The sequence below is a fragment of the Acinetobacter sp. V104_13 genome, assembly GCF_031798995.1.
Taxonomy (GTDB): domain Bacteria; phylum Pseudomonadota; class Gammaproteobacteria; order Pseudomonadales; family Moraxellaceae; genus Acinetobacter; species Acinetobacter pittii.
This window is the reverse complement of the sequence record NZ_JAVQNP010000025.1, coordinates 288358-345836: the sequence shown is the minus strand read 5'-3', so window position 1 is coordinate 345836 and position 57479 is coordinate 288358. Positions and strand designations below refer to the sequence as shown.

Sequence of the window (57479 nt, the reverse complement as noted above, 5' to 3'; positions counted from 1 at the left end):
CAAGCAAGTGGTGGTTCTGCTGCGAATACTACTGTAGCCTTTAGTGCATTAGGTGGAACTGCTTTTTATGGTTGCCGCGTTGGTAACGATGATTTGGGTTCAATTTATCTGCAAGGTTTAAATGAAGCTGGCATCCAAACCACTCCAAAATCAATCAGTGAAGGCGTGACAGGTACCTGCATGGTACTCATTAGTCCTGACTCTGAACGTACAATGCATACCTATTTGGGCATCACTGCTGAACTTTCTCAAGATCAAATCGACTTTGAACCGTTAAAAACAGCAAAATGGCTTTATATTGAAGGTTACCTTTCTACAAGTGAAACAGCGCGCAAAGCTGTAAAACAAGCCAGAGAAATTGCAAAAGCAAATGGCGTTAAGATTGCTTTATCTCTTTCAGATCCTGCCATGGTGCAATACGCTCGCGAAGGCTTAGAAGAGCTCATGGATGATGGCGTAGATTTACTATTTTGTAATGAACAAGAAGCCTTAATGTATACAAATACAACAACTGTTGAAGATGCTCTTGCTCAATTACGTTTTAAAAATCATACAGTAGTCATTACACAAAGTGCTAAAGGTGCTTTAGTTTCTAACTCTACTCAACATTTCCATGTGGCAGGCCGTCATGTAGAAGCCGTTGATACCAATGGTGCTGGCGATGCATTTGCAGGTGCATTCCTATATGCCCTAAATCATCATCAAGATTTGAATGCTGCTGCACAGTTAGCTGTCTTAATTTCTAGTGAAGTTGTTTCTCAATTTGGCCCACGTTTAGCGATTAATGATTATGCTAAACTTCTTGAAAATTTTCAGAAGGAATGTGCTTGAAATGGAAAGGATCTGTATGACGGAAGAAGTTCCTGAGCGTGAAGCTAGAGCTTTTGACACTTTACAAGGAACTACTATTTTCATTACGCAACGTGATGGCGCATTCTATGCTTATCAAAACTTATGCCCTCACTTGCAAACAGAGCTTGAATATTTAGAAAATCAATTTCTTGATCAAGACCAAGAATATATTCAATGTTCTACCCATGGTGCTTTATTTACTGTGGAAACAGGCGAATGTATCTCAGGACCATGTTTAGGTGATTTTTTAAATAAAGTTGAGATTAAAGTACATTCAGATGGCGGTATCTATATCGTAGACTGAAGCGATAAACATTAGAGTTTCTGCCATGGCTGATTTCTTTTTCAATTATTATCTTATGCCATTTCACTTAAGTGTAGTGGCTTTGATATTACTCAGCGTGGTAGAAACCATTGGTATGTATATTGGACTTCGTCCAAGTCAATTACTCAAAAAAATTGCGCCTGTTTGGCTTTCTAACTCGCCACTACTTAACGTTAAATTTTCTAAAGCTTTAATTTTCGTTTTTTTACTTATCAATTTTAGTTTTGCAGGCTATTTTTTACAGCTCTCTTTCTTTGCAATCCAGCATTATTTTATTTCACCATTTTATTTAATCGTCCCAGCCCTTGTCATCGCAATCTTTTTTACTGTATTCATGATTCACTGCCTTGACCAAGTAATTAAACCAAAGCTTACTCATACAAACTATAATCTTTTAGGACGTTTAGCGACAGTTTCCAGTGGTAATGCTAGACCTGGGTTTTCTGCCCAAGCGCGTGTGCGTGATGAATTCGGCCAGCTACATTACGTTCAAGTCGAACCAGAATACGGCGAACTCGAATTATACTCTCAAGTTATCCTTGTGAGAGTGCATAAAAGCCATTATGTAGCCAAGAAAATTTCTATATCAAACGATCTTTTCGCCCCCGATTAAACTCTTACTACTATTCTATTTACTTACTGCTTTTAGCAGGCTTTATTACGCCTATATTTTATTATTTTCTTTTTAATTAATTATTTATTATTCCAACCATTTTAGTTTGAAATATAACTTATAAATATAATATACAACTATTTTAGTCGGTATTAAATTAAAACAAACTATTTTAATCAACTTAATATTTTTATTTACAACTGTTTTAGTAGGATTTAATAATCAATTCAGACTATTTTAGTATAGTATTTATTTTAAAATATTAAGTAATTGTTTTATATAAATTAATTATTTAAATATTCATTTAAAATATATTTAATGTTTATTTTTATTATATTTTGATTAATAATAAAATTAATATCAAATGAGGTTTAATTTATGAGCCTTAATTTTAAAAATCTTAATGGTCGTTTAGTTAAAGAAATCACTATTATTCTAATAATAAAAATAGTGCTTCTCTTAACGATCAAACATATTTGGTTTGATGCTCCCACCATCCCCAAAAATTTTGACAATCAGGTCGCCGAGCATATTGCTGGCGATAACATTTCCCACATTAAGGAGACACGTTGATGATTTCTGAAAGCGTGGTTGATCTTTCGCGGTTTCAATTTGCGATGACCGCAATGTATCACTTTCTTTTCGTCCCTTTAACTCTAGGTTTGGCATTTATCCTTGCCATCATGGAAACCACTTATGTCATTTCTGGTAAAGAAATTTACAAAGATATGACTAAATTTTGGGGAAAATTATTTGGTATTAACTTTGCTTTAGGGGTAACAACTGGCTTAACAATGGAGTTCCAATTTGGAACAAACTGGGCTTATTACTCACACTATGTAGGTGATATTTTTGGTGCTCCATTAGCAATTGAAGGCCTTATGGCATTCTTTCTTGAGTCTACATTTATTGGTTTATTCTTCTTCGGATGGGACCGTTTAAGTAAGGTTCAGCATCTAGGCGTAACGTGGTTAGTCGCTCTAGGTTCTAACATGTCAGCACTCTGGATTTTAGTGGCGAATGGTTGGATGCAAAACCCAGTAGGTGCTGCATTTAACTTTGAAACCATGCGTATGGAATTAGTTGATTTCGGCGCACTTATCTTTAACCCTGTAGCTCAGGTGAAATTCGTACATACCGTTTCTGCGGGCTATGTAACTGGTGCAATTTTTGTACTTGCCATCTCAAGCTATTACTTACTTAAAAAACGTGATCTTCCTTTCGCACGTCGCTCATTTGCAATTGCTGCCATTTTCGGTCTTGCATCTACACTTTCAGTGATTCTGTTAGGTGATGAATCTGGCTATGAGCTCGGTGATGTTCAAAAAACTAAACTCGCAGCGATCGAAGCCGAATGGGATACTCACCCTGCTCCTGCTCCGTTTACTTTGTTTGGCGTACCAAATCATGAAGAAATGCGGACAGATTATGCAGTTAAAATTCCCTATGCATTAGGTTTAATTGCAACTCGCTCAACAACCAAAGAAGTTACTGGTCTTAAAGACCTCATGCAGCAGCATGAAGTTCGTATTCGCAACGGTATGCTTGCCTATGCTGAACTTGAAAAATTACGTGCAGGTGATCGTTCACCAGAGTTATTAGCCTCTTTTGAAAAAAATCAAAAAGATTTAGGTTATGGCCTACTTCTTAAGAAATATGCACCCAATGTAGTTGATGCAAGCGAGCAAAATATTAAAGCTGCTGTAAAAGATACTGTTCCAAATGTTACAGCGCTATTTTTCTCTTTCCGCGCAATGGTTGCCTCTGGTTTCTTAATGCTATTACTCTTCGTTTTAGCGACTTGGGCTGTAGCAAAAAGAAATGCTGAAAATAAACCTTGGCTACTGAAATATGCATTGTTGGCTCTACCGCTTCCTTGGATTGCTGCACAAACTGGCTGGTATGTAGCTGAAGGTGGTCGTCAACCATGGTCTATTGGTGAAATTCTACCAACCCACCTCTCTACTTCTAGTTTAAGTACTGGTGACGTATGGGGTTCGATTATTGCGCTAGCAGCGTTCTACACGGCTCTTTTGATTATTGAAATGTATTTAATGATCAAATTTGCTCGCTTAGGACCAAGCTCTCTACACACTGGCAAATATCATTTTGAAAAGCAAGAACCGAAAGCAGCGGTTAATGGGGAGGCCTTATCATGATTGAATATGAATTATTGAAAATCATTTGGTGGGTGTTAGTTGGCGTACTTCTGATCGGCTTTGCTCTTACCGATGGCTTTGATATGGGGTCTATGGCTCTCATGCCTTTCGTTGGAAAAACCGATAGCGAACGCCGTGCTGCAATCAATACAATTGCCCCACACTGGGATGGTAATCAGGTCTGGTTTATTACGGCAGGTGGGGCACTATTTGCTGCATGGCCAATGGTTTACTCAGTCGCTTTCTCAGGCATGTACTGGGCACTGTTGTTGGTTCTATTTGCACTTTTCCTAAGACCAGTAGGTTTCGATTATCGCTCTAAACTTGAAAATACCAAATGGCGTAACTCTTGGGACTGGGGTCTGTGCATCGGTGGTACTGTTCCAGCGCTTGTGTTTGGTGTGGCCTTCGGTAATTTGTTTTTAGGTATTCCTTTTAGTTTAGATAGCACATTACGCTCTGAATATACAGGCAGCTTTTTTGCCCTTCTTAACCCCTTTGCTCTAGTTTGCGGTGTGGTAAGTCTGTCTATGCTTTGTGCACATGGCGGTGCATGGCTCATGCTACGTACTGATGAAGCTTTAAAACAGCGCTCTGCCAAAGCCACTCAAATTATGACAATTATCTTTTTAATTTGTTTCCTTGTAATTGGAGCATGGCTGTATTTCGGGCAAGTTCCAGGTTATAGCTATGCTGTTGCTATAGACCCAAATACTGCGCTTAACCCTTTAGCTAAAGAAGTGATTACCAATAGCAATCCAGGTTGGATGAACAATTACAGCACCTATCCAGTGACTAAAATTGCCCCTGTTCTTGCCATCTTAGGCGCAATCATTGCAATTTTTGCATCTTCAAAAGCAAAAGCAGGCTTAAGTTTTACTGGTACAAGTTTAATGATTGTAGGAGCAATTTTAACTGCTGGTTTTGCCCTATTCCCATTCCTACTTCCATCTAGTATCAATCCTAACTCTAGCTTGACGATGTGGGATGCTGTATCAAGTCACCTTACTTTAGGCGTTATGACAGTTGCTGCTTGCATTTTTGTTCCTCTTATTTTGATCTATACCAGTTGGTCTTATTACAAAATGTGGGGAGTCATCACTAACAAACATATCGAGTCAAACTCGCATAGCTTGTATTAAGGAGAAAACTATGTGGTATTTCGCATGGATCCTAGGTATTTTGATGGCATGTTTTGCGGGTGTACTCAGCGCGCTTTATATCGAACATCATCAAGATTTAGATGAGGAATAAATGATGGCAAAAGCAATGACAGCATCAAATCATCGAAAAGCTCAAGCATTTGCAATGGCCCTTTCTTTTCTGTTGGCATTGCCTCTTGCTGCAATTTTGTTGGTTTATCCTTCACTCATGCTAGATGCTAACGGGCACTACAATCATAGCCAGCTTATGCTGGTGATGATTGGTATTTCTGGTGGCTTTATTTACGGAGTGGGTTTCGTACCTAACTTCTGGTTATGGAAATGGCTATTTAGCCCGTGGGTGGCTTGGCCTCTCATGCTTTTAGGTTATTACATCTGGTTTCTAACCTAAATTAAAAAGACCTCATCTGAGGTCTTTTTTTATTTCCACCAACTTAATAGATACTTTTGGCACCCCTACATTTGCTTCAACCGGATATGGCTGTTCATTACCCGTTTTCACATATCCACGTCTTTCATAATAAGCGATCAATTCAGAACGGACATCTAGCACATACATTACGGCGCTGGTCAAATGGGGATCTTCTTTCAATGCATATTGCTCTGCATATTCTAAAACAGATCGACCCACTCTCATATTTTGAACTTGAGGATCAGTACAAAATGTTCCAATCTCAACCTGATTATTTTCAAATGTAAGCCCAATACAAGCAATAAGCTTGGAAGCAGAAGTTTCCGCTATCAATAATGTTGAATTCCTAAGTTGTAGTTGTGCTTCTAATTGAAACTCTGTAATACGCTGTCCTTCTACCCAATCAAGTTCTGTTGTCCAACTTCTATCTTGTTGTTCTCGATAGGACTTATTAATTAAAACTACGAGTTGTGGAATATCAGGAAATTGAGCTGAACGGAAATTTAAATTATTCATAAAATATACTTAGGCTATTTATAAAAATTCTAAAAATAAAGCCGATATTAAATCGGCTTTATTTTAAATAGCAATAAATTAATTTGATTGTTCAGCTAACCACGCCATAAATTTTTGACGCTCAGCTTTAGAAGCTTTTTGCCAAGTTTCTACTAAACGTTGATCATTCGTTTGGGCTACGCCTGTTACAGGCATAGATGTTGGAGCTGGTACAGCCACCTGAACAGAAGTAGGTTTAGCAGAGGCATAAACTGCCTCAGGCTGCGATTTAGATGATTTAGTCGTAAAGTCAGTGACTTTTCCTAATAAGCCCGTTGCAAACCATGGTTTTGCCTCATTGTTTGCACCAGTTTGTTGTACGATTAATTCATTATTTGCGCTATACAAAGCCACAGTTGGTTGCTCAGCATATTTCTTTGCTTGTTCAAATTGCTTTGGTGCATCTACCATTCTGAGCTTATAAGTTTGCCCATCTTTGAGAGCCGGAGTTTGAATTGTGACTACTCCAGATTTAACAATGTCATGCTCCCCGCTTAAATGTTCAAAGTATTCTTGATAGCGCACACTTAAGCTTGTTTCACCAGCATCGACTTTATAATTATTTTTAGATGAACGAAATAACCCAGAGTTGACTTCCTGACCATTCACCGCAAGGATTACAATTTCCTCTGGTGCTGTAATTGTAACTGCTGAAAATACCGAACCGCTGAGTAATAAACCAATTGCAGCAACACCTAATCTTAAAGTCATCTGTCTCTTTCTCTGTGTTTGATAAGCTATTAAATCATGAGCAATATGCAATATGATTGTGACTATTTTATGACAAAGCATTTATCGACTAATTTCTTGATTTATTTTTTTGAAATATGCATTTGAATTTCATAAATTTTCGTTTTATATATTCTTCCTATTCATTCTAAAAATATATAAAAAGCACCTAAAATAGGTGCTCTTTTTTAACTTCAATTAAATTAATTGAAAGTTTTGAAACGATCAGCATCATTAATAAATGCTTTTTCACCTGCTGGTGCCTCAACCGAACCAAATACTAATTGAGCACGTAATTTCCAAGTTGCAGGAACATCAAATGCTTCAGCTGCGTCTGCATCGACAATTGGGTTATAGTGCTGTAAAGAAGCACCTAAACCAAGCTCTGAAAGCGCAGTCCAAGTTGCAAATTGAGCAATTGCACTTGAGTGTTCAGACCATACTGGGAAGTTATCCGCATATAGTTCGAATTGCTCTTGTAAGCTTTTAACAACAGCTTGGTCTTCATAAAATAAAACCGTGCCAACACCCGCTACAAAGCTATCAATTTTTGCATTTGTACCAGCAAAAGCTTCTGCAGGAACAATTTTGCGCAATGCTTCACGAACTAAATTCCAGAATTTAGCATGAGATTCACCGTATAGTGTCACTACACGTGAAGATTGTGAGTTAAAAGCTGAAGGACTATGTTTAACTGCTTCACGGATAGTTTCTTCAATTTTAGTGCGATCTAATGCAACGTTTTTACCAATTGCATAAATTGTACGACGGTTTTTAATTTTATCTAAGAAAGTAGACATTTTGTTATTTCCTACCTATTGATTTGACCAAGGGTCGTTGTTTGGGAATGAGTACAGTGTATTAAAGTCATTTTTCATAATCAGCATTAAAAATATGACAGTTCGTTTTATTTTCGCAACAATAATAAAAGATATACATATAAAAAAAGCTTCACGATTTAGTGAAGCTTTTTAGGGTTACCAATCAATTTACTTATCAGTTTCAAACAGCGCAGCAACAAAAGATTTAGCCGAGAATGGTCTTAAATCATCAATTTTTTCACCTACACCAATAAAACGAATTGGCACATGGGTACGGCTTGCAATATTAAAGAGTACACCACCTTTAGCTGTTCCATCCAACTTGGTAATGGTAATACCCGTTAAACCTACAGCTTGATCAAACTCTTGTACTTGGTTAATCGCGTTTTGACCTGTTCCTGCATCTACCACCAACATAATTTCATGAGGTGCAGTTGCATCAATTTTCTGCATAACACGTTTAACTTTTTTGAGTTCTTCCATCAAGTTACTCTTATTATGTAAACGACCTGCCGTATCCGCAATTAATACGTCAATTCCTTTAGCACGAGCACTTTCAAAGGCATCAAAAATAACAGAAGCACTATCAGCTCCATGACCTTGCGCTACTACAGAGATATCATTACGTTCACCCCAGATCTGTAATTGCTCAGTTGCTGCGGCGCGGAATGTATCACCAGCAGCCAACATCACTTTTTTACCTTCACCTTGTAAACGTTTCGCCAACTTACCAATTGTTGTAGTTTTACCCACTCCATTTACCCCAACCATCAAAATCACATACGGTGATTTATTAGGGTCAATATGCAATGGCTTAACACGTGGAGCCAACAAAGCAACCAACTCTTCTTGTAACGCTTTATATAAAGAGTGGGAATAGATCAAATCACCACGAGCTGTACGTTCTGTTAAATTGGTAATGATGGTTTTAGTTGCTTCAACGCCAATATCTGCAACCAATAATTGCTCTTCGACTTCTTCAAGTAACTCATCGTCAATTTCCTTTCCACCAATCAAGATATTGACCATACCATCAGCGAAATTACGACGAGTTTTAGTTAAGCCTTCTTTCATCCGGCCAAAAAAACCAGTTTTTGGTTGTTCAGCCGCTGTTTCTGTAGAAGCTACTTCTTCTTTGGCTACTTCAATATTTTCTTGTGATTTAGCAGGAGATTCAACGATGGGAACATCGATAGCAGGTAAATTAGGTAATGTGACATCGTCATCACCGATCTCAGCATCTATCAAGAATTTATTTTGCATATTCGATTGTTGCTCCATGCGGATTCCTTGAAAAGCAGCGCGTTTAAAAAGATAAAGTTTAGCATAAATTCAAAATTTTGCCTGCCACAATAGTGCTCAAAAAGCTTTGGAAACCAAGAATTAGCCTGATTAACCTATTTACTGAGTATCTTCCTGAGCAAGTGCTGGATATTGTCTTATATGAGCACCTTCAAATTGATATGCATGCATTAACTTTAAATACTCTGCTCTATGAATTTCTGATTGAGCTATTAGCAGCTCAGCCATATCCTGAGTTTTAGGATAAGTAGCCTGATGAGAGAGTTGTATAATTCGTTGATATTGTTCCGGACTAATAGGCCGAAGTAATGCTAAATATGACAGCACAAAAATACAGCCAATGACAATAACCACAAATAGGTTAAAACATTGATCAACTTTTAACTCAGACTTTAATTTAAGAAAATTTTGTTTGAATATGAGCATGACCTACCTCGAATTAGTGTAGTGTAGGGTTCAATACTCATAAGCACAAGATCAAACATCCAGTAAGGCCAAGAATCGTACCTTACTGGATAATAATACTTAGCTTATTAGTGAACGAATGACGGAAAAGTATAAAATTGCTGCAATAATTACCAAGACTAAAAACATCGCAAAAATACTTAAACCTTCTTCAGCATCGGCTGGATGCAGTTCGTCTTCGTCAGCAATTTTTCTCAGTTCACCATCATAAACTTGATAAAACCAGTTTTTTTGTGCAGGTTCCAAATGCCGTGCAAAGTCAAATACCCTTTTGCGCTGAGCAAGACAATAATCCCCTAAATGGATCTCTTGATGAAAGATCGCTTCATCTAATAGTTTACGATGATAATGGGCTAGTTCTATGATTTGTTCCTCTCTAGGTGGAGTATCAAAAACAAAGCCATCGATAGTATTTGTCATATTTTATTCTCCTTGTCTTTTATTCTCATATTGATTTTACTCAAAATTATTTGTGAATAATGTTTAATCATGTATCCTAATAGTGAATTAACTGGTATGCACCAATAGTTGACAAATCCATTAATTTGTAATATTAGTTTAATAATTCTAAGTTAAATTAATTTAAAGGCAGTGGCCTTTAGAAAAAGTAATCATAATTACAATAAGGAGTTTTCTATGATTCAACGTATCTCTCATCATGATTTAGAACATGTGTACGCAACTGCAGTAAACACAATTCACTCTCAAATGAATTTTCAGGATGCAGTTGCACAGTTAGAAGAAGTTGCTCGCGCTGGGCACGGTAAAGCTGCTCTGTTTTTAGCAGAATTGTATTATCAAGGTTTCCGTGTTGAACGTGACTCACTTAAAGCACAATATTGGCAAAAGTTAGCCACAATGCAAGCATAAAGAAACGTCACCTAGGTGGCGTTTTTTTACGTCTGTAAATAAGTAAAACTAGCAATTTATCTAAAACTTTAGCCACTTTAAGTAAAGGATATGAATTTCACAGCTGGAATATTTGTTTACGATTTGATACCTGTTTAAACTGAAATGTCATCTGATTTTTTTATAATAAGCAAGACAAGTTAGAACCTTTAAATTCAAAATGAAAAGTTTAAGTAATCTACAACCGGTTTCAAGAGACTTGATGATTAAGATTTATATTTTAAGAACCATGATGTATTGCGGGGTTCTTTGGGGATTATTTCATCAAGGATGGGCAATTAAATCAGATCAGGAAGACTTTATTTTTCCTTTTTGGCTTAATGGCTTACAGGCACATCGCTACGCAAAAGAGCATTGGCCACATTACAAACCAAGAAGAATTACACCTAAAGATTTCCATGAGTCTTTACTACCAACATTAACTCGACTCAACGTTACTCCTGCTCTTTTTAATTCATCTCATAGAAAATTAAAGTTATCTACACAGCAAATGCAGCATTTCTTTTTCAAACATCCGAATTGGCAAGGAGCGTAAACTTTTCTTTAGGTTCTTAATCTCTATTAGAATGCTTTTTGAACGCTTGAGTGTAAAACTTGTATTTAATGACTATCCAGTCTTTGCATTTTTATAAAATCAAGCTAATTTAAAACAAAATGATAAAACACAGGACAGAAGAAATGACAATCGTTGCACAAGTAATCAAGAACAAAGCAGAGCAAGATATTTTTACAATTTCTCCAGAAGCCACTGTCCTTGAAGCAATTAAGATTATGGCGGATAAAGGAATTGGTGCGCTCGTCGTAGCTGAGGGTGAAAAAGTTGTCGGAATTTTGTCTGAACGTGACTACACACGAAAAGTAACGCTTATGGAACGTTCATCATATAGCACTACGGTTGCTGAAATTATGACATCTAAAGTGCTTACAGTAAGCCTAAACAATACAGTTGAAGAGTGCTTACAGCTTATGACAGATCGTCACTTACGCCACTTACCTGTATTAGACAATGAAAAACTAGTTGGATTTATTTCTATTGGCGACTTAGTAAAAGCTGCGATGGAAGATCAAAAAAACCTCATTGAACAATTAAAACAGTACATCTCTGGTTAATTATTTCATATAAAAAATGGGCATTTATATGCCCATTTTTTATTGATGTAAAAACTTAAAGATAGTTATTAATTAAAGCAACTAAACGCTCTAGCAAGTCATCAGCCTGTGTTTGAGTCATGTTAATTGGTGGCAATAAACGCACTACTGAACCAGCTGTAACATTAATAATAAGTTTATGTTGATCTCGAGCTATTGCAACGAGCTCAGCGCAGTCTCTAGGCAATTGAATACCAATCATCATACCAAAGCCACGTACTTGCACATCTTTATGTGCCAATTGCGCACGTAATTGATCAACAATATAACCACCAACAACTGCCGCGTTTTCTACAGCATTCTCTTTTTGGATTGTATCAATTACTGTATAAACCACACGAGAACCTAGCACTGTGCCACCATAAGTAGACCCATGGCTACCAGGTCCTAATAAGCCAACAGCTTTACCTTGTGTCATTACAGCACCTACTGGAAAGCCATTTCCAAGGCCTTTCGCAGTGGTAAGAACATCCGGCACAATGTTTGTATGCTGATAAGCAAAATACTTACCGGTACGGCCGTTACCTGTTTGGATTTCATCTAACATCATTAGCCAGTTATGTTGATTACATATGGTGCGGACTTCTTCAAGATAGCTAAAGCCTTGAGGTGCTGTATTAATACCACCCTCACCTTGAATAGGTTCAATCAAAATCGCAACAATATCTGGGTGCTGCAAAGCAGCTTCTTGAATTGCTTCTATATCACCAAATGGCACACGAATAAAATCATTGGTTAAAGGAGCAAAACCATCTTGTACTTTCTTATTACCAGTAGCTGAAAGTGTTGCTAAAGTACGACCATGAAATGATTGCTCTGCCACAATTATCTTTGGTGAGCTTACACCTTGTTGAGTACCAAATTTACGAGCAATTTTAATGGCGCCTTCATTTGACTCTGCACCACTGTTTGAAAAGAAGATCTCTTCCATCCCTGAAACTTCAGCAAGCTTCTGAGCAGCTGCCGTTTGCCAAGGAATCTCAAATAAGTTACTCGTATGCACAAGTGTTGCAGCTTGTTCAGCAATTGCTTCTGCAATGACTGGATGCGCATGACCTAAACCACATACAGCAATACCGGTTAAAGCATCTAAATACTCTGTGCCATCTTCGGTATATAGATATGCCCCTCGGCCTCGTACAAAACTGATCGCTTGGCGACCATAAGTAGCCATTAAATGTGATGGTTGATCAGGTTGTATTGGAGCTAGGGTAATATCATTCATAACGAACTCTGTCTGTATGAGGTTTTAAGAAGGGTTTATATAAGCAAAAACTGGCTCTGATGAAAAGTCTCATCACTCATTTATCTAAAATTTCGTCCGCTTTTTACTATCGCTTCGGTTTATACAATAAAATATTGAATATTCAATGCAACTTTAAGTAATCAGGTGGTTTGCAAAGCAATGTAAACACCCCCTATAATGCTGCTAGATTAGTTGAGGATCTCTTTATGACTGAACAAGCACGTGATACTGAAGCGTTAATCCGCGATCAAATTGCGAAGCATCCCGTTTTACTTTACATGAAAGGCACTCCACAGTTTCCACAATGTGGTTTCTCTGCACGTGCTGTAGAGGCGCTCAGTCAAATTGGTCGTCCATTTGCATATGTAAATATTTTGGAAAACCCTGATATTCGTGCAACCTTACCAAAAATTGCGAACTGGCCAACATTCCCGCAACTTTGGGTAAATGGCGAACTTATTGGCGGTAGCGATATCATGCTCGAAATGTTCCAAAATGGCGAATTAAAACCATTAGTTGAACAATATAGCGCAGCGCCAGAAGCGTAAATAATAAAAAAGCCAATCAATAGATTGGCTTTTTTATACTCTCAATTTTAACGATCACTTACCCCAACATAGCGAAATAAATTTTCCACACCTAAATCAGATTTTAAAATAATTAGATTTTCATAAGTTGTTGTCGTGAGAGCTTCAAAAATATTCATATTCGGATCTTCGTGCAACTCATCCACATTTTGATCCATACACTCTTCAAATCGATCAGCAATAAATTCAAACCCCAAATCCATAGCAATAAATAAGGTATGTTCACATGGCTGAATATATTGTTCTTGCGCCCAGTCAATTATTGCTTGTTTGCAAAATGGACATTCAATATTCGCAGAAGCATCGTTAAGTTCAATTAATTGATAGTGCATTAGATTTGAAAAGAATAGAAAATTGTAGTGTAAAAGAAATTAATTGAAAGTTCTAGAAAAGACTAGAACCACTCATCAAAAAACACACAATAAAATTACATTGTAATGACAAAATAATTTCAAATTCTCAGTTAAAGGAAATATCTTAGTATATGTTTTAATTACAAAAAATTTAGTTTAAGAATTATCGTTGCAAAAATAATAATGTAAAATCATGGTTGTTGCAGAAATAGGATATTTTAATGCTCACTGATCTTGATGATTTTTATTGTTTTGCTCTCGTCGTTGAGCATGGTGGTTTTAGTGCTGCTGAGCGTGTAACGGATATACCAAAATCAAAACTAAGTCGTCGCGTATATAGCCTAGAAGAAAACTTAGGCGTTCGCCTGATTCAACGCAGCTCTCGTCATTTTGCTGTTACAGATATTGGGATGGATATTTATAGACATGCTCAAGTCATGATGAATGCTGCACAAGCTGCTCATGATTTGGTTGATCATCTAAGCATTCAACCTAGAGGTGTTGTAAAGGTTAGTGTTCCTGTTGATATTGCTCAAAATCAACTGCCTAAAATTTTGCCTGCTTTCTTAAAAAAATATCCAGAAATTCGTTTGCAACTTATGGTCAGCAATCGTCGAGTAGATGTCATTAATGAAGGAATTGATATTGCTTTACGTGTTCGCTCAAAACTAGATGATGATCCAAGTTTAGTTCTTAGACAGTTTGCACTTATTGAACAGAGTCTATTTGCAAGTCAAGCATATCTAAATGAATTTGGAGATATAAAAAATCCAGAACAACTTAGTGAGCATCGCATTTTAAGTTTGTCAGAAGAGCATCTTGATCAACAATTCCTTTTGCATGGTCCAGACAATCAGCAAAAGAAAATCAAAGTCAGCCCTATCGTAATGGGTACAAATATCCATATGTTGGCGCAATTAGCGAGTCAAAACTGTGGTATCGCTTTGCTTCCAGAGAGTGCAGCAGAAGATTTTCTAAAATCTGGACAACTTGTGCAAATATTACCAGAATGGAAAGCTCCTCACGGTATATTACATGCCGTATATCCATCACGCCGAGGGTTACTACCTGCTGTACGAGTATTTATCGATTATTTGGTAGAACATCTTTCTGAGCATTAAAATGAATTAAAATAAAAAAGTTCGATAATTATCGAACTTTTTTTATTTTTAAATTACAGGATAGTTTCCTACACCTTCAGGCCAAGGTGTTAAGAGTTCAAAGCCAGTGTCCGTTACAGCAACCATATGTTCCCATTGCGCAGATAACGAAAGATCTTGAGTAATAACTGTCCATCCGTCATTTAATTCTTTAACCTGTGGTCTACCCGCATTAATCATCGGTTCAATCGTAAAGACCATACCTTTTTTTAATACTAAGCCTTGGCCGCGCTGTCCATAATGTAAAACATTAGGTTGTTCATGATAAACCTTACCAATCCCATGACCACAATATTCTCGAACAATGCTATACCCTTCTCGATGAGCAACTGACTGAATAGCATAACCAATATCGCCTAGTGTAGCTCCTGGCTTAACAGCATGAATCCCAGCAACCATCGCTTCATAAGTTGTATCAACCAGTTTTTTTGCTTGCGGGTTTACATCACCCACAAAATACATGCGGCTCGTATCACCAAAATAGCCATCTTTAATAATTGCGACATCAATATTAATAATATCGCCATCTTTTAAAATCTTATTCGGTGACGGAATTCCATGGCAAACTACTTCATTTACTGATGTACATATTGTTTTAGTAAAACCATGATATCCCACATTCGCAGGAATAACTTTTAAAGTATTTACAATATAGTCATTACACAGGTTATCTAAATATTCCGTAGATACACCCGGTTTAATATATGCCCCTATCATTTCTAAAACTTGTGCAGCCAAGCGTCCAGAAATTCTTAACTTTTCCAGATCTTGTTCAGTTTTTATTGTAACAGTAGAAGCTCTCATTCAGTTTTATCCTCGTAGACACTGCTTTTTACCACGCCTACAAAAATGTAAGTTAATTTAGAATATTCTAGAACGGATATAGGATAGGCTGGAAGCATTAAATGCCCAAATATTCAACATTCATAATAGAAATTCATACTTTTATTTTTGCATAGTTTCTTTAAAAAGTCAGAGACAAAAAATGATTTCCTAATTTCTTTCAATGGTTTTTCAAACACATACCTTAACCAATTGATATTTTTAATATCTACTAAAGGTTTTTATGCTCTGAAAAAAATCTTTTTCACATAAAATACCGCTTGATCATGCTCTCGTTTGCTCTAAAATTCCTTTTTTTTTATTAATTTTAATTTATGCAACATCTTCGTACTGGAGATATTATTGCCCTAGGTTTTATGACCTTTGCTCTTTTTATTGGAGCTGGCAATATTATCTTTCCTCCCATTGTCGCTCAACAAGCCGGTGATCATGTATGGCTAGCCGCTATAGGCTTTTTGATTACTGCAGTTGGTCTACCTGTAATTACCATCATGGCACTCTCTCGTATGCAGGGTTCCATTGAAATTATTAGCTCTCCTCTCGGGCGAGTAGCAAGTCTGATTTTAACTGTTGTTTGTTATTTATCAGTAGGCCCTTTATTTGCTACCCCACGTACAGCTACTGTTTCTTATGAAATTGGTTTTTCATCTTATTTTGGAACATCAAGTAGTAGCCTTTTAATTTACAGCGCAATTTATTTTTCATTTGTAACTGTAGTTTCACTTTATCCAAACAAGTTATTGGATACTGTTGGTCATGTGCTTGCTCCGCTAAAAATTATTGCTTTAGCAATTTTAGGTATTGCAGCAGTTATGATCCCAGCGGGTTACGTCCCTGCTCCAATCAACCATTACGTTGAATCTCCAGTTTCGGAAGGTTTCGTAAATGGTTATCTCACTATGGATACTTTAGGCGCACTAGTATTCGGTATCGTAATTATTCAAGCGATTTATTCGCGTGGTGTTACTGATAAAAAATTAGTCACTAAGTATGCGATTATTGCCAGTCTTATTTCTGGTGCAGGTCTTACTTTAGTCTATTTAAGCTTATTCAAATTAGGTGTAGGTAGTCATGAAGTAGCACCAAATGCAGCAAATGGTGCAGTAATTTTACATGCGTATGTTCAACATGCTTTTGGCAATATGGGTTCATTATTCTTAACTGGACTAATTTTTCTAGCATGTATGGTGACAGCGATTGGCTTAACTTGTGCTTGCGGTGAGTATTTTGCTCAGTTAACTAAATTGCCTTACAAACTTTTAGTATTCATTTTAGTTGGTTTCTCTTTCATTATTTCTAATCTTGGATTAACCAAACTTATTGCTGTATCAGTACCTGTTTTAAGTGCAATTTATCCACCAGCCATTGTTGTAATTATGCTGAGCTTCTTTTGGAAATTTTGGCACAAACCCTCTTTTATTGTCGGTTCAGTAACAAGTATTGCTTTAATTTTCGGTATTATTGACGGTATTAAAGTTGCTGGTTTTGGTGATTATTTACCTGCATTTCTTCAACATTTACCTTTAAATGAACAAAATTTAGCTTGGTTGATCCCATCTTTAGTTGTTCTAGCAATTACCGTAATTATCGACAAAGTTAAATTTAAAAACATTTAATCTAGTGTCTTTTTTGAAATCGAGTTTTACCCAAACATGATTTTATATATTGAATAAAATGCTGAGTTTACCCAACCGGCATTTTATTTCCACACTACTTTCAATGACAAATCAACTATAGATATAATCAGTTTTTACTGTAAAATTACACTAAAATAATTTTTAGCTTACTAGGAAAGAAGAGCAACAATGAAAAGTAAATATTACCTAACACAAGCAGACGCAGAGTTTTTAATGGAAGAAGCTCAAAAATATGCAATTGAACACAACTTTAAAGTCAGTATCGCTATTGTTGATGAAACAAGTTCTCTACTGTTGATGAAACGTTTAGATGGTGCTTCACCTTTATCCTCACATTTATGCTTAGAAAAAGCAAAATGCTCTTCAATATCAGGTAGACCTTCAAAATTTTATGAAGAACTTCTACAAAGTGGACGCTTAGGTTTTTTAAGTATGCCTAGTGCTCAAGGAATGTTAGAAGGTGGAAAACCGATTATTTATGACGGGCAAATTTTAGGGGCGATTGGCGTTTCTGGTGTTCAATCTTTTGAAGATGCAGAAATTGCTCAACATGCGATTGATACATTTTTAAAAAAACAAAACAGCTAACCTGAAATGATAGAAAAGAGAAATTATTACACTTTTCATTAAAATATTTTCTCTTTTCTAAAACCTTAAGTATTTTATACAAAAATATTTAATATTTACTTTTTTAATACCTTAACCTTTTATAAACATAGAGTTTTTTATAAAACTGTTCAAAAAATTTTCTATTCACTATTGAATTGAATTAAAAATAGAAGTACAACATTAAACTTATTCTTGACTAAAACATTCGGTTTTAGCGCAACCACAAGGAGGGATGGAGATGTTATCATTACATTTCAACAAACAAGTCTTCATTAACACTCTGAACAGCAAAGATTCAGTTGTTTATGGAGTAACACCGCTTGCTCTTATGCTGACTTTACTGTTTCAAGGTATGATTAAAGGAAATCTGAAACCCGAATACTTTATGTATGCGATGGTTGTTTCTTTCATATTTTGTGTGTGGGCCTTTGTCGACCATAAGATGCGAAAACTAGCTAAAAGACGTCTTAGTCAACAAAACTCGAATACTTAAAAAATGGATGAGCAATCATCCATTTTTATACATCCAAAAATAAAAAAATTGTTCCGATAACTAAAATAGCTGTAGCTACTAATTCAGTCAAAATTAATCCCACCATCATTAAAGTCATCATCCATGAAGGTAAGCTAAAACGACCTAGCTTGTGAGGACGTTTGAATTGATTTGTTGTGTCCTGTAAATAGCCATGTATGATATAAACCAGAATTGAAAAACTAAAAAATAGAATATTTGCGAACACACACCATAAAGTAATATTTTCATTTAAAACAGTAAAATAACTTAATACAGCTAGAATTAAGCTAGCAGCTGCATATAACAAACTACTTCGATGCGCGATATCCACATAATAATGAGCACGACTTAATTCTGAATGGCGTATTTGCCAATATTTCCATACCCCAGTTAACATTCCTATCCATAAAAATATGCCACTAAACACAATTGCGAGCTGTACAGCTTTTGGTAAATCCATCTTTTTTCCAATTATTTGTTTTATTCAAATTTAATGAGCTATATAACATAAATATTGACTTTATAGTCACATTTTAACCAAGTTTCATTTCGGAACTCGTGTAAATTAAAGATATCAATAAACCAATCACTACGAAATATTATGGATAACACTTTTGAATCATTTTGGATGACCTGTAAAGATGGTTATCAACTTGCTGCACATTTTTATCCAGCTCAATCCCCAAAATCAGCAAATCCCGTATTGATCTGTCCAGCAACAGGTATTACTAAAAACTTCTATCATTCTTTTGCTACATGGTTAAGCGAACAAGGATATGACGTATTAAGCTTTGATTTCCGTGGAATTGGAGGCTCTTTACACGGGTCTTTGAAGCAAAGTACAGCAAGTATTAATGATTGGGGAGTTCTCGATATTCCTTGTGCAATTGATACGTTATTAGAAAAAACTAAAGCAGAACAAGTTACCCTTCTTGGCCATAGTGCTGGTGGGCAGCTATTAGGAATTGTTCCTAATTTTCATAAAGTAGCAAAAGTTATCGCGGTCGCAGGTTCCACTGGCCATGTAAAAGGTCTTAAAGGTAAAACCAAGTTTTTAGCACCGGTAATGTTCAATGTCATCTTTCCAATTTCTAGTGCTTTTAAAGGTTATGGTGCTACTCAATTTATTGGAATGGGAGAAAACTTACCTAAAAAAGTCGCCCAACAGTGGCGAGAATTTTGCAGCCATCCTGGCTATGTGAAAAATGCTATAGGTAAAACAGTCCATCATGATTTTCATAGTGAAATTATCTGCCCTATTACTTCAATTTGGGCAAGTGACGATGAAATTGCAACCGAGCGTAACGTTGAAGATTTATTAAAACTTTATCCTAATGCGCCCACAAAAATGCTAGAGCTAAATCCCATGAAACTTGGGCATAAATCAATTGGGCACATGCTAATGTTTAAAAAATCACATCAAAACTTATGGTCACTTTTAGAACAGGAAATCCAACACTAATCTATTGATCTTTTACTTTTGCCTCTATACCCGTAATCCGGTATAGAGGTTTTTTTTAATATTAATACCCACTTCTTTTATAAAGTTAGTTTATTAACCTAATAATTATCATAAGAAAACAAAATATATTAATCACCTATTCCTTTGTATTAAAAACAAGCATTATTTACGTAAATACGTCGATATAGCTTTAAAGTTCTGCTATCGTTATTTATACGAAGCTGTTGTTTAAAAACGGTTAAACTAACCTTTTTTTAATATTAACAGCTTCTTTTTTTCTGTTTAGCTAAACCAAAGAAATTGTTCAAGGATAAGTATGCTAGCACTAGAGCCTCGACATATTCATATGAATCAACATGCTGTTGATAAAAAGCATGCATTACAGTGTCTAGTAGATATATTGGTAAAAGATGGGTTAGTTACACCTGACTACATTACAGGACTCATTAATCGCGAACAACAAAGTGCCACCTATTTAGGTCAAGGCATTGCTATTCCCCACGGTACAGCCCAATCTCGCGAATTTATTCTAGAAACAGGTATCCGTTTAGCTCACTTTCCAGAAGGAATTATATGGGATGGTGAAAACAGAATTTATTTAGCTGTTGTTATTGCAGCAAAATCTGATGAACATTTACAAGTTCTACAAATATTAACTCGAGCTTTAATGCATGATGTAAGTGAACAGGTAAAAAATGCTAAACAACCTGAACAAATTATTGAAATCTTACAAGCTCAACCATTATCTTTAACTTTGCATGAGAATTTAATTCAAACTGAAATTGAATCTCAAGATATTGAAGATTTATTTTGGTCAGCATCTCAGATTCTAAAAAAGCACAATTTCGTAAAGTGCGGCTTTCTAAGTTCACTTGACCCTGATCAAGTTATTCAACTACAAGATCAAATCTGGTCTATTTCAAGTAGTAAGTTTGTTCAACAACCAGCAATCAGTATCGTAAAGCCTCGCCATGCTTTAGAGCTAGGTGAAAAAAAGTTAAATACGCTAGTTTGTATAGCTGCCAATGAACAATTAGATAGCCAGAGATTTAATCGACTGATTGATATTCTGTTTAATCCAGAGCAAGTTGCACAATTAGACCAAACACAAGCACCAAATGAAATTGCTAAAATCATTGGTGCAGATGTTATTCCCGATTGGCCCCACCGTTCTGTTGTACTCGCTAATGCACATGGATTACATGCTCGACCAGCAACTCATTTAGTAAACCTAACAAAAAGTTTTCAAGGTGATATCCAAGTCGCAGTAGATGAAGGCAATTTTGTTTCAGCTAAAAGTTTGACACGTCTCTTAGCTTTAGGTTGTAAACGCGGCCAAACTTTACGTTTCATTGCTGAACCAGAAACGGATGCAGTTGAAGCTTTAGATAAAGTTATTCTGGCAGTACAACAAGGCTTAGGTGAAGAAGTTGAACCTATAAAATCTTCAGACATCAAAGTAGAGCAATCTAGTGAAATCCCAAGCCATTCAAAACCACTTAGCACAAATACAGGAATTGCTGCTTCAAGCGGTTTAGCTTTTGGCCCTGTACATGTAATTAAACCTAAGGTTTACCAATATGAACGCATGGGCTTAAGTGTCAAAGCAGAAAAAGAAAAACTTGATATTGCACTTCACGCAGTTAAAAACAATATTCACCAAGTTATTGCAAAATCTGAAGTGGCTGAAATTAAGCAAATCTTCCAAGCACATTTGGAAATGCTTGATGACCCAGATCTTATTAATGGTGTTTATCAAAAGATTAACCTAAATCTTTCTGCTCCTGCTGCCTGGCATGAGCATATTGAAGCAGCAGCCAAAGAGCAAGCAGCTTTACCAGATCGATTATTAGCTGAGCGTGCTACAGACTTACGTGATATTGGTGATCGCGTTTTGGCTCAACTCTGCGGTGAGGTCATCATCGAAGAACCTAAAGAACCTTATATATTGATCATGTATGACGTGGGACCAAGTGATGTAGCCCGCCTTAATAAAGATCGTGTAGCAGGTATTTTGACCGCCGTAGGTGGTGCAAGCGCTCATAGTGCTATTGTTGCTCGTGCTCTAGGTATCCCTGCAATTGTTGGCGCTGGTGATCAAGTACTAGATATTGAGCAAAAAAGTTCTCTTTTAATTAATGGAGACACCGGAGCTTTTATCTTAAATCCTAATGCTCAACAAATCGAACAAGCAAAACAAGAACGAGACCTTCAGAAAAAAATTCGTGAAGAAGCTGAACGTCACAGCCAAGAACCTGCGATTACTCTAGATCAACATCAAATCGAAATTGCTGCCAATTTAGGAAAAGTTCAAGCAACAGCCCATGCGGTTGAATATGGCGCTGAAGCAATTGGCCTACTCAGGACTGAGCTTGTTTTTATGGCGCATAGTAGCGCTCCGAGTGAAGCTACCCAAGAAGCAGATTATCGTATTGTTTTAGATGCTCTAGCGGGCCGCCCTCTCGTAGTACGTACGCTAGATGTAGGTGGTGACAAACCGCTTCCTTACCTTCCAATTGCTGAAGAAGAAAATCCATTTTTAGGTCTAAGAGGTATCCGTTTAACGCTAAGACAGCCTGAATTGTTGCGTCAACAACTTATTGCTTTGCTTAAAGCTGCAGATGACCGCCCTCTAAGAATCATGTTTCCAATGATTGGCCGTGTGGAAGAATGGCGTGCTGCAAAAACTATTCTTGATGAAGTTAAAGCTGTACATCCATGCACCAACTTACAAGTTGGTATCATGATTGAAGTTCCTTCTGCTGCTTTACTTGCACCTATTCTCGCGAAAGAAGTGGACTTTTTCAGTATCGGAACAAATGACTTAACTCAATATACTTTAGCTATTGACCGTGGTCACCCTATCCTCTCGGCTGAAGCAGATGGCCTCCACCCAAGTATTTTGCAATTGATTGATCAAACTGTAAAAGCTGCACATAAATATGGAAAATGGGTTGGTGTATGTGGTGAACTCGCAGCCGATCCAAAAGCTGTACCTATTCTGATGGGCTTAGGAGTGGATGAGCTTAGTATGTCACCGAATAGTATTCCTTTGGTTAAAGCCCAAATTCGTACACTTAACTACAGTCAAGCTCAAGTGCTTGCAAAGCGTGCACTTGAATGTGATAGCGCTACTGCTGTACGTCAGTTATCCGAACAAGAAATGTAAAGATTAGGAATGGTAATGGCTAAAGTTTTAACAATTACTTTAAATCCTGCAATTGATGTGACTATACAACTCAAAGAGTTACAGATAGGTCAAGTAAACCGCCAAGAATCTGTAGAAATACATGCGGCAGGCAAAGGTTTAAATATTGCACAAGTTTTAAAAGATTTGGGGCATGAGGTTGTTGTTTCTGGTTTTCTAGGAGCAACAAACAGACAGATTTTCGATGACCATTTTAAAGAAGCTCAATTTCAACCTGAATTTATTTATATTGAAGGTGAAACTCGCCAAAATATAAAAATTGCTGAACATTCGGGACGTATGACTGATTTGAATGGAAAAGGTTTTTTCATATCTGAACTAGATAAGAAAAACCTCTTTCAAAAAATCGAGATGATTTTGCCTCAGGTAGATGTGGTTGCTATTGCTGGAAGCCTACCACAAGGTTTTAGTGCTGATGAGTTACAACAACTTATTAAACTTATTCAAGAGCAAGGTAAAAATGTTGCACTTGATACAAGTGGTAAAGCGTTGGTTGCTGCAATTGAATGTCAACCTTGGATGATTAAACCAAATACAGATGAGTTAGTAGAAAGTTATCAGCTTCCTGCTACAACCTATGCTGAACAAAAAAAACTTTTTGCAAACTTAGCTAAAATTGAACATGTGGTTATTTCGATGGGTGAAGACGGTGTAAACTGGTTAAATGACACTCACCCACTTCATGCCACAGCACCTAAAGTGATAGTTAAAAGTACAGTTGGTGCGGGTGACTCTCTTTTAGCAGGGATGATTCATGGCTTATTGGGTGGCTTCTCTGCCGAAGAAACATTAAAAACTGCTACCGCAATTGCAAGCCACGCTGTAACACAAATAGGCTTTCGTATTCCTAATACTGAAAAGCTAAACCAATTAAAAGCCCAAACTATAATCAATTCATTGAGTGAATCTGATGCCAACTACTAAACGTTTATTATTTGTTATTAATAGTCCGCAACAGCAAGTCAATGCTTTGATTTTAGCTCGTAAACTTGCACAAGTCGCGTCTCAACAGGGTTATCAAAACAGCATTATTTCGCTTGATGAATTCGAGGTGAATGAAAGCTTTGACCAAGTTATCGTTGTTGGACAACGCCCGAAAAATCTTAATATTTTTGGTACACACCCTTTATCTTTCATTAACATTGAAGAGATCAAAAGTGATACTGATTCAGCTCTTCAAACTGCTTTAGATCATTTTAAATCTGCTCAAGACTGGCAAAATGATAATAGCTTATCAGCAACTACAGCTAAAAAATTTGTTGCGATCACTGCGTGTCCTACGGGTGTCGCGCATACTTTTATGGCAGCCGAAGCTTTACAGCAAGGCGCAGAAAAGCTCGGTTATGAGATTGAAGTAGAAACTCAAGGTTCCGTTGGCGCAAAAAATATCTTATCACCTCAAGCTATTGCTGATGCGGACATCGTCATTCTTGCGACTGACATTGAAGTTAATACAGACCGTTTTGTAGGTAAACGTGTTTATAGATGTAGTACAGGTTTTGCTCTAAAGCAAACAGATAAAGCTTTTGCTGAGGCAATCAGCAATGCGCAAGTTTTAGAACAAGGTAAGCAACAAACTTCTGCAGAAAACAAAGATAAAACCGAAAAAGTTGGCGTATATAAACATCTCTTAACGGGTGTCTCTTATATGTTACCTATGGTGGTGGCGGGAGGTCTTTTAATTGCTCTGTCTTTATGCTTTGGCCTTAATGCAGCTGAACAAGCAGGCAGCTTACCGGCTATATTAAAACAAATTGGTGCCGCTGCATTTATGCTTATGGTTCCAATGTTATCTGGTTATATCGCCTACTCGATTGCTGATCGCCCTGGCCTCGCACCTGGTTTAATTGGCGGCTTACTTGCTTCTCAGTTACAAGCAGGTTTTTTAGGAGGTATTGTCTCAGGTTTTCTTGCAGGCTATATCGCACTATTTATCGCTAAAAAACTTAAACTTCCAACTAGTTTAGAAGCACTTAAACCCATTCTAATTATTCCGTTATTAGGCACATTATTTGTTGGTCTAATTATGTTTTATGTGGTTGGACAGCCAGTAGCACATATTTTTGAGCTAATGAAAGATTTCTTAAATAACATGGGTACAACAAATGCCGTGTTAATGGGAATTATATTAGCAAGCATGATGTGTATTGATTTAGGTGGACCAATCAATAAAGCAGCCTACGCTTTTACTGTTGGACTGCTGACAACAAACACGTATATGCCTATGGCAGCTACAATGGCTGGCGGCATGGTTCCTGCTATTGGTATGGCTATTGCGACTTTCATTGCTAAAAATAAATTTAGTACAGGAGAGAAAGATGCTGGAAAAGCAGCTTTCGTATTAGGTTTATGTTTTATTTCTGAAGGTGCTATTCCTTTTGCAGCTAAAGACCCAATGCGTGTTATTCCAACCTGCATTTTAGGTGGAGCTGTGACTGGAGCACTCGTTGCCTTATTCCATTGTGAGTTGGTTACTCCTCACGGCGGTGTATTTGTTCTTTTAATTCCCAATGCGATTAATCATGCTTGGTTATATCTTGGTGCAATTGCTGCTGGTAGTATTGTTACAGGGATAAGCTATGCGATTGTTAAGAAAAAAATAGAAGAAAAAGCTGTGACTGTTTCATAATTAAAAAGGGAGAATATAAATTCTCCCTTTTTTTATAAATTATATGTGCCTGATCTCATAAAAATTTAAACTGAAAACTATTTAATATTTAATTTTCTTTCTCTGAGACTTAAATCATTTAATCTGAATAGCTCTTGCCATAATCTGTGTTGGCACTTCTTCTGCGAGCATTACGGTTAGAGTTGGCTCTTTTGAGATTTAATGGATAAAATTTATTGAAATTATAATTTATAGACAAAAATACCTCTATTTCAAAAGCTTAGTATTTAAAATAATGTTTGAAATTTATTAATAAAAATCAGTTATTTAATATAGAAATCTAATTTTATTTTACTAAATAATAGATGTTTCATGTTAAATGTATGGTAAATTTCGGCAACACCAAAACAATACAATGTCATGATATATATAAATATTTTTTATTTAAATATCTTAATTTTTCATAGTTATGACTTTAGAGACAAAAACTTTCTCGTTCAATGCCACGTTCAAATCATAATTTTTTTTCTACGATGCCCTTGCAAGCAATATCGTTCAATTAACGATCAAGCAAGCTTAGATGCAATCTTACATATCCACTCAAAGAGTTTTAGGTACAGCCCTGTTAAGCAGTTTTTACCTTTAATAATCTTTGATTATAGCTGAAGAGTATTTAAAGTTCGCAAAGTTATAGGAATGCTTTATAAAGGTAAGGACAATTAAACCATGTCATTGTTAAATGAAGCTATATAACTTTTGCTCATCAAGTAAAGTCCTGCTATAACTTGCTTGATGAAACTATATTTTTCAACTATTAAAGATAGTTCACCAGGAATGCGATCCACCAAGGTATGGGGAAAAGTCAATGACAAAGAAGTATGCGCGTTTTTTACCTACAACAGAATCTTTTACTCTTGAAGATTTTCCATATTATTGGATTACTCAGGTACATGCTCAATATGTACAAAACATTGATAATGCTTTAAAAAAATATGGTTTAGATAACTCACGTCGACGCATCATGTTGGCTTTAAGCAGCAAGCCCCATGCGAGTGTTTCTGAACTTTCAGATATGATTATTTCAAAAATGTCGACTACCACAAAAATTGTTTATCGTTTGAAAGATGAAGGTTTGGTTGAAACTTACTCTTGCCAAACTGATGGTCGTATCACTCGTGTAGTACTTACAGAAAAAGGGACCGAGATGATCAACAAGATCAATGATCTAACAAGTGTAGTACTTGAGCAGTCTTTTGAAGGTATTACTCCCTTACAGCTAGAAAAAATGATGGAAAGTTTAAAATTACTTTTAAAGAACCTTTCTCGCTAAGATGAAATAAGAATCTATTTATACCCAATAGTTAAAGCTCTCATTACGAGAGCTTAACTATTTTAATGTCTCTACTTTGATATTAAGAGAAATAGCATCCCACATAAAATAATCAATTAACCTTCCATCTGTTGACTTGAGCTCTTAACTCCAGTAGAAATTCTCTTTCAATAATTGAATAGCAAATTTCGGAAAATGGCTAAAAGAAAATACAAAAGTGACAAATTTCAGGTACGTCGTATTAACCGTAGCTGGTGGGTACTTGAAAAAGACCTTGAATCAAACTGCTATTTAAAACATGAGCAAGTGGCAACAAAAACCTTAGCAAACAACTATGCTGATGATTATATAGAACAGTACTATATGAATCTGTACATACAACAACAGTTGAAAAAACCAGAAACTGTATAAAAAGCCATTTTGGCTTTTTTTATTTTTATAATTAAAATTTATAAAAATTATGCATAAAAAAAACCTACATCTTGGGGAAAATGTAGGCTATAAAATGCACAAAAAGGAAATATATATCCTTTTTGATAAAGAGAATTTTACGATAATACAAGCTATTATTTTATATTACTTTTGTAAACTTAATAGCGATTATTGTATTTAATTAACCTCTTTTGAGAGCTTCTTTGTTTATATTATGAATAAAATTTGATTTATCAAATTCTTTATTTTTTTATCTTTACTCCTTCTACTTTCTTAGTTTTATTTTTAATATGACAAATATATATGCATAATTATAAGCTGCTGTTTTAATAAGTTTTTTACAAAAATAAGCATAAATATTTTTTTAAAGAAAGATAAATAAAAATTAATAAATAACAAAAACATAAATTAAATATTTAGTATATATTAGTTTTAATAACTCAATTTTAGTTCAAAAAAAATACACATAAAATTTATTATTTGCTGTTTTGCTTACTACAGAAAGATTACAATAATGGCTAATAAATAGATTAATCAACACAATCTTTCTAGGCATGTTATGACTTCAATGTCGAACAACACCCAAAAGCATTTTATTGTTGAGCAAATTCCACTCCCAACTTGGGTAAGTGATGAAAATGGCTTGATATTATATTGCAATATAGAGTGTACAGAATATTGGTTGGATACTTTTTCTCCATTGCCAGAGCAGTGGCTAGATTTTATTTATCCTGCCGATTTAGATGAAGTCAAAAACAGATGGCTCGAAGCAATTCGCCTACAAAAAAGAATCGAATTAAAATGTCGACTTTTACGAGCTGGAAATCAATATAGATGGTGCAAACTATCGATTCAAGCATCTAAGTATCGCAGCTCCTCACAAACTAGCGAATGGTATGTTAGCTTTTTAGATATAGATCACGATATTCAAGAACAACAAAACTTGCAAAAGAACATTGAAATACAAAATCAGATGTTAGATATCAGTGTAGATTGCATTAAAGTTCTGAATGTAGACGGCACACTTTCTCACATGAACAAATCAGGGTGCCTCGCTTTAGGTGTACCTGTTGATGAAACAGAATTTGGAATGAAATGGCTCGAACTATTACCACCACACATTCGTAAACGCGGTCGAGTCGCTTTGAAAAAAGCTCTTCAAGGTAAAGTTGCTAGATTTGCAGGAATGAGCTGTTTACCAGATCAGGATCCTGAGTATTGGGATAATATGCTTACCCCAATTCATCGGGAAAATGGTGAAATTGGACAAATCCTTTGTGTCTCACGTAATGTTACTCAACAACATTTGGCAGAAAACCAGCTTAGGAATATGAGTGAGAGAGATGAACTGACCGGATTATATAATCGGCGTTCATTTAAATTTCAACTTAAGCGTACTCTCTCATATTCAAAAGATACTCAAACAAGTGTAGGGTTACTTTTAATTGACCTCGACCACTTTAAACATATTAATGATACTTTAGGGCATAGCGCAGGCGATCATCTATTAAAAGTTCTCTCTAAACGCTTTACTCATTGTGTAGATGATGAAAAGTGCTTTGTCGCGCGGTTAGGCGGAGACGAATTTGCGGTTATTATTAATAATCTCAATTCTGAAAATGATGTCCGAGAGTTAGCAGCCATTTTACTTCAACAGTTAAATCAGCCGATTACCTATTTAGGTAATGTCTTAAATGGTGGGATGAGCATTGGCTGCGCAATTTACCCGCAAGATGCCGTAGACCAGTCAGGTTTGCTCAGTTGTGCCGATATGGCATTGCATGATCTAAAAGCGCGTGGTCGTGGTGGTATTCGCATGTATGATCCATGCATGATGCAAATGACCGAAACAGTCGCTTCTCAGCTTAATTTAGCTCGTCAGCTGATTCGCCATCATACCATCCAACCCTATTATCAACCTAAAGTAGACCTAAATACCCATCGTGTAGTGGGATTTGAAGCTTTATTAAGATGGCATACAACCTCAGCTCAAAGAGGCTACCCAGCACAAATTGCGGAAGCTTTTAAAGATTATAATTTAGCGAGTAAGATCGGTGAAACGATGCAACATCAAGTTTTACGTGATATCGCTAAATGGATAACTCTTGGTATTACCCCTCTCCCTGTTTCACTAAATGCTGCACCAGTTGAGTTCTTAAGAGATAATTATGCTGAGAGACTTTTGAAAAAGATTAATCAATTTCAAATTCCGATGCATTATATTGAAGTGGAAGTCACCGAACACATGCTAGGTGACCGAGGTTCGGAATATGTGATCCGCGCACTTAATAAATTAAAACAGCATGGGGTACGTATTGCACTTGACGACTTTGGTACTGGTTTTTCCTCGCTAACCCATATTCGCGATTACCCGATTGATAGTTTAAAAGTAGATTGTAGCTTTATCCAAAAGATGCAACATGACCCATCAATTTATGCGATTGTCCAAGCAATTGGTTTACTCGCTCCAAATTTATCACTTGGGCTTATCGCTGAAGGAATTGAAACTCCGGAACAAGAAGAACTGCTTCGACAATTTGGTTATAGCATAGGCCAAGGGTTCTTATTTGAATCTGCTATAGATGCTACTCAGGTTATTTCCATACTTAAACAAAATCAGCCTTACTTAGAAAGTCATTACAATCTTTGAAAATAAGAGGTTTAATGAACCTTTTAGTTTTTATTCATACTAAAAATAAACAATAATTTTTTAAAAACTGGTCATAATATAAGCATAAAGATAATAATTTCGGTGTTTCCGCACCATACATTGTCACAAGACAATAAGGAGCAATATATGAGTTATCACCATATCTTGGTTCCAGTCGATGGTTCTCCTACTTCACTTATTGCCGTTAATCATGCAACAGCAATTGCTAAGGCCTTTGGCAGTAAAGTGACTCTAGTATATGCACTTACCATAGATCCTTTCATTTCTGTAGAGTTCATCGATAGTACAGAATTAGCACAGGATTATTTTAATAAAGCTAGAGCATCGATTCAGAGCATTTTAGACCAAGCTAAAGAACAATTTAACCAACATGGAATTTCTGTTGAAACAAAAATTGTTGAGGGTCAAACAATCCACACAGAAATTATTAAAGCAGCTAATGAGCTAAAAGCAGATTTATTAGTGATTGGTTCGCATGGGCGAAAAGGGTTTAAAAAGTTCTTCTTAGGAAGCGTGACTCAAGCCCTTTTAGGAGAAATTCATTTACCGGTATTAGTCGTAACTGAATAGTTTTCTAAAGCTAAAAAACCGATCTTTAATAGATCGGTTTTTTTATGGCCTGTATTACTTAGCCTTATAGGTGAACTTAATGAGAGATCCTGGGTTTTCTAATGTATTTGTTACTGAGCCATCATCTTTTTGGACATTTCCGGCAGTATCAGTTAATACATATAAGACGTTCCCATCTGGACTTGCAATCACATCACGATAACGGTTGTTGCTCTTAAACATCGGTACAGCGTCATCATAAGTAGTGCTATAAGTTGGATCTAACTTAATACGGAAAATAACACCACGTTTTAAAGATGGAACCAATAATGTATTTTCCCAACCAGTAATTGCTTTTTTACCGCCCTTATAGACATAGGCAGATGACGGCGCAACGGTTGGCCAACAAATATAGGTCATCTCTCCACAAGTTGGATCGTTATAGTTGTAGGTATCTTGAACGGTATATAAAGTTTTTAATGGTGGGACAAAGTTTTTACCAGTCCATTCAGATTCTTTCGTTACAGGTACACCTGCGGCTACTTTTACTCCATTTTGAGCTAAATCCTTAATTGACTTATTGGCTGCTGCTGAATAGTTTGCATAAGCATAGCCACTATCATCTTTATAACCTGCTACATTCGGCCAACCATAGTTTCCGCCTTTGACAATGAGGTTAATTTCATCGTCAGAGTTTGGGCCTTGTTCAGACTGCAACAATTTACCATTTGGAGTGAATGCTAAGCCCTGCGGATTACGATGTCCAAGTGTATAAATATGGCTAACCACCCCGTTAAAACTTGGATTATCCTTTGGAATACTTCCATCAAGATTTAAGCGTAGTACTTTACCCATATAGGTATGATAGTCTTTGCCATTCAGTTCTTGTTGAGTTGGCGTATGTTGTGCTTGATTTGGCAAGAACAAATAAGCAAGCTGGTTACGCCCTTGGTCACCAATCGTATAATAAATCTTTTGATCTGGACCAATGACAAGACGACCAGACTGATGGTCTTTCGATGATGGTAATCCCGCCAATAAATCTACTGGCTTCTCGAGCGTATCTGTTGATTTATTATAGGTATAACGACGAATAATAGTTTGATTAGGCAATTCTTTATCTGTAGATTTCGAATTTTTAAATGTACCTGAAATGTAGATATAAGGATTATTTTTAAAATCAGGATGGAAAGCAAAGCCTAACAAACCATTTTGTCCATCAGCATCATTTACAATCTCAGGCACCTGAAAAACTGTTTTTACACTACCCGACTCTGGATTCACTCTTAAAATCTTACCTGTTGCGCGCTCTGTTAACCAAATTTGATTATCAGGTCCCCACAACAAAGCATGTGGCTTATTTAAATTAGATAGAATAACTTTCTTGTCAAAGTTCTCTGATTTCGCTTTAGCAAATTGAGATGGAATTAGAGGAACATCAGCAAATGCTGAGAGTGTAACTAGCTGAGCAGCGCCTAATAAAGCAATTTTAGCCAATAAATGTTTATTCATGTGTCCACCTTATAAATTGTCAAAATTTTCCGAGAATTTTTAAACCTTTACTCACTGGTTTGTACGAGTTCTCTATATGATTTGTATTATGATGAATAACGAATCTATTAAAATCTAAATTTCTGAAAGGCTCTGTTGCATAAAAGTAGCTATTAAAACTGAATAAACTCTCTTTAAGATGAGCAACTTAACTATACGATTTATCTTTTCTATTAATTTTATATCTGAAACTTTTTTGAAATGGCCATGAGTTAAATAAATATTTATTAACGAAGTAATTGATAGTTAAAAATTAATACTCAAAGAGACAATTCTAATTATAAAAATATACATCACTAAAGACTAAAAGTTAGAAGCTGTAATTGAGAGCTATTTTTACAACGAAGGTGTCTTATGTGTGCAAACTTTAAACCTATTAAGAAAATACATGCCAATCAATTAGAGTTATTTGAACCCACTTTTGAATATAAGATGGATATTTTCCCAAGTGATGATTGCCCACTCATTTTATCGAATGAAAATGAGCTTGAGTGGAGAAAAGCTAAATTTGGAATGCTTCCCCCTTATGCCAAAGAAATTGCATTAAAATATGCAACATATAATGCCAGAACAGAAACAGTACAACAAAAGCGCTCTTTTAAACATGCTTGGTTAAATGATCAATTTGCGCTTATTCCTGTTGAAGCCATTTATGAACCTAAATATGTCAATGGGAAAGCACATTGGTATGGTATTTTCCGGCAAGATGGGCAACCTTTTACACTGGCTGCGATCTTTGAGGAAACACTTATTGATGGACAGAAAATTAGGTCAATGTCGCTATTAACAATCAATGCTGATCATCACCCTTTTATGAAACAATTTCATAAACCGGATGATGAAAAACGCTCAGTTATTGTAATACCAGACGATCTTAGAAATGATTGGCTCAACTGCACTCATTCTGAAGCCAAAGATTTTTTCTTAGATATGCCTGCGAATGAATTTGCCTCAATGCCAAAAGCTGAAATGAAAAATTATGATTAAATCGGTTTAGTCGACTTAGGTTAGTCAGCCTTAAAAACTTATGCTATTCTTCGGGCACTTTTAAATGCCTCAAACTCTCTATACCTATGACACTTACGCCACCTTAAGTTTATTTACCCTTATCTATTGTAAATAACTCATCACTGTTTAGTGATGTGGTGTAGTCGCTTGTGTTGGTATATCACATCACTAGCCTTTCAAAATTTAGAACTTAGGCTATTTCTCATGTTATCGAATGTCCGAGAACAATGGTTCTCTAATGTCCGCGCAGATATTCTTTCCGGTCTTGTTGTGGGTCTTGCTTTAATTCCAGAAGCAATTGCATTTTCAATTATTGCGGGTGTAGACCCCAAAGTCGGTTTATATGCATCCTTTTGTATTGCCGTTATTATTTCTTTCGTAGGCGGTCGTCCCGCTATGATTTCGGCGGCTACAGGCGCAATGGCTTTGGTTATGACAACGCTTGTAAAGGATCATGGTCTTCAATACTTATTTGCAGCAACAGTATTAACTGGCGTTATACAGATTTTGGCAGGATATTTCAAACTCGCTAAACTCATGCGTTTTGTTTCTAAATCGGTGGTTATTGGATTCGTTAATGCCCTCGCCATACTCATCTTTATGGCTCAATTACCAGAATTGGTAAATGTGACATGGCATGTCTACTTACTAGTAGCAATTGGTTTAGGAATTATTTACCTTTTCCCCTATATTCCAAAAATTGGAAAGTTCTTTCCCTCACCTCTGATTTGTATTGTAGTGGTCACATTACTCGCTATTTTTTTAGGGTTTGATGTTCGCACGGTTGGTGATATGGGTTCATTACCAGACACTTTGCCGATATTTCTAATTCCGAATATTCCTTTAAATTTAGAAACCCTCCTTATTATTCTTCCATATTCTTTAGCCCTTGCCCCTGTTGGCTTACTTGAATCAATGATGACTGCAACAATCGTTGATGAAATGACAGATACATCTAGTGATAAATTTCAAGAATGTAAAGGTCAAGGCATTGCAAATATCGCTTCAGGTTTTATGGGAGGTATGGCGGGTTGTGCCATGATTGGTCAATCAATGATTAATGTAAAATCGGGTGGTCGCACACGCTTATCCACTTTTTGCGCAGGTATATTCTTACTTATTCTCGTTGTATTTTTAAGTGACTGGTTAAAGGTTATTCCCATGGCCGCTCTGGTTGCCGTCATGATTATGGTATCAATTAGTACTTTTGAGTGGAGTTCACTGACTCAATTTAAAAATAATCCTAAAAGTAGTAATGTCGTTATGATCGCAACCGTTATTGTAGTAGTTGCTACCCATAACTTAGCGTTAGGTGTATTAACTGGAGTATTACTTTCAGCACTTTTCTTAGCAAATAAACTTGAAAATGATATTCGTATTGAAACTTCATTCGAGGGTCAAGCTCGTCTATATGAATTAAGAGGTCAAATATTTTTCAGTTCATCTGAAAAATTTATGCAACGTTTTAACTTTAAAGAAGAAATTAAAGAAGTCATTATTGATCTTACCCACTCTCATATTTGGGATGTGACTTCAGTTGCCATGCTAGATTCAGTAGTAAATAAATTTCAAAAGAACGGTATTCAGGTAGCGGTTCGCGGTTTAAATGAAGCCAGTTCAATTATGATTGATAAATATGGTACTCATGCAAAAATCTAAAAAAGGTCCTTCGGGACCTTTTCCAATTTAAATAACTGCTTTTATTGAGGAGATTTATATAGCAATCGATTTGGGCTACCTGAAGGATTTTTTACTACATTATTACTTGCTTGGTTTAAAAGATTGTTCGAGATTGTCTGAGGTGTTGCAGTAGGCGTACTTTGCAACATTTCAGCCACCACACCAGCCACATGTGGAGTAGCCATTGAAGTTCCATTTAAAACTTTAGTTGCTGTATTGCTCCCAATCCATGAAGAATTGATCTGGTTTCCTGGCGCAAAAATATCAACGCAGCTTCCATAATTAGAATAACTCGCTCGTGTATCAGTATTATCTGTAGCAGCAACAGTAATTGCCTTACTTACTCTGGCAGGAGAAGAACTACATGCATCTGTATTCGAGTTTCCTGCAGCCACAACCATTACATAACCATTATTAAATAAGTTTTCTACTGCACTATCTAAAGATGCGTTTGCTTCACCACCTAAAGACATATTCACTACAGCTGGCTTTTTACCATTTTTTAATATCCAATCTAGCCCCGCAATCACATTACTCGAAGCACCAGAACCATCACATCCTAAAATCCGAATGGGTACTAAGCTTACATTCTTGGCAACCCCATAGGTACTACCACCAACTGTTCCTGCCACATGTGTACCATGACCATGACAGTCACTTGTTCCATTACCATCAGATATCGCGGTATAGCCACTTAATACCCGTCCAGAGAACTGTTGATGTGTAGACAATATTCCTGTATCAACAATATAAGCGGTTGTACCTGAACCTGTTTGTAAGTACGAATAGGCTGAATCTAGAGGTAAGTTTTTTTGGTCAATACGATCTAGTCCCCAATCTGGGTTGCTTTGGGTAGTGGCATCAACTTTCATGATTGTGTCATTTTCTACTGAAACGACTTTCGGATTTTTTTTCATGGCTTCAACAAAAGCAGTACCGGCAACATCGGGTAAATAAATTGCAAATCCCTTAACTACAGCATCATAGGTCTGTAATACCTTCCCACCATGTTGTTTAGCAATACCTTGTGCAAACTCGTTAGAAGAACCCACATCCTTATTAAGAATAACAATATATTGATTTTTAATAATTCCTTTTGCTTCAGATGAGCCTAATACAGAATTTGTTGTAGCAGGTGCAGCATAGGTTAAATGGCTCAGCGCTATTGTTAAAAGAAAAGTCGAAACTTGACAAAACTTCATAGAAAATCTCCATATTTTTTACTTTAGACATCATTGTTATGATCAGTACAGTCTTTATATTTAGGGATTAACATCTTTTGAAAGGAATTTTTATTATATTCTCCATATATTATAACCACGTCATGTTTTCATAAAACTTGGACCTATACAATGCTATTATCTTTTTTCATTTAAAATTGAGAACCAATTCAAATAAACCAATACATCAAACATTTTAGAATAAATAATTATCTTACTTTATTTATAATTTAGTTTAGGTAGGATGTATAATGTAAAAATATATAATCATTAAAAACAATATAAATGTAGAAATAATGAGATATGTTCCAGTTGTATTAAAGCTTTTTAAAAATTTCCAGATATCCATAAATAAAAATATAAAACAGTAAGTTATGAAAATTCTTGCAAATTATAATATAGCCTTCAACTAAAAGAGATTTACAATTTTTTAAACTATATGTGTTCAGTATCAAATATGTAAAGATATATTGCAAAAATATGTGATAATTAAGGAAATGTGCAGTCCTTTAAATGGTCATAATTAATAAATACCAAAATCAATTATATTCTATAGTTTTTTAATTTTAGTTCTGGCAGCTCAACCTTACAACCAGCTAAATGATGCCTACAATTAACGCTATATTCGATAAAGCCATCTTTAATAAAGTAATTACAATATTCATTTATACTTATGATGGGATCAAATGTCGGTTTTTCCAAGTTACCATTAAAAAACCATTGGTTGCCGTTAGAGAAAGGATAATGTACAGGAATATAATGAAGATATCCGCAAGCAGGACACATATGTTTATACATGCCTCCTTCAAAATACTGTACTTTCATTAACACTCCTTTAAAAATAAAAAAGCCAACTCATAAGAGCCGACTAAACCATTTATTTACAGATGCAATATATTATTAAATTATGTGCTATAGCCTTCTCTCTTTTATTTTTCTGTTTTTAATTTATCTAACCTATATGACAAACTCATGAAGTTCCGAGTGTAATCTCACACTTTGTTAGTTTGGTAAAATATATTTTATATAATCTATTAATTAAATGATAATTCCAGTTAAATAATGAAAAGCAAATACTAGTTTGTTTCTTATTTGGCAGAGGGCTATGTGATTAACTTATATTAATCATTAAATAGATATTACTGCCATATTCAAGAACAAAATTCGATTTATCTTATTGTTTTTAAAAATCAAATAAAAAAGTCCGCATCTTGGGAAGCTACGGACTTGAAACTCAACTAAACAACAGCTAAACATTTTGCCGCTTAGTGAGAAAGCACTATCTTTTTAATCTAATTAAGTTCTATAGTCAGGTCAATAAGGATACTTAATTTTTATAAAAATTAGGTTGAGTTGTGATTTATCTCACATTTTATCTTCTAATAAGTTTTAATCTGTTTTTCTTTACTCAATTACATTCTATTTCAAACACTTAAATTAAAATATTATTAAAGTAATGATTTAAAATAGAATAATGGTTAATTTTAGGAATAAGCTTGAAAGTAACAAAATGCTGATCTTGCCTTTTCTTCATTTCAAAATAATTTTGGCTTTGCCATTTCAACTCATCAAGTTCGAGTTCACCACAGAAAATTGAACATGGAGTAGTAATTCGTTTTGACTGATGAACAGGGCTGTATTTTAAGATATCTTCGCTTGAAAGATTGAGAGCATGATTTAAATGTGTACTTTGTATAGGCTCAAGATCATAAATTCCACTTAACAAAACCATCTCAGATATGAGAGGATGGCCTAATGACAAAGCAGCCAGATGCGCCCCTGCCGAATGCCCAACCAAAACTACCTCATTAGTTTTCCAGTCTTGCTCTCGAATAAAATCGAGAGCTTGATTAACTTGAGAAGCAATATCTGAAATTTTGCTTTGTGGGGCCAGATCATATTCTAAAAGAATACACTGTGCACCCTTGGCTAGAACATACGGTACGATGAATGCAAAATCTGATTTATCACACCATTGCCAATATCCACCATGAATAAAAATAACAGTCTTTTTGGCTTGTTCTAATGGGAAAAAATCTAAAGTTGACCGTGAGTGCGTACCATATTGGATATCTGCAATATGGGTAAATTTTTGATAGCTCAACAAGCTTGTTCTTTTAAATTCTGCCAATATTTCATGTTCATTCGCTACGGTTCTAGAATTATCATATGGTCGCATAGGTCTCTCACTTCAACGATTCTTCATGAGCATTTAAAGCAAGCTTGGCTGATGAACGTTTTAAATAATAGAAAAATGTAAGAACAACAACTAATGGGACTCCAAACTGTAAAGTTGACTTGAATTCATTGGTAAACCACGTTGTGATCGTAATACTTAAAATTGCGATTAATCCTAAAAGGGAGATTAACTGACTCGCTGGAACCTTAAATTTTAACTGTTCTCCTTTTCGTGCCATATTCCTTCTAAAAAACATATGGGTAACAAAAATACTGCCCCAAGTGAACAACGCACCAAACATAGATAAAGCAATCATGATCGGGAAAGCCGAAGCTGGGTTAATCGTATAAACAATACTCGCAATACCAATACCAACAGCTGACAATAACAACGCATTAATTGGTACACCATTATGACTAATACGGCCAAATAGTTTTGGCGCATCTCCTGCTCGTGACAAGCTAAATAGCATACGTGTTGAGATATACAACATACTATTCATGGCTGATAAGGCCGCGACAATTACAATAAAATTTAAAATACTGTCTGCATATGGAATCCCTACAATTTTCATCACCATCACAAAAGGGCTGGTTGCGTCAGCTCCAATTAAGGTTGTCCAAGGAACAAGGGCCACAATGAGAAATAAAGACAGCAAATAAAATAGGATTAAGCGAATTGCCGTACTTTTAAAAGCTTTCTTAACAGCTCTTTCTGGATCTTTAGCCTCACCTGCTGCAACAGCGATCATTTCAATACTTAAATAACTAAATATTGAAATGATTACTCCAATCCAGACTCCACTAAAACCATGAGGAAAAAAGCCACCATGTTCGGTTAAATTAGAGAGAACCTGTTCTGTTCCTCCATGACTTTGAGTCAAAATACCAATTGCTAAAAGAATAAATACAATAATTGCAAAGACTTTTATTGTCGAAAACCAATATTCAACCAACCCAAATGCTTTAACACTATATGCATTAACCACAAGTAACGTCAGCGAAAAAAACGCAATCCAGACCCAAGAACCTACATGAGGAAACCATAATTTCATATAGTCAGCAACTGCTGTAATTTCTGTACCGACCGCTAATACAATACATGCCCAATAACAATAACGGACTAAAAACCCAGCAAGCGGACTTACATAATGCTCAGCATATGCCCCAAATGAGCCTGACGTAGGGTGCTGGACTGTCATCTCAGCCAAACAAGCCATAATAGCAAATGCGATTAAGCCTCCTATGGCATAACTCACAATGACGGCTGGGCCAGCAAAGCTAATTGCGAACTTGCTTCCCATGAACAGTCCTGTACCAATCGCTCCACCAATTGCAATCATTCCCATCTGTTTTGCGGATAATTTTTTATGTAAACCCGCTTCTCGATTTTGTATTTCATCAAAACTGCTCATAGGCCCTCCTAGCCATTTTTCTAATGTTGATTTCTAACGATCAGGTCACTTCACTGCGCACCAGATAACGTTCATTTTTCCATTCACTATTCAGCATAATTTGCTTAAGTTGTTGTACGGCATTCCAAATATCTTCAAATCCTAGATATAAAGGTGTAATTCCAAAACGTAATACTTCCGGCTCTCGATAATCCCCAATTACCCCACGAGCAATGAGAGCTTGAATAATTTCATAACCGAACTCATGCCTATAACTGACATGACTGCCACGATATTTATGATTTAAAGGTGTAATCAGCTCAAAACCAAACTGGGCACACTCTTGTTGAACAAGTTGAATAAACAAATCAGTTAATTTGAGTGATTTCACGCGTATTTGTTGCATATCAGCTTGTAAGAAAATATCGATACCACATTCAATTAGACTCATAGAAATGATGGGTTGAGTTCCGCACAAGTAACGGCGAATACTGTTAGCTGGTTCATAGTGCTGAGCCATATCAAAAGGTTTCTTGTGGCTCCACCAGCCTGAGAGAGGTTGCCAAAATTGATCACGATGCTTTCGATTTACCCATAACAACGCTGGAGAACCTGGGCCACCATTTAAATATTTATAAGTACAACCAATCGCAAAATCACTATTGCTCTGATTAAGATCCATAGGCACCGCACCAACCGAGTGACATAAATCCCAAATAATCAAAGCATCTTTAGCGTGAATTTGTTGATTAATAGATTCCATATCATAGAAATATCCAGTCCGATAATTCACATGAGAAAGAACAACTACCGCCACATCTTTTGCTAGAACACGAGATAAATCATCGGTGCCATCAATCAATTCAACTTGATAACCCTGATGAATCAAATCGATAAAGCCTTCAATAATATAAATATCGGTTGGAAAGGCATCTTTTTCTGCAACAATAATTTTACGTTCCGGAAATTTTTCAGCTTGAATTTTTACCGCTGCTGATAGAACTTTGAATAAATTTAGGGTCGTTGAGTCTGAAATAACTACTTCACCTTGTTCAGCACCGATAAGCTGCGCGACTTTATCTCCGAGTCTAGTCGGTAAACCCCACCAATCTGCTTTATTCCAACTATTAATAAGGTCCTCGCCCCACTCTTTGGCAATAATATGCTGAGCAACCTCTAATGATTTTTTTGGTCTTGCACCCAAAGAATTACCATCTAAATAAATGACATTTTCTGGTAGTGCAAATTCGTCTTTAAACTTTTTGAGTTCATCTTCCTGATCCCAATAGAGGCATTGTTCGTGAGTAATCATTTGTTATTTCACCTATTTTCAACATTTCCTTTGTATTTGAATTTTATCACGCTAATTCTTTCGATTTATTCGATAATATTTGATTAAAATTTACTATTTTCGTATAAAATTCGAATTAAAATTAAAAACATGGATGAAATTCGAAAATGAATGTAGATGCAATTGATCTTAAAATTTTAAAATATTTACAAGATAATGCTCGGTTAAGTAACCAAGAACTGGCCGATCTCGTTAACCTTTCGGCTTCAGCTTGTCATCGGCGAGTTAAAATTTTAGAAAGCAATGGTGTAATTGAAAAATATCAAGCGAAAGTTAATTATGAAAAACTAGGTATAAAAATTGAGGCAATTGTCGAAATAAAGCTTGCCCAACTCACAGAAAATGATCACAACTTCTTTTTAAGTCAGATCAAAAATTTTGATGAAGTCATTAATGCATATATTATTACTGGCGAATCTAATTATGTTTTACACGTTGCGACCAAAGATTTGAGTTCTTTTTCTCATTTCGTCATTAATACCTTAAATAAAATAAAAGGTGTAGTGAGCATCAATTCCAAGATCATTTTACAAAAGATTGTGCAAAAACCACTTTAATCCCTTATTTTTATTAAAGAGACATCTCATGATCGAAACAAAACGTTTAATTTTAAGACAATGGAAAGAAAGTGATGTTGAGCCTTTCATAACAATGGGCTTGGATCAAGATGTTATGCAATTTTTCCCAACTCTATTAACACCCCAAGAAAGCCTTAATTTAATCCAAAAAATTTCATCTCTCATTAATGAAAATGGTTGGGGCTTCTGGGCAGTAGAGTTAAAAGAAACCCATCAATTTATCGGGTTTATTGGTTTACATAGCCAACCTGAACAATTTGACTTTTCTCCTTGTGTGGAAATCGGGTGGCGACTTGCAAAAGAATTCTGGAAACAAGGTTATGCAACTGAAGGAGCAAAAGCGGCTTTAGACTATGGTTTTAATGTACTGAATTTAGATAAGATCGTTTCATTTACCGCTAACATAAATACACCCTCTCAAGCCGTCATGGAAAGACTTGGAATGCACAAAGTTAAAAACTTTGATCATCCCAAGGTTCCTCTCCATCACCAACTAAAAGCACATGTGTTATATGAAATTACAAGCTCTTCATTTATTTTTTGATTAAAGTCAAAATTTTAAATTATTAATAAAAATTTTCTTAATCATCGAAATCATAGCCAACAGATGTAGAGCACTCCCAATACTCATGGATTTTACTTGCGATATCATCTTTTCCCATGGTAGTGAGTACATAAAAGAGTTTAGCCTCTTTATTTTTTCTTAGTATTAAGAGGTTGTAGTAATCATACTCAGGCCCATTAAGACCTAATGTTGGCTGTGATTCACAGTGCTTTTCTGCTTTGTAATGCCATTCAAGCTTATAAGTATCAAGGCCATCAGCAGCATTGATTACAATACCGTCATTGGCTCCGCCAATAAATCCAATTTTCATTGCTTTCTCTAAATTCTTATTAGGGTTAATTTTAAATATAACTTTAAACAAGTATCCTTCAATTTATAAAATGTATGTCAATACGTATCCTATGTAAGCAAAATTAACCATAAATATAGATGGCTTTTAAGATTTCTTAATTGCAAAACTTTGACTCCGTATTTTTACTTTAAATACAGGGAAAAGTTTTCTATTAAAAAGCATTTATTATTGTTTTTTGTTTTTCAAAATTACACGCTATAATTTTCAAATCATTTATCCTCCCTACCCATCACATTAATCAAAACACCTTTTGAAAGAATTAATGGGTGGAGTTTTAAATTAATTTTATATCTCGAAGTTTCTTTAATTAATGATTTTAAAAAGGATATATGGTAGATGTGTCTTAAAAATTTTGCTTTAAATGATTTTGGAGATATTTAGATATGTCTAAAATCGTAATGTTTGACATGGATGGTACACTATTAGATCTCGCTTTTGATGATTTCATCTGGAATGAATGTCTTCCTAAGCGACATGCAGAGATACATCAACTTCCACTTGCCCAGAGCCAAAAAACACTATATCAGTTTTATCAATCACATAGACATACGCTTGTTTGGTATTCATCAGCTTATTGGACCAAAACTGTAGGCGTTGATGTACTCAAATTACAGCAAGAATTTCAGACAAAAATTCAAGCTCGGTCTGGTTGTATTGAGCTTCTGCAGGAACTGAAAAAGCAAGGATATAGTTGTTGGTTAGTTACAAATGCCGATCGTACAAGCTTACGGTTAAAGCTCGATAATGTTGCAATTGAACACTTCTTTGACGTAATCGTATCGAGTGAACAAATTGGTTATGCAAAAGAAGATATTCATTTTTGGCAAGAGCTCCAAAAATTACACCCTTTTGCCCCAGAAGCAACCATTTTTATTGATGATACAGCTCCTGTACTCAAAACAGCTGAAAAATTTGGTATCAAACACTTGTTTACTATCTTGCAGCCCTCAAGTCTAAAGGATGTAAGAAAGCATGAAGATTTAGAATATAAAGCACTAGATCGACTTACAGAATTGCTGTCTATATTGAATCAAATTGATAGAAAGGATAATGATGTCAAAATCGCTTGAAAACGATGCTGTAGAGACCATGCGTATCGACAAATGGCTATGGGCTGCTCGTTTTTTTAAAACTCGTTCAATTGCTAAAGCAGCAATCGAAGGAGGTAAAGTACATCACAATAATGAGCGTGTAAAAGTTTCCAAAGAAATTCGTGTTGGAATGGAACTAATTATTCAACAAGGTTTTGATAAAAAAACCGTTGTCGTAAAAGCGCTTTCGAACACACGTGGTCCAGCACCAGTTGCCCAGCAACTTTATGAAGAAACAGAAGTAAGTATTGCTAGACGGGAGTTGATTGCATCCCAACGAAAATTGCATAATCTTGCTCGACCTGATCATAGACCGAGTAAAAAGGATCGTAGACAGATTAATCGGTTTAAACAGGACAATGATCAACACTGGTCGTATGGTGATGAATAAAAACGTCGAGTTGTGTCGCACACACACAGACAACACATAGAAGCTATAGAAAAAATCTGTCACTATTAGCCCTGTGAAACAAGTTGAGATTCAATGCATCCACTTGGGTTAAATGTGATGAACTTAGAGTATTGAGGTTTTTGAGATGGATGAGAATAAAAGCAAAGCATTACAAGCCGCGCTAAGTCAAATTGAGAAACAATTTGGCAAAAATACGGTGATGCGTCTCGGTGATAACACTGTTCAAGCAGTTGAAGCTGTATCTACAGGTTCTTTGACTTTAGATATTGCATTGGGGATTGGCGGTTTACCGAAAGGTCGTATCGTTGAGATTTATGGTCCAGAATCTTCTGGTAAAACCACAATGACTCTCCAAGCGATTGCACAATGTCAAAAAGCTGGTGGTACTTGTGCATTTATCGATGCAGAACACGCATTAGATCCACAATATGCACGTAAGCTGGGCGTGGACATTGATAATCTACTTGTATCGCAACCTGATAACGGTGAACAAGCACTTGAGATTGCAGACATGCTAGTTCGTTCTGGTGCAATTGATTTAATCGTTGTCGACTCAGTTGCTGCTCTTACTCCTAAAGCAGAAATTGAAGGCGAAATGGGTGACTCTCACATGGGCTTACAAGCTCGCTTAATGAGTCAGGCATTACGTAAAATTACGGGTAACGCTAAACGCTCGAACTGTATGGTTATTTTCATTAACCAGATCCGTATGAAAATTGGTGTAATGTTTGGTAGCCCTGAGACTACGACTGGTGGTAACGCATTGAAGTTCTATGCTTCTGTACGTTTAGATATCCGCCGTATTGGTCAGGTCAAAGAAGGTGATGAAATCATCGGCTCTGAAACTCGAGTTAAAGTTGTTAAAAACAAAATGGCTCCTCCTTTTAAAGAAGCTATTTTCCAAATCCTATACGGTAAAGGTACAAACCAGCTTGGCGAACTTGTAGATTTAGCTGTACAACAAGATATCGTGCAAAAAGCAGGCGCTTGGTATTCATATCAAGGCAATAAAATTGGCCAAGGTAAAAACAATGTTATCCGCCACTTTGAAGAAAATCCTCAAATGGCTGGAGAAATTGAAAAGATTATCCGTGAACAACTGCTAACTACGGGTACTAATGGTGCTGTACAAGTGGAAGATGAAGAAGAAGATCTTCTATTAGAGTCTTAATTACCGCTTATAAGTCTTAAAACGCCCTTCGGGGCGTTTTTTACAAGGAAATATTAAATATGTTCAAAAGAACAGAAGAACAGCCCCAACAACGCGCTTTGCTAACAGGTCAACGTTTGCGCTCATATGCTTTTGCGTTATTGACTCGTCGAGATTATTCGAAAGCAGAACTTATCGAGAAATTGAATCGTTATGCACAAAACCCTGAAGAGGTTAAGCAACTTGTTGAAGAGTTATCTGAGCAAAATTATCAAAGTGACCAACGCGTTGCAGAACTAACATTGGCTAGCCAAATTCGTAAAGGCAAAGGGCCAAAACGCATCAAACAAGCTTTAAAAACTAAACAAATCGAAAATGATTTAATTGCAGATGAAATTCATAACATTGATTGGGTGGAACAGGCTTATCAACTTAAAGTGAAAAAGTTTGGTGAAGAAGTAGAAAAAGATCCTAAACTTAAAGCAAAACAGATGAGGTTTTTACAGTATAGAGGATTTGATTTAGATGTAATTATGAAGGCAATCCAACGGAGATCGGATTAGAAGATGGTGGCAACCCCACTAGCAAAACTTCGGCACATCATAGATCTGCTACCGTTGCTACCTTCCGGTCCTGGCGGGGTTCACAGAGTACAATTGCGAAGCCACCAGCGGGGCTACCATTGCAAAACAGAGTATAGAGATTTTTAAAAGAGTTGCAAGCCTTCTTCTCAATTTTAAGCAAGTTTATGTTTCAATTGATTAATTCATCGTCAAAAAAATATAAATTCCTAGAATCTCTTATCTTATATTCTTTCTTGATACTTATTTTGAATAAAATATGCTTGAAGATTGTAAACTATTCTTGCATTTATATTGTTAGCTGTTTTAATTGCAATGATCAATTAAAACCTTAGATAGCTAATGTGAATAGTTTACATATTCCCTTCTCAAGTTAGCTTTTACATAAAATTATGGACCTATACTCATGCGATTGATGAAGCATTCTTTATTATTTATTGCCTTAATGAGCACTACTTCTCTCTATGCCAATATTCCAATTGAATCGCGCGGTTTAAGTCAAAGTGGTGGTAGTTCAACTAACACTTCATCGAATAACGCTTCAGTCCCTAGTAATTTAAATTGGGAATTGATGCAAAAAAACCAACAATTAGAAAATGATATACGCACCTTACGCGGACAGTTAGAAGAACAATCGAATGATATTGAACAATTGAAAAAAGATTTATCTAATCGCTATACTGATTTAGACCAGCGTTTGGAATTACTGAATCAAAAAGTAGATCCAGAAAGTGCAACACCAGACAATACAGCAAATAGTGATGCTACAGCTACTGGAAGCTCAGAAGCTCCTCCTATCGACAATAAAGCAGTAAGTACTACAACTTCTGCAAGTCAAGTTACTCCCCCCTCACAAACGCAAGTAACACAACCAGCTTCACCGCCTGCTACACAAAACCAATCGAACCCTGTAGAACTTGAAAAAGCAGCTTATACTGTCGCTTTAGATGCCTACAAACAAGGTGGAGCGAAAAAAGCGATTGCTCCAATGCAAAACTTTATCAAAAATCATCCTAATAGCGTTTATACAGGGAATGCCTATTTTTGGTTAGCTGAGTTTAATTTAGCAACTGATCCGGTAAATTATAATGAAGCTAAAAAGAACTATACTGTAGTAGCTACGCAATACCCAAATTCTAGTAAAGCTCCTCGCGCGCTTTATCAACTCTACAGTATTGCCAAAGATGTTGATAAAAACACTGTATCAGCAAACCAATATAAAGCTAAAATCTTAAGTCAGTATCCAAAATCTGAAGAAGCCAAATTTTTTAACAAATAAAAGTTTTTAAGAAAAAAGACACCGCTATCTGCGGTGTCTTTTTTTGAATATCTCGGCTTAACGCACAATACCACGTTCTGATTGTTCAACAGAGTCAATTAATAATTGAGCTTCTGGAACATTCGGAAGAATATCATTTTTAATCTGCTCAACAGCTTGAACAGAAGTCAGGCCTGATTTGAAAATCAATTTATAAGCTTCTCTAAGGCCTTGAATTGTATCCTTAGACCAACCCTTTCGGCGCATACCTTCTATATTAATACCAAACGCATGTGCTGGATTACCAGATGCCATAACATAAGCTGGCACATCTTTTAAAATTAAAGATGCTCCACCAACCATACTGTAAGAATCAATTTTACAGAATTGATGAATTCCCGAATTACCACCAATAATGACATGATCACCGATATGTACGTGTCCAGCAACACCAACATTATTTGCGAAAATATTATGATCACCAACAATACAGTCATGTGCAATATGCGTATTAACCATCAATAAGTTATGACTACCTATTTTAGTTAAAGCATTATCTTGTACAGTTCCTCTATGTAAACTGCAATGCTCACGAATTAAATTATGATCTCCAATCTCTAACCAAGTTTCTTCACCTTGATATTTCAAGTCTTGGCAAACTTCACCAACACTTGCAAACTGGAAAATCTCATTATTTTGACCAATTTTGGTAAAACCACCAACTACAACATGTGAATGTAATTTAGTACCAGCGCCAATCGTCACATTTGGACCAATAATACAATAAGGTCCTATCTGGACATCCGGGGCAATCACTGCAGATGGATCAATAATGGCCGTAGAATGAATTAAATCGTGATTGCTCATGCCTGCTCTGTTTTTTGGTGTGAAATCATAATTTCAGCGGTTGTTGCTACAATACCGTCAACGGTAGCCGTACAGTTATATTTGTAGATACCGCGTTTTTGCATTACTAATTCAGATTTTAATACAAGTTGGTCGCCAGCAACTACTTGTTTTTTAAATCTAACCTTTTCTGCACCAGCAAAGAGGAATAAAGAACCCGGTTTTGGCGTCTCATTGTTCATAATAAAACCTAGAACGCCCGAAACTTGAGCTAATGCTTCTACAATTAAGACACCCGGCATAATTGGATATTCTGGGAAATGTCCTTGTAGGAACTCTTCATTGATAGAAACATTTTTATAACCAACAATACTATTGTCAGTAACTTCAGTCACACGATCAACCAATAAGAATGGGTAACGATGCGGCAAATATTGACGAATCGTTTGAATCTGCATTGGTAATTCAGGGATGGCAAATTTAGGTGTAGTTGACTCGGTCATAATATTCTATTTACGCAAATTAAAAGTTGATTCAAGAGACTCTATTTGAGCTTGTATATGATCAAGTCGTTTAGTGATTTGGGTCAATGGCACATCTGCTAATTGTCGCAAGCGTACAATTGTCTTTTTCCAATGACTATTTTCAAATAATCCAATTCCTGAAGAATAGGTACCAGCTTCAGAAATATTTTTTGTGACCATTGACATTCCAGTTAAAGTCACATTATCAGTGATTGAAAGGTGACCAGACACACCGCAAGCTCCTGCAAGAATACAGTTTTTGCCAATTTTAGTGCTTCCAGCAATTCCACATTTAGCAGCAATAGCTGTATTGGAACCAATATGAACGTTATGTGCGATTTGCACAAGATTATCAATAATTACCCCATCTTCCAAAATCGTATTATCTAGTGCCCCTCGATCAATACTACAATTTGATCCAATACGGACATCATTACCGATGATAACTGAACCTAATTGTGCAATACGATGCCATTTACCTTGATATGGTGCAAAGCCAAAGCCTTCACTACCAATTACAGTACTTGCATGAACTCGAACACGATCAAGTAATTTAGAACCGCCAGTAATGGTGACATGAGAATCGATAAAACAATCCTTTCCAATTTCCACATTATCATCCAGACGAGTATGAGACTGAATAATCGTGTTCTCACCTACTACACAATTTTCACCAATTACAACGTAATGGCCAATATATGTTTTTTCAGAAATAATTGCGGAAGGATGAATTTGAGCAGTACTTTCAATACCTATTGATGTGATCTTTTTATCAAAAGCATGGGTAAGGATGGCAAAAGCCAAATATGGATTATCAACAATAATAAAATTTTGTTTATCAGTAAGCTGTTCTTTAATAGAGCTTGTAACAATGTACGCACCCGCACGGCTAGCCTTTGCTTGATCGATATACTTTTCGCCATTTACGAAAGTAATATGAGAAGGTTCAGCATTTTCTAAACTTGCTAGGTTTATGAATTGAAGACTACCCGCACCGACTAACTCACCATTCACTAGGTGAGCTAGTTCATCTAAACGATAATGTTGCACTTTCATTAATTTATTTCATTGAATTAACCTTTTGTATCATTTTATCAGTTAAATCATATTTAGCGTCATAGGCAACGGTCGAATTTTTATTCAAAATGAAGTCAAGATTATTTTCTTTTCGTAATTGTTCAGCTGCTTGCTTCACACGAGTCTCAAAAGTTGAGTTCATTCCTTGCAAACTAGTTTGAACTTTAGACTGCAGACCTTGTTGAGTTGAATTAAATTCATTTAATTTTGACTGATATTGAGTCTGAAGCTTTTTAATATCATCTTCTTTCATTTTTTGCCCTTGGGTTTGGGCTTGACGTTGAAGACCTTCTAACTCTTTACCCAACTGCTCAAGACGAGTTGTTGTTGGTTTAACAGATTGATTTAAACTTGCATTTTGTTGTTTTAAATAAGTACTACTTTCAACAACTTTAGCAAGATCAATAACGCCATAACCAGCTGCATTAGTCATAGCAGAAACTGTAAGGCCTAACCCTAACATTAATATATTTAATTTTTTCATTTAAATTTGTGTCCTTATTTCATTGTTTAGTCAAGTCGTACTTAGAAAGTACGACCGATTTCAAACTGAATCTCTTTAGTTTCGTCACCAGGCTTGTCATTTAACGGGAATGCATAGCTAAGAGATAATGGTCCAATCATAGTGATCCATGTGAAGCCTACACCTACGCTATAACGCATATTGCCTAAATCAAAACCGTAGTTATCTTCACAGTATTTTTTAGCATTTGGAATTTCTTGGCCATTCATCATCATAGAATAAGAGCCAACATCACATTTAGTATCAAATACTTGACCACCTTCAGCAAAAAGAACTGGTCGTACTTGGCGAGTCCAATCTCCTTTGAATGGCAATGGTAAAGCAAGCTCTGTACCAAACTGAACTAAAGCATTACCACCAACTTCTTCTGGAGAAGAGTCATTTTTACCTTCTTCTTGTAAATTCACGCTTGAATATTTCGGGCCCAAGGTACTGTTGTCATAACCACGAACAGAACCATAACCACCCGCATAGAAGTTTTTATAGAATGGCAAATCATTACCATAGCCAAGCTTACCATAACCACGTAATACAAAGCCTGAATTACCGATTGGTAAGAATGCTTGTGTATCATAAGTTACTTTTTGGTAATCGACATCACTACCCGGTAAACCAATTTCAAGCCCTACTCGATGAGACATACCTGAAGTTGGGAAAATTGGACGGTTTAGTGTGTTATATGACCAACCTAAATTCAGATTATAAGTGAAAAATTCCCCTTCAAATGCACTTCCATAAGGATCTGATACTTTGTCTGGTGGGCAATTATACAGTCCTGTTTCTTTATCTTGAACAAGATCAACAAGACAATAGGTACTTGTAGAAGTGGTTTTCCCACCATTTTTTAACAAGTAGTCTCGTACATAAGTAGAGACATAAGGACCAGTCGTTACTTTAGTATTATCAATACCTAAAGAAGCACTTAGGCTTTGGTTTTCATCAATTGGATAACCAAAACTTAAACTGCCACCAAAACTATCGGTAACATAGTTATTAACGTTATAGTCATCATTTAGCTTTGTTTTACGATAGTAAACGTTATAACCACGGCTTACCCCATCAATAGTGAAGTAAGGGTCGGTAACACTTAAGTTATAGTAGTCTTGAGTTTCAGAACGAGATAAATCGATCGAAACACGATTACCTGTTCCCATAAAGTTGGTTTGACTTAAACCTGCCTGGAATGTAATACCACCACTTTGTGAGTAACCTACCGCTAGTGTTGTAGTTCCCGAGTGTTGTTCTTCAACATTTACGTTTAAATCCACCTGATCTGGTGAGTTTGGAATACGAGCCGGTTTAATATCAACTGTTTTGAAGAATCCTGTACGCTCTAAACGAACCTTAGATAAATCAATTTTTTCATTACTCGCTAAAGCACCTTCCATTTGACGCATTTCACGACGCAATACTTCATCGGCAGTTTTACTATTACCTGTAAAGTTAATACGACGTACGGTTACTTGCTGACCTGGGTTTACATAATAGTTTAAGTCAACAACACCCGTTTCATTATTAATTTGCGGAACGACATTTACATCTGCAAAGTAATAACCTGCATTACCATATTTACGCAATAACAATTGCTTAACAGCATTTACTTTTTCTTGAGAATAAGTATCGCCATCTTTATAGATTTTTAAAGCTTGCAGCTCTTCAGGTTTATAAAGTGCGTCACCTAAAAATTTGGTTTGACCAAATTTGAACTGACTACCTTCCTCTACAGCAACTTCAATAAAGATATTCTTTTTATCTTCACTAATATTGAGCTGTGAGTTATTGATATGAAAATTGATATAACCCTTATTCAGATACATCGCACGCAAAGCTTCAAGGCTCGCTGCCATTTTCTCTCTAGCATAACGGTCATTACGAGTTACAACTGAAGCCCAACCACTTTCCTTAACTGCGAAAGCTTGTTTAATTTCACTGTCTTTAAAAACAGTATTACCAATAATATTGATATTAAAAACTTTAGCTGCCGTACCTTCATTAAAATTTAATTTAAGTTCAACACGATTATTTGGACGAGCTATAGTATCAACAGTTACATCAGCATCATAACGGCCTTGTTGAGTATATTGCTGCTCTAATTCAGTTTCAATTGTTTGTAAAGCTGACTTCTTAAAAACTTCGCCTTCAGCAATTCCCATTTTTTTGAGGCCTTGCTCTAAAGCCTCTTTAGGAATAAGTTTGTTACCCTTAAATTCAAGTTTTGAAATAATTGGGCGCTCTACGACATTGAAAACTAAAGTATCGTTATCTCTTGATGCTTTAATATCGTCAAAAAGTCCAGTGGCATACAATGTTCGAATTGCTTCTGCGATCATCGGTTCATTAACGCGATCGCCACTGTTGATTGGCAACATGGTAGAAACATTTGCAGGAGTAAGACGGACCAAACCATCTATACGAATATCTCGAACAACGAAATCATCAGCTGCATATGCTTGTTGTACCGCTGCCATAGCGCTAACAAGTGCCAAAGGCATTAAAAAATGTGTGTGCCGCATGCCAGTTTTTCCAGTAAGTTATAAATCCATATACGTTTACAAACGCATAAAATCGTTAAATAAAGCTAAAAGCATCATACTACCGAGCAGTACCATACCAATTTTTAGACCAAACATTTGTATTTGTTCAGAAACAGGCTTCCCACGAATAGCTTCAATAATGTAATAAACGAGGTGTCCACCATCAAGCATTGGAATTGGCAATAAATTTAAAATTCCAAGACTTACACTCATTAAAGCCATAAATGAGATAAAAGTCTGCCATCCCATTTCTGCACTTTGTCCCGCTACTTTCGCGATTGTAATTGGTCCAGAAAGATTCTCTAAGCCAATTAAACCCTTAACCATTTTTACTATCGAATTCAATATCATGCTAGAGATTTGGCCAGTCTTATCTAGCGACATCTGGAAAGCTTGTATTGGAGTATATTGAATTGTTTGCTTATATTCGTCAGGAATTGTAATTTTTCCTGCATCACTTTTTACGCCTAAGACACCGCTCACTTGCCCCATATTGTCACGCTTTCCTTGAGGCATGACTTTCAAATGAACGAGTTGACCATTACGCAACACATCAATACTGAGCAATTTTTCTGGTGAATGTTGCACAACTTCCACAACATCAAACCAGTCTTTCATTGCTTGACCATTAATGGATACAATACGATCACCGACTTTCATTCCTTGACGAATTGCTGCCCCATCTGCAGTCAACTCCGTTACAATAGCAGGAATAACGGGACGATAAGGTAAAAAACCTAATACATCTAAAGCTGATTCATTTTGGTTTTTTAAAAAATCTTTAATTGGTAAAACAATATTTTTCTCAGTACCTGCACGATCTACATCAAGATTTAGGCTACCGGTTTCACCCACACGGTCAATCAAAGCAAAGTTAAGTTTTTCCCAAGTTTGCGTTTCCTTTCCGTCAACAGCAATAATTTTGTCGCCTACTTGTAGTTGAGCTGTTGCAGCCAGCGAGTTGGGTATAACTTTACCTACTCTTGTATTTAATTGTTCTTGTGCAGGTAAAAATAAAATCCAGAAAAGTAAAACAGCAAAAATCAAATTAATTAAAGGTCCAGCCGCAACAATTGCTATACGCTTCCATGGTTTTTGACGGTTAAATGCATAAGGTAAATCTTGCTCTGCAACATTACCTTCGCGCTCATCGAGCATTTTTACATAACCACCTAGAGGCAAAGCTGAAAGTTGGTACTTAATTCCAGATTTTTTTGATGTCCATTTAAGTAATGTCGGACCAAAACCGATGGAATAGACTAAAACTTTAACACCAAGTTTTCGTGCCACCCAATAATGACCGAACTCATGAATTGCAATTAATGGACCGAGCAAGAGAGCTGCTGCTGCAATCATAAATAATGCACTCATTTCAGCCTCCTATACTTGATATATACTGCTGTGCTACATGTCGTGCTACTTTATCTTTATTTAAAATAGACTCGATACTATCAGCAACTGAGTTTTCCAATTTTTGCAAAGTATGCTCTACCACTTGTGGGATATTTGTAAATCCAATCTGTTCCTTTAAAAATGCAGCAACAGCAATCTCATTTGCAGCATTTAAAATAGTTGGTGCCAACCCTCCTACACGCATTGCCTGACGCGCCAAGTCAAGTGCAGGAAATTTCTGGATATCCGGTGCTTGAAAATTAAGCTGAGAATACTCAAATAAATCTAAAGCAGGAACATTAGTCTGTAAACGTTCTGGCCATGCTAATGCATGAGCAATCGGAGTACACATATCTGGATTACCCATTTGCGCTAATGTTGAACCATCAACATATTGCACCATAGAATGAATAATACTTTGTGGGTGGACAACAACTGTAACAAAATGTTCAGATATTGAAAACAAATGACATGCCTCAATTAACTCCAACCCTTTATTCATAAGAGTAGCTGAGTCAACTGATATTTTCTGCCCCATAGACCAGTTGGGATGCTTACAAGCCTGGGCAGGAGTAACTTTTTCTAATTGCTCTAACGAATGGTTTAAAAATGGTCCACCTGAAGCGGTCAATAAGATTCTTGATACACCCTGTTGCGGTTGTCCATTTCTTTCAGCCTCTAAATAATTATGAGGTAATGATTGAAAAATAGCGTTGTGTTCTGAATCTACCGGTAATAATAATGCCTGATGATCACGTGCTGCTTGCATCATGATTTCACCAGACATGACCAAAGCTTCTTTATTAGCAAGCAATACGCGTTTACCAGCTTTTACAGCCGCTAATGTTGGTAATAAACCAGCTGCTCCAACAATTGCAGCCATAACTACATCAACATCTGGATGAGATGCGATACTTACTAGCCCTTCCTGATCAGTCAAAATTTCAATATCTTGTAATTCATTCTTTACAAATAAAACTGCTAATTCGTCAACTTTTTGCTTTGGAACAACTACAACTTTTGGTTGAAATTGTTTACATATATTAACCAATTCAGAAATTCGACTATGAGCTGAAATTGCAAATACTGAATACTTATCAGGATGTTGATTTAAAATTTTTAAGGTACTTTGCCCAATGGAACCGGTTACACCCAATATGCAAACAGATTGTGTCATTTATAAATCTACACCAATAAGTTTTAATATATACATTCCCGTTGCAAAGATCGGGGCTGCAGCAAGTAAAGAATCAATACGATCTAAAACACCACCATGACCAGGTAGTACACGTCCAGAATCTTTAATACCAGCACGACGTTTAATCATCGACTCAAATAAATCACCTAAAACTGAACCGAATACTGTAATCAGTGACAAGATAAGAAACAGGATTTGCTGAATTAAAGTTAAATTTAAATACTGATATTGCACAACCAACATTACCAGTATGGTCGTGATAACACCACCATATAAACCTTCTACTGATTTGTTCGGACTTACGGTTGGCGCTAGTTTTCTTTTACCAAATTTACGGCCAACAAAGTAAGCACCACTATCTGCACCCCACACAAGCAAGAACAGATACATTAACCACCAAGGCGAACTTTGCCAGACAACAAAAATTGAAGTTACCGCAGCACAAACTAAAATAATGCCAATTACATATAGAGTAGCGTTATACCACCCATCAAATTCAGGAAAAGATTTGACCCAATAAACGCTTACAAGCCAAGTCAAAATTGAAGCTGACCACAAAAGTAATGCAATATCATGGAAAAATAGAGCAACGCCTGAAACGAATGCAACAAGCAGACCGTAGCACCAGGCTTTTGGCTTTACAGCATTTACAGTTTCATGGGGCATTAATTTATACCATTCATACCCCGCTACCCCTGCTGCTACAATCATAAGAACCAACATTGGATAATGTGATTGCGTAGCAAACATACAGCCTAAAACAACTGCGACAAGTACCAATGCGGTAACAATCCGCTCTAACATTATAAGTTCTCTATTTTCTCTTGCTGAATTTGTTCAGATGTTTTGCCAAAACGACGTTCACGCCCTGAAAAAACATTCAATGCATGATCGAATTCTTGTACTGTAAATTCTGGCCATAAAGTATCAGTAAAATACAGCTCCGCATATGCTGCTTGCCATAACAAGAAATTAGATATGCGATAATCTCCACCTGTACGGATCAATAAGTCCACAGCTGGCAGATCGTTTAGACTGACATATTTTTCGAACAAATCAACATTTATTTGATCAGCACCAAATTCACCACGGGAAACCGCTTCAGCAACTTGTTTTGCTGCATTTGCAATATCCCACATCCCACCATAGCTCACAGCAATAGTTAAGGTCATAGTGTTATGGTGTGCTGTCTGTTGCTCTGCATCTTCCATTAAGGCAACTAGGTGTGACGGTAATCTGGAACGATCACCTATGAAACGCAAAGCAATATTAAATTTCTTCATGCGAGGTATTTGCTCATGAATAGTTTCTTCAAGAAGCTTCATAAGCAGATCGACTTCAAATTGTGGTCGATTCCAGTTTTCGCTTGAAAATGCAAAAACCGTTAAAGCACGAATACCTGTTTTTTTACAATGTTCAACGATAGGATCAAGAACATTTTTACCCTCTCGATGTCCATCACCTTTTTGCATTTGATTTTTTTTTGCAAAGCGGTTGTTGCCATCCATGATGATGGCAACATGCTTAGGAAGATGATACTCTTCTGAATCGGTCATAAAATTTAGACCTTCATCAATTCTGCTTCTTTCGCTGCAAGACGCTTGTCTACTTCTGCAACATATTTGTCAGTGATTTTCTGGATATCATCACCTGCACGGCGCTCATCATCTTCAGAGATTTCTTTCTCTTTTAATAATGCTTTGATATCACCTAATACATCACGACGAATATTACGAATTGCAACTTTTGCATTTTCAGCTTCGCTACGCGCAATTTTTTGCATATCACGACGTGTTTCTTCAGTTAATGCAGGTAAAGGTACACGAATTGCATCCGCTGTAATCGGGTTTAAACCAAGATCACTCTCACGAATTGCCTTATCAATAGCTGAAACCATTGTACGTTCAAATGGCTGAACAAGAAGTGTACGAGAATCTTCAACACCAACGTTTGCCACTTGATTTAAAGGCACATCAGAACCGTAGTAAGGAACCATTACCCCATTTAAGATTGATGGGTGTGCACGGCCGGTACGAACTTTAGCAAACCCGAGTTCCAAAGACTCAAGAGTTTTCAACATACGCTGTTCGCTGTCTTTTTTCAGATCGTTAATCATATGATCTACCTTACTTATTTATTCAAGGATGTTTTAACAAATTTAATTTAGCGCTAGTATAAAGAGCTTTCATCAACACGTACATTATTTAGTAACGCGTGTACCTTCTTTTTCGCCCATGACTACTGACAATAGCGCGCCTGATTTATTCATATCAAAAACTTGTAATGGCACATTATGGTCACGACATAAACAAATAGCTGTCAAATCCATAACACCAAGTTTTTCGTCCAATAC

61 protein-coding genes and 1 other RNA gene (2 of these 62 only partly in view) are annotated in these 57479 nt (G+C 36.1%); 33 read left to right on the top strand and 29 right to left on the bottom strand.

Annotation, left to right across the window (positions count from 1 at the left end):
- The 8 genes from RMB06_RS11220 to RMB06_RS11185 form a co-directional block, all read left to right on the top strand.
- On the top strand, window positions 1–831 hold the 3' portion of the coding sequence (locus RMB06_RS11220) for an adenosine kinase (RefSeq protein ID WP_057075247.1). It extends 174 nt beyond the left edge of the window; the window shows 831 of its 1005 coding nt (coding positions 175–1005); the start codon falls outside the window, past its left edge; its stop codon occupies window positions 829–831.
- A gap of 16 nt (window positions 832–847) precedes the next feature.
- Complete coding sequence (locus RMB06_RS11215) at window positions 848–1156, top strand: Rieske (2Fe-2S) protein (RefSeq protein ID WP_002121079.1); 309 nt, start codon at window positions 848–850, stop codon at window positions 1154–1156.
- 25 nt (window positions 1157–1181) lie between these two features.
- Window positions 1182–1790 (top strand): OB-fold-containig protein, encoded by a 609-nt coding sequence (locus tag RMB06_RS11210; RefSeq protein WP_017480984.1) that lies wholly within the window; start codon window positions 1182–1184, stop codon window positions 1788–1790.
- Between the two features lie 378 nt (window positions 1791–2168).
- Window positions 2169–2363 carry a cytochrome oxidase putative small subunit CydP gene (cydP, locus tag RMB06_RS11205; protein WP_005073962.1) on the top strand — a complete coding sequence of 65 codons (195 nt, stop codon included), beginning with the start codon at window positions 2169–2171 and terminating at the stop codon, window positions 2361–2363.
- Window positions 2363–3949, top strand: a complete 1587-nt coding sequence (locus RMB06_RS11200; protein WP_014206957.1) for a cytochrome ubiquinol oxidase subunit I — start codon at window positions 2363–2365, stop codon at window positions 3947–3949. The genes cydP and RMB06_RS11200 overlap by 1 nt, the downstream gene beginning before the upstream one ends.
- Window positions 3946–5091, top strand: coding sequence for a cytochrome d ubiquinol oxidase subunit II (gene cydB / locus RMB06_RS11195; RefSeq protein WP_311079500.1), 1146 nt, complete (start codon window positions 3946–3948; stop codon window positions 5089–5091). Before RMB06_RS11200 ends, cydB begins: the two co-directional genes overlap by 4 nt.
- A gap of 10 nt (window positions 5092–5101) precedes the next feature.
- A complete protein-coding gene (gene cydX / locus RMB06_RS11190; RefSeq protein WP_002120988.1) occupies window positions 5102–5203 on the top strand; it encodes a cytochrome bd-I oxidase subunit CydX in 102 nt (33 codons plus the stop codon).
- Complete coding sequence (locus tag RMB06_RS11185) at window positions 5204–5503, top strand: cyd operon YbgE family protein (protein WP_004791954.1); 300 nt, start codon at window positions 5204–5206, stop codon at window positions 5501–5503. It begins immediately after the preceding gene.
- Between the two features lie 12 nt (window positions 5504–5515).
- Here RMB06_RS11185 and RMB06_RS11180 read toward each other — a convergent pair whose 3' ends face one another.
- The 6 genes from RMB06_RS11180 to RMB06_RS11155 form a co-directional block, all read right to left on the bottom strand.
- Window positions 5516–6040 (bottom strand): GNAT family N-acetyltransferase, encoded by a 525-nt coding sequence (locus RMB06_RS11180; protein WP_005068982.1) that lies wholly within the window; start codon window positions 6038–6040, stop codon window positions 5516–5518.
- A gap of 78 nt (window positions 6041–6118) precedes the next feature.
- Window positions 6119–6790, bottom strand: coding sequence for a DUF2057 domain-containing protein (locus RMB06_RS11175; protein WP_017480982.1), 672 nt, complete (start codon window positions 6788–6790; stop codon window positions 6119–6121).
- 221 nt (window positions 6791–7011) lie between these two features.
- Complete coding sequence (locus RMB06_RS11170; protein WP_002121011.1) at window positions 7012–7608, bottom strand: nitroreductase family protein; 597 nt, start codon at window positions 7606–7608, stop codon at window positions 7012–7014.
- A 189-nt stretch (window positions 7609–7797) separates the two neighbouring features.
- Window positions 7798–8910, bottom strand: coding sequence for a signal recognition particle-docking protein FtsY (gene ftsY / locus RMB06_RS11165; RefSeq protein WP_005073955.1), 1113 nt, complete (start codon window positions 8908–8910; stop codon window positions 7798–7800).
- A gap of 120 nt (window positions 8911–9030) precedes the next feature.
- A complete protein-coding gene (locus tag RMB06_RS11160) occupies window positions 9031–9357 on the bottom strand; it encodes a hypothetical protein (protein WP_002120920.1) in 327 nt (108 codons plus the stop codon).
- Window positions 9358–9456: 99 nt separating this feature from the next.
- Complete coding sequence (locus RMB06_RS11155; RefSeq protein WP_002120892.1) at window positions 9457–9816, bottom strand: hypothetical protein; 360 nt, start codon at window positions 9814–9816, stop codon at window positions 9457–9459.
- A gap of 216 nt (window positions 9817–10032) precedes the next feature.
- On the opposite strand from RMB06_RS11155, the gene RMB06_RS11150 reads away from it, so the two are divergent.
- The 3 genes from RMB06_RS11150 (at window position 10033) to RMB06_RS11140 (ending at window position 11415) form a co-directional block, all read left to right on the top strand.
- On the top strand, window positions 10033–10266 hold the full coding sequence (locus tag RMB06_RS11150; RefSeq protein WP_002121063.1) for a hypothetical protein: 234 nt from the start codon (window positions 10033–10035) through the stop codon (window positions 10264–10266).
- 199 nt (window positions 10267–10465) lie between these two features.
- Entirely contained in the window at window positions 10466–10840 is a 375-nt protein-coding gene (locus RMB06_RS11145; protein WP_005802084.1) for a DUF2750 domain-containing protein, read from the top strand.
- Window positions 10841–10983: 143 nt separating this feature from the next.
- Complete coding sequence (locus RMB06_RS11140; protein ID WP_002121094.1) at window positions 10984–11415, top strand: CBS domain-containing protein; 432 nt, start codon at window positions 10984–10986, stop codon at window positions 11413–11415.
- Window positions 11416–11470: 55 nt separating this feature from the next.
- On the opposite strand, the gene RMB06_RS11135 is transcribed toward RMB06_RS11140, so the two are convergent.
- Window positions 11471–12679, bottom strand: a complete 1209-nt coding sequence (locus RMB06_RS11135; protein WP_167563441.1) for an aspartate aminotransferase family protein — start codon at window positions 12677–12679, stop codon at window positions 11471–11473.
- 227 nt (window positions 12680–12906) lie between these two features.
- Here RMB06_RS11135 and grxD point away from each other — a divergent pair, with 227 nt between their 5' ends.
- Complete coding sequence (grxD, locus tag RMB06_RS11130) at window positions 12907–13248, top strand: Grx4 family monothiol glutaredoxin (RefSeq protein ID WP_002120913.1); 342 nt, start codon at window positions 12907–12909, stop codon at window positions 13246–13248.
- 47 nt (window positions 13249–13295) lie between these two features.
- Here the strand turns inward: grxD and RMB06_RS11125 are convergent, their stop codons facing one another.
- Entirely contained in the window at window positions 13296–13619 is a 324-nt protein-coding gene (locus tag RMB06_RS11125; protein ID WP_002121003.1) for a hypothetical protein, read from the bottom strand.
- Window positions 13620–13861: 242 nt separating this feature from the next.
- Between RMB06_RS11125 and RMB06_RS11120 the strand changes: the two genes are divergently transcribed.
- Window positions 13862–14761 (top strand): LysR family transcriptional regulator, encoded by a 900-nt coding sequence (locus tag RMB06_RS11120; protein ID WP_002120927.1) that lies wholly within the window; start codon window positions 13862–13864, stop codon window positions 14759–14761.
- A gap of 48 nt (window positions 14762–14809) precedes the next feature.
- Here the strand turns inward: RMB06_RS11120 and map are convergent, their stop codons facing one another.
- Entirely contained in the window at window positions 14810–15604 is a 795-nt protein-coding gene (map, locus tag RMB06_RS11115) for a type I methionyl aminopeptidase (protein WP_002121088.1), read from the bottom strand.
- A 353-nt stretch (window positions 15605–15957) separates the two neighbouring features.
- On the opposite strand from map, the gene brnQ reads away from it, so the two are divergent.
- From brnQ to RMB06_RS11100, 3 genes are all read left to right on the top strand, one after another.
- Window positions 15958–17259, top strand: coding sequence for a branched-chain amino acid transport system II carrier protein (brnQ, locus tag RMB06_RS11110; protein WP_005073945.1), 1302 nt, complete (start codon window positions 15958–15960; stop codon window positions 17257–17259).
- 189 nt (window positions 17260–17448) lie between these two features.
- On the top strand, window positions 17449–17868 hold the full coding sequence (locus RMB06_RS11105; RefSeq protein WP_014206963.1) for a heme-binding protein: 420 nt from the start codon (window positions 17449–17451) through the stop codon (window positions 17866–17868).
- A gap of 259 nt (window positions 17869–18127) precedes the next feature.
- Complete coding sequence (locus RMB06_RS11100) at window positions 18128–18382, top strand: hypothetical protein (RefSeq protein WP_005068965.1); 255 nt, start codon at window positions 18128–18130, stop codon at window positions 18380–18382.
- 25 nt (window positions 18383–18407) lie between these two features.
- Here RMB06_RS11100 and RMB06_RS11095 read toward each other — a convergent pair whose 3' ends face one another.
- Window positions 18408–18863 carry a hypothetical protein gene (locus tag RMB06_RS11095; RefSeq protein ID WP_032003796.1) on the bottom strand — a complete coding sequence of 152 codons (456 nt, stop codon included), beginning with the start codon at window positions 18861–18863 and terminating at the stop codon, window positions 18408–18410.
- A 141-nt stretch (window positions 18864–19004) separates the two neighbouring features.
- On the opposite strand from RMB06_RS11095, the gene RMB06_RS11090 reads away from it, so the two are divergent.
- The 8 genes from RMB06_RS11090 to RMB06_RS11055 all read left to right on the top strand — a co-directional run bounded on the left by RMB06_RS11090 (window position 19005) and on the right by RMB06_RS11055 (window position 30684).
- Window positions 19005–19865 carry an alpha/beta fold hydrolase gene (locus RMB06_RS11090; protein WP_005068960.1) on the top strand — a complete coding sequence of 287 codons (861 nt, stop codon included), beginning with the start codon at window positions 19005–19007 and terminating at the stop codon, window positions 19863–19865.
- A gap of 316 nt (window positions 19866–20181) precedes the next feature.
- Window positions 20182–23034: a phosphoenolpyruvate--protein phosphotransferase gene (gene ptsP / locus RMB06_RS11085; protein ID WP_130172500.1), complete on the top strand. Its 2853-nt coding sequence runs from the start codon at window positions 20182–20184 to the stop codon at window positions 23032–23034.
- Window positions 23035–23049: 15 nt separating this feature from the next.
- Window positions 23050–23997 (top strand): 1-phosphofructokinase, encoded by a 948-nt coding sequence (gene pfkB, locus RMB06_RS11080; RefSeq protein ID WP_130172499.1) that lies wholly within the window; start codon window positions 23050–23052, stop codon window positions 23995–23997.
- Window positions 23984–25702, top strand: coding sequence for a fructose-specific PTS transporter subunit EIIC (locus tag RMB06_RS11075; protein WP_311079478.1), 1719 nt, complete (start codon window positions 23984–23986; stop codon window positions 25700–25702). The genes pfkB and RMB06_RS11075 overlap by 14 nt, the downstream gene beginning before the upstream one ends.
- 844 nt (window positions 25703–26546) lie before the next feature.
- Window positions 26547–27011: a MarR family winged helix-turn-helix transcriptional regulator gene (locus RMB06_RS11070; RefSeq protein WP_002121027.1), complete on the top strand. Its 465-nt coding sequence runs from the start codon at window positions 26547–26549 to the stop codon at window positions 27009–27011.
- A gap of 195 nt (window positions 27012–27206) precedes the next feature.
- Window positions 27207–27422: a hypothetical protein gene (locus RMB06_RS11065; protein WP_017480975.1), complete on the top strand. Its 216-nt coding sequence runs from the start codon at window positions 27207–27209 to the stop codon at window positions 27420–27422.
- A 580-nt stretch (window positions 27423–28002) separates the two neighbouring features.
- Complete coding sequence (locus RMB06_RS11060; protein WP_311079476.1) at window positions 28003–30093, top strand: EAL domain-containing protein; 2091 nt, start codon at window positions 28003–28005, stop codon at window positions 30091–30093.
- A gap of 147 nt (window positions 30094–30240) precedes the next feature.
- Window positions 30241–30684 (top strand): universal stress protein, encoded by a 444-nt coding sequence (locus tag RMB06_RS11055; RefSeq protein WP_057068276.1) that lies wholly within the window; start codon window positions 30241–30243, stop codon window positions 30682–30684.
- A 54-nt stretch (window positions 30685–30738) separates the two neighbouring features.
- On the opposite strand, the gene RMB06_RS11050 is transcribed toward RMB06_RS11055, so the two are convergent.
- Window positions 30739–32175, bottom strand: coding sequence for a glucose/sorbosone family PQQ-dependent dehydrogenase (locus RMB06_RS11050; RefSeq protein WP_130172496.1), 1437 nt, complete (start codon window positions 32173–32175; stop codon window positions 30739–30741).
- Window positions 32176–32568: 393 nt separating this feature from the next.
- Between RMB06_RS11050 and RMB06_RS11045 the strand changes: the two genes are divergently transcribed.
- Together RMB06_RS11045 and RMB06_RS11040 are read left to right on the top strand one after the other, a co-directional pair.
- Window positions 32569–33201 carry an SOS response-associated peptidase family protein gene (locus tag RMB06_RS11045; RefSeq protein WP_311079473.1) on the top strand — a complete coding sequence of 211 codons (633 nt, stop codon included), beginning with the start codon at window positions 32569–32571 and terminating at the stop codon, window positions 33199–33201.
- 225 nt (window positions 33202–33426) lie between these two features.
- Window positions 33427–34881 carry a SulP family inorganic anion transporter gene (locus RMB06_RS11040; protein WP_311079471.1) on the top strand — a complete coding sequence of 485 codons (1455 nt, stop codon included), beginning with the start codon at window positions 33427–33429 and terminating at the stop codon, window positions 34879–34881.
- A gap of 41 nt (window positions 34882–34922) precedes the next feature.
- On the opposite strand, the gene RMB06_RS11035 is transcribed toward RMB06_RS11040, so the two are convergent.
- The 5 genes from RMB06_RS11035 to kynU form a co-directional block, all read right to left on the bottom strand.
- Complete coding sequence (locus RMB06_RS11035; RefSeq protein ID WP_311079470.1) at window positions 34923–36104, bottom strand: S8 family peptidase; 1182 nt, start codon at window positions 36102–36104, stop codon at window positions 34923–34925.
- A 561-nt stretch (window positions 36105–36665) separates the two neighbouring features.
- Complete coding sequence (locus tag RMB06_RS11030) at window positions 36666–36947, bottom strand: DUF6527 family protein (RefSeq protein WP_005073920.1); 282 nt, start codon at window positions 36945–36947, stop codon at window positions 36666–36668.
- A gap of 607 nt (window positions 36948–37554) precedes the next feature.
- Window positions 37555–38301, bottom strand: a complete 747-nt coding sequence (locus RMB06_RS11025; RefSeq protein WP_206258336.1) for an alpha/beta hydrolase — start codon at window positions 38299–38301, stop codon at window positions 37555–37557.
- Between the two features lie 7 nt (window positions 38302–38308).
- A complete protein-coding gene (locus RMB06_RS11020; RefSeq protein ID WP_086393706.1) occupies window positions 38309–39715 on the bottom strand; it encodes an amino acid permease in 1407 nt (468 codons plus the stop codon).
- A gap of 40 nt (window positions 39716–39755) precedes the next feature.
- Window positions 39756–41006 carry a kynureninase gene (gene kynU / locus RMB06_RS11015; protein ID WP_206258334.1) on the bottom strand — a complete coding sequence of 417 codons (1251 nt, stop codon included), beginning with the start codon at window positions 41004–41006 and terminating at the stop codon, window positions 39756–39758.
- 146 nt (window positions 41007–41152) lie between these two features.
- Here kynU and gigD point away from each other — a divergent pair, with 146 nt between their 5' ends.
- Both gigD and RMB06_RS11005 read left to right on the top strand, forming a co-directional pair.
- Window positions 41153–41602, top strand: a complete 450-nt coding sequence (gigD, locus tag RMB06_RS11010) for an Lrp/AsnC family transcriptional regulator GigD (RefSeq protein ID WP_004791887.1) — start codon at window positions 41153–41155, stop codon at window positions 41600–41602.
- A gap of 28 nt (window positions 41603–41630) precedes the next feature.
- Window positions 41631–42167 carry a GNAT family N-acetyltransferase gene (locus RMB06_RS11005; RefSeq protein WP_032006906.1) on the top strand — a complete coding sequence of 179 codons (537 nt, stop codon included), beginning with the start codon at window positions 41631–41633 and terminating at the stop codon, window positions 42165–42167.
- A gap of 37 nt (window positions 42168–42204) precedes the next feature.
- Here RMB06_RS11005 and RMB06_RS11000 read toward each other — a convergent pair whose 3' ends face one another.
- A complete protein-coding gene (locus RMB06_RS11000; protein ID WP_025465974.1) occupies window positions 42205–42498 on the bottom strand; it encodes a hypothetical protein in 294 nt (97 codons plus the stop codon).
- 425 nt (window positions 42499–42923) lie between these two features.
- Between RMB06_RS11000 and RMB06_RS10995 the strand changes: the two genes are divergently transcribed.
- The 4 genes from RMB06_RS10995 (at window position 42924) to RMB06_RS10980 (ending at window position 45756) form a co-directional block, all read left to right on the top strand.
- Window positions 42924–43610, top strand: a complete 687-nt coding sequence (locus RMB06_RS10995; protein WP_311079466.1) for an HAD-IA family hydrolase — start codon at window positions 42924–42926, stop codon at window positions 43608–43610.
- Window positions 43594–44022, top strand: coding sequence for an RNA-binding S4 domain-containing protein (locus RMB06_RS10990; protein ID WP_005068915.1), 429 nt, complete (start codon window positions 43594–43596; stop codon window positions 44020–44022). The genes RMB06_RS10995 and RMB06_RS10990 overlap by 17 nt, the downstream gene beginning before the upstream one ends.
- A 145-nt stretch (window positions 44023–44167) precedes the next feature.
- Complete coding sequence (gene recA, locus RMB06_RS10985) at window positions 44168–45214, top strand: recombinase RecA (protein ID WP_002115680.1); 1047 nt, start codon at window positions 44168–44170, stop codon at window positions 45212–45214.
- Between the two features lie 59 nt (window positions 45215–45273).
- Window positions 45274–45756, top strand: a complete 483-nt coding sequence (locus RMB06_RS10980; RefSeq protein WP_005068912.1) for a regulatory protein RecX — start codon at window positions 45274–45276, stop codon at window positions 45754–45756.
- Window positions 45757–45769: 13 nt separating this feature from the next.
- Here RMB06_RS10980 and ffs read toward each other — a convergent pair.
- An RNA gene (gene ffs, locus RMB06_RS10975) (signal recognition particle sRNA small type) lies at window positions 45770–45866 on the bottom strand.
- 314 nt (window positions 45867–46180) lie between these two features.
- On the opposite strand from ffs, the gene RMB06_RS10970 reads away from it, so the two are divergent.
- Window positions 46181–47053, top strand: coding sequence for a YbgF trimerization domain-containing protein (locus RMB06_RS10970; RefSeq protein ID WP_033847298.1), 873 nt, complete (start codon window positions 46181–46183; stop codon window positions 47051–47053).
- Between the two features lie 57 nt (window positions 47054–47110).
- Here the strand turns inward: RMB06_RS10970 and lpxA are convergent, their stop codons facing one another.
- The 11 genes from lpxA to pyrH all read right to left on the bottom strand — a co-directional run.
- Window positions 47111–47899, bottom strand: coding sequence for an acyl-ACP--UDP-N-acetylglucosamine O-acyltransferase (gene lpxA, locus RMB06_RS10965; protein ID WP_017385998.1), 789 nt, complete (start codon window positions 47897–47899; stop codon window positions 47111–47113).
- On the bottom strand, window positions 47896–48381 hold the full coding sequence (gene fabZ / locus RMB06_RS10960) for a 3-hydroxyacyl-ACP dehydratase FabZ (protein ID WP_002115603.1): 486 nt from the start codon (window positions 48379–48381) through the stop codon (window positions 47896–47898). The genes lpxA and fabZ overlap by 4 nt, the downstream gene beginning before the upstream one ends.
- Window positions 48382–48387: 6 nt before the next feature.
- On the bottom strand, window positions 48388–49458 hold the full coding sequence (lpxD, locus tag RMB06_RS10955) for a UDP-3-O-(3-hydroxymyristoyl)glucosamine N-acyltransferase (RefSeq protein WP_311079462.1): 1071 nt from the start codon (window positions 49456–49458) through the stop codon (window positions 48388–48390).
- A 4-nt stretch (window positions 49459–49462) separates the two neighbouring features.
- Window positions 49463–49963 (bottom strand): OmpH family outer membrane protein, encoded by a 501-nt coding sequence (locus RMB06_RS10950; RefSeq protein WP_016145644.1) that lies wholly within the window; start codon window positions 49961–49963, stop codon window positions 49463–49465.
- A gap of 41 nt (window positions 49964–50004) precedes the next feature.
- Window positions 50005–52515: an outer membrane protein assembly factor BamA gene (gene bamA, locus RMB06_RS10945; RefSeq protein ID WP_311079460.1), complete on the bottom strand. Its 2511-nt coding sequence runs from the start codon at window positions 52513–52515 to the stop codon at window positions 50005–50007.
- A gap of 36 nt (window positions 52516–52551) precedes the next feature.
- Window positions 52552–53907 carry an RIP metalloprotease RseP gene (gene rseP / locus RMB06_RS10940; protein ID WP_311079459.1) on the bottom strand — a complete coding sequence of 452 codons (1356 nt, stop codon included), beginning with the start codon at window positions 53905–53907 and terminating at the stop codon, window positions 52552–52554.
- Window position 53908: 1 nt separating this feature from the next.
- Complete coding sequence (gene ispC, locus RMB06_RS10935; RefSeq protein WP_311079458.1) at window positions 53909–55105, bottom strand: 1-deoxy-D-xylulose-5-phosphate reductoisomerase; 1197 nt, start codon at window positions 55103–55105, stop codon at window positions 53909–53911.
- On the bottom strand, window positions 55106–55930 hold the full coding sequence (locus tag RMB06_RS10930; protein WP_014206990.1) for a phosphatidate cytidylyltransferase: 825 nt from the start codon (window positions 55928–55930) through the stop codon (window positions 55106–55108).
- Window positions 55930–56682: a polyprenyl diphosphate synthase gene (gene uppS / locus RMB06_RS10925; protein ID WP_002115643.1), complete on the bottom strand. Its 753-nt coding sequence runs from the start codon at window positions 56680–56682 to the stop codon at window positions 55930–55932. The genes RMB06_RS10930 and uppS overlap by 1 nt, the downstream gene beginning before the upstream one ends.
- A 5-nt stretch (window positions 56683–56687) precedes the next feature.
- Window positions 56688–57242 (bottom strand): ribosome recycling factor, encoded by a 555-nt coding sequence (frr, locus tag RMB06_RS10920; protein ID WP_002115638.1) that lies wholly within the window; start codon window positions 57240–57242, stop codon window positions 56688–56690.
- Window positions 57243–57326: 84 nt separating this feature from the next.
- Window positions 57327–57479, bottom strand: partial view of a UMP kinase gene (gene pyrH / locus RMB06_RS10915; protein WP_000852257.1) — the 3' end only. Its footprint extends 576 nt past the window's final position; 153 of the gene's 729 nt are visible here — the last part of the coding sequence; its start codon lies beyond the right edge, outside the window — the gene reads right to left on this strand; the stop codon is at window positions 57327–57329.

Excerpts from the sequence above, each read along its gene's own strand:
- RMB06_RS11215 (WP_002121079.1), top strand. The coding sequence starts at position 848 with ATGACGGAAGAAGTTCCTGAGCGTGAAGCTAGAGCTTTTGACACTTTA.
- RMB06_RS11210 (WP_017480984.1), top strand. The coding sequence starts at position 1,182 with ATGGCTGATTTCTTTTTCAATTATTATCTTATGCCATTTCACTTAAGT.
- cydP (WP_005073962.1), top strand. The coding sequence starts at position 2,169 with ATGAGCCTTAATTTTAAAAATCTTAATGGTCGTTTAGTTAAAGAAATC.
- RMB06_RS11200 (WP_014206957.1), top strand. The coding sequence starts at position 2,363 with ATGATTTCTGAAAGCGTGGTTGATCTTTCGCGGTTTCAATTTGCGATG.
- cydB (WP_311079500.1), top strand. The coding sequence starts at position 3,946 with ATGATTGAATATGAATTATTGAAAATCATTTGGTGGGTGTTAGTTGGC.
- cydX (WP_002120988.1), top strand. The coding sequence starts at position 5,102 with ATGTGGTATTTCGCATGGATCCTAGGTATTTTGATGGCATGTTTTGCG.
- RMB06_RS11185 (WP_004791954.1), top strand. The coding sequence starts at position 5,204 with ATGATGGCAAAAGCAATGACAGCATCAAATCATCGAAAAGCTCAAGCA.
- RMB06_RS11180 (WP_005068982.1), bottom strand. The coding sequence starts at position 6,040 with ATGAATAATTTAAATTTCCGTTCAGCTCAATTTCCTGATATTCCACAA.
- RMB06_RS11175 (WP_017480982.1), bottom strand. The coding sequence starts at position 6,790 with ATGACTTTAAGATTAGGTGTTGCTGCAATTGGTTTATTACTCAGCGGT.
- RMB06_RS11170 (WP_002121011.1), bottom strand. The coding sequence starts at position 7,608 with ATGTCTACTTTCTTAGATAAAATTAAAAACCGTCGTACAATTTATGCA.
- ftsY (WP_005073955.1), bottom strand. The coding sequence starts at position 8,910 with ATGGAGCAACAATCGAATATGCAAAATAAATTCTTGATAGATGCTGAG.
- RMB06_RS11160 (WP_002120920.1), bottom strand. The coding sequence starts at position 9,357 with ATGCTCATATTCAAACAAAATTTTCTTAAATTAAAGTCTGAGTTAAAA.
- RMB06_RS11155 (WP_002120892.1), bottom strand. The coding sequence starts at position 9,816 with ATGACAAATACTATCGATGGCTTTGTTTTTGATACTCCACCTAGAGAG.
- RMB06_RS11150 (WP_002121063.1), top strand. The coding sequence starts at position 10,033 with ATGATTCAACGTATCTCTCATCATGATTTAGAACATGTGTACGCAACT.
- RMB06_RS11145 (WP_005802084.1), top strand. The coding sequence starts at position 10,466 with ATGAAAAGTTTAAGTAATCTACAACCGGTTTCAAGAGACTTGATGATT.
- RMB06_RS11140 (WP_002121094.1), top strand. The coding sequence starts at position 10,984 with ATGACAATCGTTGCACAAGTAATCAAGAACAAAGCAGAGCAAGATATT.
- RMB06_RS11135 (WP_167563441.1), bottom strand. The coding sequence starts at position 12,679 with ATGAATGATATTACCCTAGCTCCAATACAACCTGATCAACCATCACAT.
- grxD (WP_002120913.1), top strand. The coding sequence starts at position 12,907 with ATGACTGAACAAGCACGTGATACTGAAGCGTTAATCCGCGATCAAATT.
- RMB06_RS11125 (WP_002121003.1), bottom strand. The coding sequence starts at position 13,619 with ATGCACTATCAATTAATTGAACTTAACGATGCTTCTGCGAATATTGAA.
- RMB06_RS11120 (WP_002120927.1), top strand. The coding sequence starts at position 13,862 with ATGCTCACTGATCTTGATGATTTTTATTGTTTTGCTCTCGTCGTTGAG.
- map (WP_002121088.1), bottom strand. The coding sequence starts at position 15,604 with ATGAGAGCTTCTACTGTTACAATAAAAACTGAACAAGATCTGGAAAAG.
- brnQ (WP_005073945.1), top strand. The coding sequence starts at position 15,958 with ATGCAACATCTTCGTACTGGAGATATTATTGCCCTAGGTTTTATGACC.
- RMB06_RS11105 (WP_014206963.1), top strand. The coding sequence starts at position 17,449 with ATGAAAAGTAAATATTACCTAACACAAGCAGACGCAGAGTTTTTAATG.
- RMB06_RS11100 (WP_005068965.1), top strand. The coding sequence starts at position 18,128 with ATGTTATCATTACATTTCAACAAACAAGTCTTCATTAACACTCTGAAC.
- RMB06_RS11095 (WP_032003796.1), bottom strand. The coding sequence starts at position 18,863 with ATGGATTTACCAAAAGCTGTACAGCTCGCAATTGTGTTTAGTGGCATA.
- RMB06_RS11090 (WP_005068960.1), top strand. The coding sequence starts at position 19,005 with ATGGATAACACTTTTGAATCATTTTGGATGACCTGTAAAGATGGTTAT.
- ptsP (WP_130172500.1), top strand. The coding sequence starts at position 20,182 with ATGCTAGCACTAGAGCCTCGACATATTCATATGAATCAACATGCTGTT.
- pfkB (WP_130172499.1), top strand. The coding sequence starts at position 23,050 with ATGGCTAAAGTTTTAACAATTACTTTAAATCCTGCAATTGATGTGACT.
- RMB06_RS11075 (WP_311079478.1), top strand. The coding sequence starts at position 23,984 with ATGCCAACTACTAAACGTTTATTATTTGTTATTAATAGTCCGCAACAG.
- RMB06_RS11070 (WP_002121027.1), top strand. The coding sequence starts at position 26,547 with ATGACAAAGAAGTATGCGCGTTTTTTACCTACAACAGAATCTTTTACT.
- RMB06_RS11065 (WP_017480975.1), top strand. The coding sequence starts at position 27,207 with ATGGCTAAAAGAAAATACAAAAGTGACAAATTTCAGGTACGTCGTATT.
- RMB06_RS11060 (WP_311079476.1), top strand. The coding sequence starts at position 28,003 with ATGACTTCAATGTCGAACAACACCCAAAAGCATTTTATTGTTGAGCAA.
- RMB06_RS11055 (WP_057068276.1), top strand. The coding sequence starts at position 30,241 with ATGAGTTATCACCATATCTTGGTTCCAGTCGATGGTTCTCCTACTTCA.
- RMB06_RS11050 (WP_130172496.1), bottom strand. The coding sequence starts at position 32,175 with ATGAATAAACATTTATTGGCTAAAATTGCTTTATTAGGCGCTGCTCAG.
- RMB06_RS11045 (WP_311079473.1), top strand. The coding sequence starts at position 32,569 with ATGTGTGCAAACTTTAAACCTATTAAGAAAATACATGCCAATCAATTA.
- RMB06_RS11040 (WP_311079471.1), top strand. The coding sequence starts at position 33,427 with ATGTTATCGAATGTCCGAGAACAATGGTTCTCTAATGTCCGCGCAGAT.
- RMB06_RS11035 (WP_311079470.1), bottom strand. The coding sequence starts at position 36,104 with ATGAAGTTTTGTCAAGTTTCGACTTTTCTTTTAACAATAGCGCTGAGC.
- RMB06_RS11030 (WP_005073920.1), bottom strand. The coding sequence starts at position 36,947 with ATGAAAGTACAGTATTTTGAAGGAGGCATGTATAAACATATGTGTCCT.
- RMB06_RS11025 (WP_206258336.1), bottom strand. The coding sequence starts at position 38,301 with ATGCGACCATATGATAATTCTAGAACCGTAGCGAATGAACATGAAATA.
- RMB06_RS11020 (WP_086393706.1), bottom strand. The coding sequence starts at position 39,715 with ATGAGCAGTTTTGATGAAATACAAAATCGAGAAGCGGGTTTACATAAA.
- kynU (WP_206258334.1), bottom strand. The coding sequence starts at position 41,006 with ATGATTACTCACGAACAATGCCTCTATTGGGATCAGGAAGATGAACTC.
- gigD (WP_004791887.1), top strand. The coding sequence starts at position 41,153 with ATGAATGTAGATGCAATTGATCTTAAAATTTTAAAATATTTACAAGAT.
- RMB06_RS11005 (WP_032006906.1), top strand. The coding sequence starts at position 41,631 with ATGATCGAAACAAAACGTTTAATTTTAAGACAATGGAAAGAAAGTGAT.
- RMB06_RS11000 (WP_025465974.1), bottom strand. The coding sequence starts at position 42,498 with ATGAAAATTGGATTTATTGGCGGAGCCAATGACGGTATTGTAATCAAT.
- RMB06_RS10995 (WP_311079466.1), top strand. The coding sequence starts at position 42,924 with ATGTCTAAAATCGTAATGTTTGACATGGATGGTACACTATTAGATCTC.
- RMB06_RS10990 (WP_005068915.1), top strand. The coding sequence starts at position 43,594 with ATGTCAAAATCGCTTGAAAACGATGCTGTAGAGACCATGCGTATCGAC.
- recA (WP_002115680.1), top strand. The coding sequence starts at position 44,168 with ATGGATGAGAATAAAAGCAAAGCATTACAAGCCGCGCTAAGTCAAATT.
- RMB06_RS10980 (WP_005068912.1), top strand. The coding sequence starts at position 45,274 with ATGTTCAAAAGAACAGAAGAACAGCCCCAACAACGCGCTTTGCTAACA.
- RMB06_RS10970 (WP_033847298.1), top strand. The coding sequence starts at position 46,181 with ATGCGATTGATGAAGCATTCTTTATTATTTATTGCCTTAATGAGCACT.
- lpxA (WP_017385998.1), bottom strand. The coding sequence starts at position 47,899 with ATGAGCAATCACGATTTAATTCATTCTACGGCCATTATTGATCCATCT.
- fabZ (WP_002115603.1), bottom strand. The coding sequence starts at position 48,381 with ATGACCGAGTCAACTACACCTAAATTTGCCATCCCTGAATTACCAATG.
- lpxD (WP_311079462.1), bottom strand. The coding sequence starts at position 49,458 with ATGAAAGTGCAACATTATCGTTTAGATGAACTAGCTCACCTAGTGAAT.
- RMB06_RS10950 (WP_016145644.1), bottom strand. The coding sequence starts at position 49,963 with ATGAAAAAATTAAATATATTAATGTTAGGGTTAGGCCTTACAGTTTCT.
- bamA (WP_311079460.1), bottom strand. The coding sequence starts at position 52,515 with ATGCGGCACACACATTTTTTAATGCCTTTGGCACTTGTTAGCGCTATG.
- rseP (WP_311079459.1), bottom strand. The coding sequence starts at position 53,907 with ATGAGTGCATTATTTATGATTGCAGCAGCAGCTCTCTTGCTCGGTCCA.
- ispC (WP_311079458.1), bottom strand. The coding sequence starts at position 55,105 with ATGACACAATCTGTTTGCATATTGGGTGTAACCGGTTCCATTGGGCAA.
- RMB06_RS10930 (WP_014206990.1), bottom strand. The coding sequence starts at position 55,930 with ATGTTAGAGCGGATTGTTACCGCATTGGTACTTGTCGCAGTTGTTTTA.
- uppS (WP_002115643.1), bottom strand. The coding sequence starts at position 56,682 with ATGACCGATTCAGAAGAGTATCATCTTCCTAAGCATGTTGCCATCATC.
- frr (WP_002115638.1), bottom strand. The coding sequence starts at position 57,242 with ATGATTAACGATCTGAAAAAAGACAGCGAACAGCGTATGTTGAAAACT.